This is a genomic window from Peptoclostridium sp. AF21-18 (assembly GCF_003478825.1).
Taxonomy (GTDB): Bacteria; Bacillota; Clostridia; order Peptostreptococcales; family Peptostreptococcaceae; genus Peptacetobacter.
Genome location: NZ_QUGE01000002.1, coordinates 1 through 57,671 on the forward strand (window position 1 = coordinate 1; position 57,671 = coordinate 57,671).

General features: G+C 29.3%; 44 protein-coding genes and 1 other annotated feature (1 of these 45 running past the window's edge). Of the genes, 5 read left to right on the forward strand and 39 right to left on the reverse strand.

The annotated features are described in order from the left end of the window. Window positions 1-68: 68 nt before the first annotated feature. The 3 genes from DWX74_RS01435 to DWX74_RS01445 all read right to left on the reverse strand — a co-directional run bounded on the left by DWX74_RS01435 (window position 69) and on the right by DWX74_RS01445 (window position 4,257). On the reverse strand, window positions 69-1,220 hold the full coding sequence (locus DWX74_RS01435) for a double-cubane-cluster-containing anaerobic reductase (RefSeq protein WP_118548376.1): 1,152 nt from the start codon (window positions 1,218-1,220) through the stop codon (window positions 69-71). Between the two features lie 232 nt (window positions 1,221-1,452). Further along, entirely contained in the window at window positions 1,453-2,874 is a 1,422-nt protein-coding gene (locus DWX74_RS01440; RefSeq protein ID WP_118548377.1) for a cell wall-binding repeat-containing protein, read from the reverse strand. 219 nt (window positions 2,875-3,093) lie between these two features. Further along, window positions 3,094-4,257, reverse strand: a complete 1,164-nt coding sequence (locus tag DWX74_RS01445; RefSeq protein WP_118548378.1) for an aminotransferase class V-fold PLP-dependent enzyme — start codon at window positions 4,255-4,257, stop codon at window positions 3,094-3,096. A gap of 288 nt (window positions 4,258-4,545) precedes the next feature. Between DWX74_RS01445 and yedE the strand changes: the two genes are divergently transcribed. The 3 genes from yedE to DWX74_RS01460 all read left to right on the forward strand — a co-directional run bounded on the left by yedE (window position 4,546) and on the right by DWX74_RS01460 (window position 6,162). Beyond that, window positions 4,546-5,637 (forward strand): YedE family putative selenium transporter, encoded by a 1,092-nt coding sequence (gene yedE, locus DWX74_RS01450; protein WP_118548379.1) that lies wholly within the window; start codon window positions 4,546-4,548, stop codon window positions 5,635-5,637. Between the two features lie 80 nt (window positions 5,638-5,717). Continuing rightward, window positions 5,718-5,924: a sulfurtransferase TusA family protein gene (locus tag DWX74_RS01455; RefSeq protein WP_006439202.1), complete on the forward strand. Its 207-nt coding sequence runs from the start codon at window positions 5,718-5,720 to the stop codon at window positions 5,922-5,924. A gap of 1 nt (window position 5,925) precedes the next feature. Further along, the gene (locus DWX74_RS01460) at window positions 5,926-6,162 is read left to right on the forward strand and encodes a DUF3343 domain-containing protein (protein WP_118548380.1); all 237 of its coding nucleotides are present in this window, start codon (window positions 5,926-5,928) and stop codon (window positions 6,160-6,162) included. A 100-nt stretch (window positions 6,163-6,262) separates the two neighbouring features. Here DWX74_RS01460 and DWX74_RS01465 read toward each other — a convergent pair whose 3' ends face one another. From DWX74_RS01465 to DWX74_RS01490, 6 genes are all read right to left on the reverse strand, one after another. Further along, window positions 6,263-7,426 carry an AI-2E family transporter gene (locus DWX74_RS01465; protein ID WP_118548381.1) on the reverse strand — a complete coding sequence of 388 codons (1,164 nt, stop codon included), beginning with the start codon at window positions 7,424-7,426 and terminating at the stop codon, window positions 6,263-6,265. Window positions 7,427-7,642: 216 nt separating this feature from the next. Continuing rightward, complete coding sequence (locus DWX74_RS01470; RefSeq protein WP_330415589.1) at window positions 7,643-9,523, reverse strand: ABC transporter ATP-binding protein; 1,881 nt, start codon at window positions 9,521-9,523, stop codon at window positions 7,643-7,645. Further along, window positions 9,516-11,774, reverse strand: a complete 2,259-nt coding sequence (locus tag DWX74_RS01475) for an ABC transporter ATP-binding protein (RefSeq protein WP_118548382.1) — start codon at window positions 11,772-11,774, stop codon at window positions 9,516-9,518. Before DWX74_RS01475 ends, DWX74_RS01470 begins: the two co-directional genes overlap by 8 nt. A gap of 102 nt (window positions 11,775-11,876) precedes the next feature. Beyond that, window positions 11,877-12,332: a MarR family winged helix-turn-helix transcriptional regulator gene (locus DWX74_RS01480; protein WP_118548383.1), complete on the reverse strand. Its 456-nt coding sequence runs from the start codon at window positions 12,330-12,332 to the stop codon at window positions 11,877-11,879. A gap of 340 nt (window positions 12,333-12,672) precedes the next feature. After that, on the reverse strand, window positions 12,673-13,038 hold the full coding sequence (locus DWX74_RS01485) for a PTS lactose/cellobiose transporter subunit IIA (RefSeq protein ID WP_118548384.1): 366 nt from the start codon (window positions 13,036-13,038) through the stop codon (window positions 12,673-12,675). Window positions 13,039-13,065: 27 nt separating this feature from the next. Next, window positions 13,066-13,629, reverse strand: coding sequence for a beta-class carbonic anhydrase (locus DWX74_RS01490; RefSeq protein ID WP_118548385.1), 564 nt, complete (start codon window positions 13,627-13,629; stop codon window positions 13,066-13,068). A 264-nt stretch (window positions 13,630-13,893) separates the two neighbouring features. Here DWX74_RS01490 and DWX74_RS01495 point away from each other — a divergent pair, with 264 nt between their 5' ends. Together DWX74_RS01495 and DWX74_RS11215 are read left to right on the forward strand one after the other, a co-directional pair. Beyond that, complete coding sequence (locus DWX74_RS01495) at window positions 13,894-14,355, forward strand: hypothetical protein (protein WP_118548386.1); 462 nt, start codon at window positions 13,894-13,896, stop codon at window positions 14,353-14,355. A 617-nt stretch (window positions 14,356-14,972) separates the two neighbouring features. Next, complete coding sequence (locus DWX74_RS11215; RefSeq protein ID WP_118548387.1) at window positions 14,973-15,755, forward strand: peptidylprolyl isomerase; 783 nt, start codon at window positions 14,973-14,975, stop codon at window positions 15,753-15,755. A gap of 56 nt (window positions 15,756-15,811) precedes the next feature. Here DWX74_RS11215 and DWX74_RS01510 read toward each other — a convergent pair whose 3' ends face one another. From DWX74_RS01510 to DWX74_RS01655, 30 genes are all read right to left on the reverse strand, one after another. Continuing rightward, complete coding sequence (locus DWX74_RS01510; RefSeq protein WP_118548388.1) at window positions 15,812-16,561, reverse strand: DegV family protein; 750 nt, start codon at window positions 16,559-16,561, stop codon at window positions 15,812-15,814. 158 nt (window positions 16,562-16,719) lie between these two features. Continuing rightward, window positions 16,720-17,832 (reverse strand): RNA-guided endonuclease InsQ/TnpB family protein, encoded by a 1,113-nt coding sequence (locus DWX74_RS01515; protein ID WP_118548389.1) that lies wholly within the window; start codon window positions 17,830-17,832, stop codon window positions 16,720-16,722. Window positions 17,833-18,398: 566 nt separating this feature from the next. Next, a complete protein-coding gene (locus DWX74_RS01525; RefSeq protein ID WP_118548390.1) occupies window positions 18,399-18,527 on the reverse strand; it encodes a DegV family protein in 129 nt (42 codons plus the stop codon). A 163-nt stretch (window positions 18,528-18,690) separates the two neighbouring features. After that, window positions 18,691-19,356, reverse strand: coding sequence for an amino acid ABC transporter ATP-binding protein (locus DWX74_RS01530; RefSeq protein WP_118548391.1), 666 nt, complete (start codon window positions 19,354-19,356; stop codon window positions 18,691-18,693). Window positions 19,357-19,413: 57 nt separating this feature from the next. Further along, window positions 19,414-20,025 carry an amino acid ABC transporter permease gene (locus DWX74_RS01535; RefSeq protein WP_118548392.1) on the reverse strand — a complete coding sequence of 204 codons (612 nt, stop codon included), beginning with the start codon at window positions 20,023-20,025 and terminating at the stop codon, window positions 19,414-19,416. 65 nt (window positions 20,026-20,090) lie between these two features. Next, window positions 20,091-20,870, reverse strand: a complete 780-nt coding sequence (locus DWX74_RS01540; protein ID WP_118548393.1) for an amino acid ABC transporter substrate-binding protein — start codon at window positions 20,868-20,870, stop codon at window positions 20,091-20,093. Window positions 20,871-21,020: 150 nt separating this feature from the next. Further along, window positions 21,021-21,278: a binding site (T-box leader), on the reverse strand. A gap of 133 nt (window positions 21,279-21,411) precedes the next feature. Next, entirely contained in the window at window positions 21,412-22,716 is a 1,305-nt protein-coding gene (locus DWX74_RS01545; RefSeq protein WP_242649203.1) for a hypothetical protein, read from the reverse strand. Window positions 22,717-22,952: 236 nt separating this feature from the next. Beyond that, window positions 22,953-23,663: an ABC transporter ATP-binding protein gene (locus DWX74_RS01550; protein WP_006439186.1), complete on the reverse strand. Its 711-nt coding sequence runs from the start codon at window positions 23,661-23,663 to the stop codon at window positions 22,953-22,955. Between the two features lie 125 nt (window positions 23,664-23,788). Beyond that, on the reverse strand, window positions 23,789-26,392 hold the full coding sequence (locus DWX74_RS01555; RefSeq protein ID WP_286164135.1) for an ABC transporter permease: 2,604 nt from the start codon (window positions 26,390-26,392) through the stop codon (window positions 23,789-23,791). A 95-nt stretch (window positions 26,393-26,487) separates the two neighbouring features. After that, window positions 26,488-26,655 (reverse strand): hypothetical protein, encoded by a 168-nt coding sequence (locus DWX74_RS11165; protein WP_006439184.1) that lies wholly within the window; start codon window positions 26,653-26,655, stop codon window positions 26,488-26,490. Window positions 26,656-26,927: 272 nt separating this feature from the next. After that, window positions 26,928-29,537: an ABC transporter permease gene (locus DWX74_RS01560; RefSeq protein ID WP_286164136.1), complete on the reverse strand. Its 2,610-nt coding sequence runs from the start codon at window positions 29,535-29,537 to the stop codon at window positions 26,928-26,930. 186 nt (window positions 29,538-29,723) lie between these two features. Then, window positions 29,724-31,157 carry an ATP-binding protein gene (locus DWX74_RS01565; protein WP_118548394.1) on the reverse strand — a complete coding sequence of 478 codons (1,434 nt, stop codon included), beginning with the start codon at window positions 31,155-31,157 and terminating at the stop codon, window positions 29,724-29,726. Further along, window positions 31,157-31,873: a LytR/AlgR family response regulator transcription factor gene (locus DWX74_RS01570; protein ID WP_118548395.1), complete on the reverse strand. Its 717-nt coding sequence runs from the start codon at window positions 31,871-31,873 to the stop codon at window positions 31,157-31,159. The genes DWX74_RS01565 and DWX74_RS01570 overlap by 1 nt, the downstream gene beginning before the upstream one ends. An 88-nt stretch (window positions 31,874-31,961) precedes the next feature. Beyond that, the gene (locus DWX74_RS01575) at window positions 31,962-32,939 is read right to left on the reverse strand and encodes a S8 family serine peptidase (protein WP_118548396.1); all 978 of its coding nucleotides are present in this window, start codon (window positions 32,937-32,939) and stop codon (window positions 31,962-31,964) included. 12 nt (window positions 32,940-32,951) lie between these two features. Further along, window positions 32,952-34,709, reverse strand: coding sequence for an ABC transporter ATP-binding protein (locus DWX74_RS01580; RefSeq protein ID WP_118548397.1), 1,758 nt, complete (start codon window positions 34,707-34,709; stop codon window positions 32,952-32,954). Further along, window positions 34,710-35,756 (reverse strand): radical SAM/SPASM domain-containing protein, encoded by a 1,047-nt coding sequence (locus DWX74_RS01585; RefSeq protein WP_006439178.1) that lies wholly within the window; start codon window positions 35,754-35,756, stop codon window positions 34,710-34,712. It lies immediately after the preceding gene. A 4-nt stretch (window positions 35,757-35,760) separates the two neighbouring features. Then, window positions 35,761-37,056, reverse strand: a complete 1,296-nt coding sequence (locus tag DWX74_RS01590; protein WP_118548398.1) for a radical SAM protein — start codon at window positions 37,054-37,056, stop codon at window positions 35,761-35,763. A gap of 84 nt (window positions 37,057-37,140) precedes the next feature. After that, on the reverse strand, window positions 37,141-38,385 hold the full coding sequence (locus DWX74_RS01595) for a radical SAM/SPASM domain-containing protein (protein ID WP_118548399.1): 1,245 nt from the start codon (window positions 38,383-38,385) through the stop codon (window positions 37,141-37,143). Between the two features lie 13 nt (window positions 38,386-38,398). After that, entirely contained in the window at window positions 38,399-40,999 is a 2,601-nt protein-coding gene (locus DWX74_RS01600) for an ABC transporter permease (RefSeq protein ID WP_118548400.1), read from the reverse strand. A gap of 78 nt (window positions 41,000-41,077) precedes the next feature. After that, the gene (locus tag DWX74_RS01605) at window positions 41,078-41,257 is read right to left on the reverse strand and encodes a hypothetical protein (protein ID WP_118548401.1); all 180 of its coding nucleotides are present in this window, start codon (window positions 41,255-41,257) and stop codon (window positions 41,078-41,080) included. A gap of 364 nt (window positions 41,258-41,621) precedes the next feature. Beyond that, entirely contained in the window at window positions 41,622-43,058 is a 1,437-nt protein-coding gene (locus DWX74_RS01610) for a sensor histidine kinase (RefSeq protein ID WP_118548402.1), read from the reverse strand. Then, window positions 43,058-43,774, reverse strand: a complete 717-nt coding sequence (locus tag DWX74_RS01615; RefSeq protein ID WP_118548403.1) for a LytR/AlgR family response regulator transcription factor — start codon at window positions 43,772-43,774, stop codon at window positions 43,058-43,060. The genes DWX74_RS01610 and DWX74_RS01615 overlap by 1 nt, the downstream gene beginning before the upstream one ends. A 481-nt stretch (window positions 43,775-44,255) precedes the next feature. Further along, complete coding sequence (locus DWX74_RS01620; RefSeq protein WP_040410213.1) at window positions 44,256-44,624, reverse strand: C-GCAxxG-C-C family (seleno)protein; 369 nt, start codon at window positions 44,622-44,624, stop codon at window positions 44,256-44,258. Window positions 44,625-44,701: 77 nt separating this feature from the next. Further along, on the reverse strand, window positions 44,702-48,958 hold the full coding sequence (locus DWX74_RS01625; protein ID WP_118548404.1) for a 2-hydroxyacyl-CoA dehydratase: 4,257 nt from the start codon (window positions 48,956-48,958) through the stop codon (window positions 44,702-44,704). A 286-nt stretch (window positions 48,959-49,244) separates the two neighbouring features. Beyond that, complete coding sequence (locus DWX74_RS01630; protein ID WP_006439165.1) at window positions 49,245-50,426, reverse strand: CD0519/CD1768 family membrane protein; 1,182 nt, start codon at window positions 50,424-50,426, stop codon at window positions 49,245-49,247. A gap of 715 nt (window positions 50,427-51,141) precedes the next feature. After that, window positions 51,142-52,155: a type I glyceraldehyde-3-phosphate dehydrogenase gene (gene gap, locus DWX74_RS01635; protein WP_118548405.1), complete on the reverse strand. Its 1,014-nt coding sequence runs from the start codon at window positions 52,153-52,155 to the stop codon at window positions 51,142-51,144. A gap of 381 nt (window positions 52,156-52,536) precedes the next feature. Further along, window positions 52,537-53,178 (reverse strand): YitT family protein, encoded by a 642-nt coding sequence (locus DWX74_RS01640; RefSeq protein WP_199647501.1) that lies wholly within the window; start codon window positions 53,176-53,178, stop codon window positions 52,537-52,539. A gap of 390 nt (window positions 53,179-53,568) precedes the next feature. After that, complete coding sequence (locus DWX74_RS01645) at window positions 53,569-54,408, reverse strand: YihY/virulence factor BrkB family protein (RefSeq protein WP_286164137.1); 840 nt, start codon at window positions 54,406-54,408, stop codon at window positions 53,569-53,571. Window positions 54,409-54,429: 21 nt separating this feature from the next. Continuing rightward, window positions 54,430-54,780 carry a DUF6483 family protein gene (locus tag DWX74_RS01650; protein ID WP_118548407.1) on the reverse strand — a complete coding sequence of 117 codons (351 nt, stop codon included), beginning with the start codon at window positions 54,778-54,780 and terminating at the stop codon, window positions 54,430-54,432. Window positions 54,781-54,931: 151 nt separating this feature from the next. Further along, window positions 54,932-57,671 carry the 3' portion of an FtsX-like permease family protein gene (locus tag DWX74_RS01655; RefSeq protein WP_286164138.1) on the reverse strand. It continues 512 nt past the right edge of the window, so the window shows 2,740 of its 3,252 coding nt (coding positions 513-3,252); the start codon falls outside the window, past its right edge; it ends in the stop codon at window positions 54,932-54,934.

Here is a 57,671-nt window from a genome sequence, read left to right on the forward strand (position 1 = left end):
GAACGGCACGCTCCGTGGTGTGAGAGGGGCTACAAGTTAGCCCCTACTTGATTATCTTGCTTCAAATTTTATAACATTTCTACAAATGCTTCAAATCTAGTTTTTAACTGTTCACTATCTGACTGAGAGTAATCAGTTTCTAATGCAAGGAATGATATTCCTTTTTCTTTAGTAACAAATTCTTTTATTCTTGCACTTTCAACTGTGAAAGTATGGCAAGCAGTTAGAGATATGTCTATAACACCATCTATCTGGAATTCGTCTATTAATTCATCAAGTAATTCTATTCTTCTGTCGTTGTTCATCATGCAAGAACATCCTATTTTTAAGTATGCTTCAGCTATTGCTTCGTATACATCTGGATTTTCTTCGTCTACTAACCATCTGTTTGATCTTGGACCACCACAGTTTTCATAAACAACAACATCTCCACCAGCTTCTTCTATTGCTGGAGCTATTTTGTTTATAGCACCTGCTATAGGAGAACCAGTTATAAGTATTCTTGGTCTATTTGATTTTTTATGTTCTTTTGAAGCATAGTCTTCTTTTATATCGTCTATTAATTTTCTAAGTTCAGCTTTCATAACTGGTCTATCAAATTTGAACTGAGTCTGATATAAAACTCTGTGTATATCCATTCCGCTCATTGGAGGTGGATTAAGAGCTCCTAGTTTGAAGTATTCCATTAATAAAGCTCTTTCTTCATTTTTATCTTTTATAGCTGCTCTTATATCGTCTTCAGTTATTGTTATTCCATAGAATTCTTCTAATTTTTCTTTGAATCTTTCTATTTCATTAGCCCATAATTTTATAGCTGCTTCATCTACCATGTTAGGAAGATGCATTATATGAGTTGGTTTAACTTTTGCCATCTGTTCATACATTTTCTTTTTACCGTCACAAGTTGTTTCAGCTACTACTATATCACTGAAGTAGAAGTATGGACATGTATCTGTTATAGCATGACCATAACTTGATTTAACCATTGGACATAGGTTTCTAGGTAATATTTTTTCTGCTTCTGGTATAGGTTCTTCACTAACACCACAAAGCCCTACTGTTACTGCACCTGCTGCTAATGCTATTTCAGCTGGGCTGAATGTACAATAAAAACCAATTACTTTTTTACCCTCATCTTTTAATTTTTTTATTGCTAGGAAACCATTTCTTCTAGCTTCTCCCCAATTTTCAAACTGTTCTGGAAGTCCTGCTGTTACCATTAAAACACACCCCTTAATCTTAAATATATAATTTCGTAATAAATAGTTACGTTTTCCATATTCAATTATATATCACTAATTTGTACAATGGTAAAAATACGTCATTTTTTATAATAGTTTATGTCTATATTTATGGATGTGTTTATAGTTTTTTTCTATAACTATATTTTTTATCTATCTCCTAAATATATTCATATAACTACTTTCTATACATTTTAACTTTTCAATAGATTTATTTACTCATTATCTCTTTCATCATTTTTTCTAAATCTTCTCCGTATCCGCTTCCTGCCCAGTTATTTGAAAGTGATTTAACTGTCTTACATTTTCCGAAAAGGTCTGCAAAGTGTCTTGGATCTTTAGGATTTGATAATGGATAACCATCTTTTCCCGCATATAAAGCTAAATGTTGTACCTGTGCTAATACACCATCCTCCCAACTATCAAATCTAGTGTGTGCGTTCTTATCCTTATCTCCTCCCCCACCAGGAGTTTTTAATCCACAAGGATTTTTAAATGAAGCATCTAGTACCCCACCAAATTTACAGTATCCAGTTTCTTTTGCACACTGTGCAACAACTAATGTAGGGTCTACACCATTTTCTACCGCTGTATTATATAGTATAGGAAGTATTTCCATAAATAAATCAGATGCATTTTTGCTTTCTGCCCATTTTTTACACTGTTCATATGTTGCTGTTTGTTTTGAAAGTATACTTAATCCACTAGATACACTATCACTAGAACTACTTGAACTAGCCCGTCTTAAACAGTCTTCAAATATACTAGAACTAAGAGTTCCTATTTTTGATATTTTATTCGCTCCCTTGAATACTGATTTATCAGATCCTTTAGATACAAGCATTAATGGAGCATCTTTTGCAATAGTTGATCCAACTAATGCATTTTTTAAATCATATCCATCTGCAACATAGTATTCTTTTGCATTTGGATAGAATTTATCTAGTATTATTTTATTAGTTTTATATCTATCTGAGCCTCCTAATCTAACTGCATTTGTAGATTTAACTAGTTTTTCAGATATAACACTAGTACCACCTATTGCGTATGTTGTTACATTTTTAGTATTGTATTCTAAATTTTTACCATTTGTAAGTATAACTGGCATACCATCCCTTGCCGCTGTAGATGCAATACTTATACTATCTGCCTCACCCTTTACACCATTTGTAAGAGCTATAGACGTTATATTTTTTAATTGAGCTATTTTATTTGCTACACTGTAACTAGTCTTATTTCTATCTGAGCCACCTAATCTCTCTACACTTATACCTTTATTTTTTAAAGTTTCTTCTACTTTTTTAGATACCGCTGCTTCAAGTCCTATTATATAAATCTTATTTACATTTTTTAATCTTTGCATTGTTTCAGTAGGTATACTATCTTTTTGTGTAAGAAGTATAGGTGCATTTGATGCACCAGACAAACCACTCGCAGATAAACCATCTGCTATAGAATTATCTAAATTTACTAATATAGCCGAACTGTAGCTTTGTTTATCAGCTATTAGCCCTGCTGTTTCGTACATATTTTTCCCCTCTATTACTTCTTTTTCAGCTGCAAAAGCTGGAATTATGCTACTCACTAGCATTGTAGAAGCCATACACACTGTCATTGTTTTTTTTAAATTCATTTTCCAAAAATTCCTCCCTTTTAGCATAATCTAACTTTTATGCTTTCTTTATTTTTTTACAATCAATCATTAAATCTCTTTACTCTATATCGACAAATTAACTTTTTAAATTAAAAAAGACTAAGATTTTAAATCTTAGCCTTTTTCTATTATTACACAATTTATATTCAGTTTCAAGGTTTACATAACACATTATTATGTAGCCATAATTTTACTATTTTATTCATTATACGCTTTTATTACTTCTTTTATAGCATTTAATGCATAATCAACATCTTCTTCTGTGTTGAAGTATCCAAAGCTAAATCTTACTGTTCCCTGAGGGAATGTTCCTAGTGTTTTATGAGCAGATGGTGCACAATGCATACCTGGTCTTGTAGATATTCCATAATTAACATCTAATTCGTGGCATATTATACCATTATCCATTCCAACAAAGTCTAAAGAAACAACAGCAGTTCTATTTTCAGTATCTCTCTTACCTACTATAAATCTTTCATCTATTTCTTCCATACCTTTTATAAATCTTTCAGTAAGCATCATTTCTTTTTTATGTATATTTTCTATACCTACTTTTTTGATATATTCAAGAGATGCATGTAATCCATATGTTCCTGGTATATTAGGTGTTCCACTTTCAAATTTATCTGGCATATATTCTGGCTGTATTTCTTCATCTGATTTACTTCCTGTTCCACCTTCTATAAAGCTATCAACCTGAGGAACTAATTCATCAGTTATTAAGAATCCTCCCATACCCTGAGGTCCTAGTAATCCTTTATGTCCTGTGAAGCATAATATATCTATATTCATTTCTTTCATATTCATTTCGAATACACCTGCAGTCTGAGCAGCATCTACTATAAATATAACATTTTTTTCTTTACATATTTTTCCTATTTCTTTTATTGGTAATGCAGTACCACATACATTTGATGCTGCTGTCATTACAACAGCTCTAGTATTTTCTTTTATAGCAGCTTCAACGTCTTTTAGGTCTATTTCTCCAATTTTATTACACTGAACTCTAGTAAATGTTACACCTCTAGTTTGTTCTAGTTTAACAAGTGGTCTCATAACCGCATTATGTTCAACTGAAGATACTACTACATGATCTCCTTCTTTTAATAATCCTTTTAAAACTGTATTCATAGATTCTGTTATATTTTTAGTAAATACAACATTTTCTGGTTTATCAAATCCAAATAACTCTGCTAACATTTCTCTTGTTTCAAGTACAACAAATCCTGCACTTAAAGCAGAAGAATATGCTCCTCTATTTACATTTCCTCCAACACTTTCTACATATTCTTTTATAGCATCTCCAACACCTGGCGCTTTCGGGAATGATGTTGCCCCATTATCACAATATACTTTTTTCATATTAATTCCCCTCCGTGTTTATTTATGATTTATATATTTATTTTCCATATATAAAATATAACATTTATATTTACTTCTATTATATCAGAATATATTTTTTTTGATAATTCTTTTGATATTTTTTAATTATTTATTATTTTACAAAATAAACGTTTTTTTCTATATCAAAACATTGAGATATAGTTTTTTTCTATAGTGTATCATATTTCTTAATCGTTGCATACAAATATGTTATTATGTGATTGGGTAATGCTTTGCCCAAAAAAGTAAACAGGAGGTACTTTCATAATGAAAGAAAAGAGAAATATCATTATCGGTGGTGCTGTTATAGGTATAATGGCTGTTATATCAGTTATGCTTGGTAACCCTAAAAACATGGGTATCTGTGTAGCTTGCTTCATCAGAGATACTGCTGGTGCTCTAAGCTTACATCAGGCTCCTATAGTACAGTACGTAAGACCAGAAATTATAGGATTCATATTAGGTTCATTTATTCTTGCATTTGCTAGCAAGGAATTCAGTTCAAGAGGAGGATCTTCTCCACTTATAAGATTCTGCCTTGGATTTATAGTTATGGTTGGTGCATTAATGTTCTTAGGATGCCCAACAAGAATGGTTTTAAGATTAGCTGGTGGTGATTGGAATGCCATAGCTGGTTTAGCTGGATTTATAGTAGGTATACTTATAGGTATAGTATTCTTAAACAAAGGTTTCACTTTAAAGAGAAACTACAAACAGTCTAAATTAGAAGGATTTATAATGCCTGCAATATGCGTATTCTTATTCATATTACTTGCAGTTAACTCTACTCTTCTTGTATTCTCTACAGAAGGACCAGGTTCAATGCATGCTCCAATATTCTTCGCTCTTGCAGTTGGTCTTATAGCTGGTGCTATATGCCAGAAAACAAGACTTTGCATGGCTGGTGGTATAAGAGATATAGTTTTATTCAAAGACTTCTATCTTGTAAGTGGATTTATAGCTATGCTTGTTGGTGCTTTCATAGCAAATTTAATAACTCATCAGTTTGCTCCTGGATTTGCAGATCAGCCAGTTGCTCATACAGATGCTTTATGGAACTTCTTAGGAATGGTTGTTTGTGGTTGGGGTTCTATACTTCTTGGTGGATGCCCAATGAGACAGTTAGTTTTATCAGGTGAAGGTAATGTTGACTCATCTATAACTATATTAGGTCTTTTAGTTGGTGCTGCATTCTGCCACAACTTCAAACTTGCTTCTTCTCCAGAAGGTCCTACTCCAAATGGAATGATAGCTATAGGAATATGTGTTGTTGTTCTTCTTATAATATCTTACTTTGGATGCAAAGCTGCTAATGAAAAAAAGGCTGCTCCAAAGGCAAATGTTAAAGTAGAAGCTTAATAAAATAGTTTTAATTTTTTCGGAATAGATATAAACTATAATATATAGCTCTAAATTTTTTATAAAGGAGATGTTTTGTAATGAGAATAGATGCTAGAGGCTTATCTTGCCCACAGCCAGTTTTAATGACTAAAAAAGGTGTTGCTGAAAGTCCAAATGGTGTTGAAGTATTAGTAGACAACATGACTGCTTGCAACAACGTTAAAAAATTCTTAAAAAATGCAGGCTTCAACGTTACAGTTGAAGAAGTAGGAGATGAAGAGTTCTTAATCTCTTCTTCAAAATAGTATGACTTATTTTTCAACATTTTTCACTCACTCTGGAGCTATAAAATTCTCTAAACTTTGTATAGATAAGGGGATACCTAGTGACTCAGGTCCAGTTCCTAGAAAGTTAAGTTCTAACTGTGGAATAGGTGTTAAATTTGAATACGATGGACCACACGAAGATCTATACATAGATGATATGGAAAGAGTGTACACTCTTGAAAATAATGTCTATACTTTGATAGCAGATTATGACTAAAAATTAGCCCTTAACTTTTATGCTGAGGGCTTTTTATTATCAATATTTATTGACATTTAAAAAGCTCTCAGAATTTTTCTAAGAGCTTTTATTATTGTATTTAATTCATATAATCATCTGTATTTACAGGTAATCCTTTTTTATCCAATCTTTCTTCTGTTATATCTTTTATTATTGAGTAGACAAATGCAAATAGCGGAACTCCAAGTAACATTCCTACTAATCCTAAGAATTTACCTGCTATAAGCAGTGCAAATAGTATCCAGAATGCAGATACACCTATTGAATCTCCTAATATCTTAGGTCCTATTACATTTCCATCAAGCTGCTGGATTATAAGTATTATTATAAGCAACCAGAACGCCTTTATAGGACTTACAAACCGGACAAGTATAACTGATGGTATTGCTCCAAAGAATGGGCCAAAAAATGGTATTACGTTTGTTACACCTACTATCACAGTTACAAGTAATGTGTAAGGCATCTTAAATATCGTTAAAACAACAAATGTTATTATCGCTATTATAAATGAATCTAATATTTTTCCTCCTAGGAATTTACCGAAAATTTTATTGGCTCTGTGAGTAAGCTCTAATATTTTATAAGAGTGTTCTCTATTAAATATTGCATAAGTTATCTTTTTTGATATAGCAAAGAATTTTTCTTTATCCTTAAGTAAATATATAGAAACTATAACCCCTAAAACTATATTCCATAAACTAGAAAGAACTATCATTATAGTATTTCCTATTACAGGTATGATATCTGTCATAAAGTTCATAATGAAATCTGTAATCTCTTTCCACTTTGATTCTAGAATTTCCATGCTAGCAGGAGTTAAATTAAACTCTTCTATAAGTTTATTTATCATTACTGTAGCATTATTCACATAATTTGGAATATCATTAAATAATCCTATTATACTTTCTAAAAGTTCTGGCCATACAAAGTGCACGAATAAATAACAAAGTGTCCCTGCCACAAAATAAGTTATTATCATAGATATAGCTCTTACCTTTGCTGGACTTTTTCCTTTCATCTTTTCAGATATTATTCTATTTTCTATAAATTTCAATATAAAATTCAGCAAATATGCTATAGCAAATCCAATTATAAACGGATATAAAATAGCTATAAAATCACTGATTTTACTTGAAAATACTTTTACTTGAGAACTTATCAAGTAAAATACTATACTGCAGGCAATCACAATAAATGAATATACCGCAACCGTCGTATATTTTCTATTCCAGTCTATCTTCATATTTCCCCTCCTCTTCTCAATAACTAGATTCTATCATAAAAACGACTTTTTTTTAACCTAATCGTTACATTGTTAAAAAAATTTTACATTTATAAAAACGCCATAAGCAAATATTAATATATTTACCTATGACGTTTTATGTATTTATATCTTATTCATTTTTTATTTATTTTATAAAATCTATATATCCCTAGTTTATTATTATGTAAATTAAACTTACATCGCTTCGTCATCTTCAAACTGAGAATTGTATAGCTTAGCATAGAAACCATCTTTTGCTAATAACTCTTCGTGGCTTCCCTGTTCAACTATATCCCCTTCGTTCATTACAAGAATCATATCTGCATCTTTAATTGTAGATAGTCTATGTGCAATTATAAAGCTTGTTCTTCCTTCCATTAAATTATCCATGGCTTTCTGTATAAGAAGTTCTGTTCTTGTATCTACTGAACTAGTTGCCTCATCTAGTATTAAAATCTTAGGATCTGCAAGTATAGCTCTTGCTATTGTAAGAAGCTGCTTCTGTCCCTGTGAAACATTACTTGCTTCTTCATCTAAAACCATATTATATCCATCATTTAAAGTTTTTATAAAATGATGAACATTGGCAGATTTTGCAGCTTCAACTACCTCTTCATCAGTTGCATCCAATTTTCCATATCTTATATTTTCTTTTATTGTTCCATTGAATAACCAAGTATCCTGTAAAACCATACCAAATGCTTCTCTAAGCTCTGAACGGTTAAAGTTTCTAATATCGTGTCCATCTATTTTTATAGCTCCACTATTTACATCGTAGAATCTCATAAGAAGTTTAACTATTGTAGTTTTTCCTGCTCCTGTTGGTCCAACTATAGCTATTTTCTGACCTTTTTTCACATTTACAGAGAAATCGTGTATTATAGTTTTGTTTTCTTTATATCCGAAGTTTACATGTTCAAATTCTATATTACCTTTTATATCATTTACATCTGCAGGATTTATAACTATCTGGTCTTCCTCTTCTTCATCTAAGAATTCAAATACCCTTTCAGCTGCTGCAGCTGTAGACTGTAACTGGTTTGCTACCTGAGCAAGCTGGTTTATAGGCTGAGTAAAGTTTCTAACATACTGTATGAATGACTGTATATCCCCAACTTCTATAGTTTTTCTTATAGCTAACCATCCACCAAGTATAGAAACCATAACATATCCTAAGTTTCCTATAAATGCCATAAGTGGCTGCATCATACCTGATAAGAACTGAGATCTCCAAGCAGAATCGTAAAGCTCATCATTTAATTTATTAAATTCTTCTGTTACCTCTTCTTCTTTGTTGAATACCCTAACTATCTGATGTCCACCGTAGTTTTCTTCAACAAGACCATTAACATGCCCTAAAAATCTCTGCTGTTTTTTGAAATATTTTTGTGATCTTCCAACAACTTTTCTAACTGCAAACATTGACAGTGGAATTATAACAAGTGCTGCTAAAGTCATTATCCAACTTATAGAAAGCATCATTATAAGTATACCAACCATAGTTGTTACAGATGTTATAAGCTGTGTTAAACTCTGATTTAAACTCATTCCAAGTGTATCTATATCATTTGTTATTCTAGAAAGTATTTCCCCGTGTGTCTTAGTATCGAAATATTTCATTGGCATTCTATTTATTTTTTCTAATATCTGATTTCTCATTTCATAAGATATTTTCTGAGAAATTCCACTCATTATATATCCCTGAACAAATGAGAACAGAGCACTTACTAAGTAAAGACATACTAATATTAAAAGTATCTTTTCTATAGCACCAAAGTCTATTCCACCTGTACCAGATACCTTTGCCATTAAGCCTTCAAATATCTTTGTAGTCGCTTTACCTAATATCTTAGGTCCAACTATTGAAAATACTGTACTTCCTATTGCAAATAATAATACTGCAATAATGGCTATTTTATATTTTGACATGTATTTCATAAGCTGCTTCATAGTACCACTAAAATCATTAGCTTTTTCCCCCATCGCAGCACCATGTCCATGACCCATCGGTCCACGTCCCATTGGTCCACCTTTCATCGGACCGCCTGGCATTCTTTTCATATCACTATTACTCATTTCCTAGCTCCTCCTTTGAAAGTTGTGATAGAGCTATCTGTTTGTATACTTCACAAGTTTTTAGAAGCTCTTCGTGTGTTCCTTTTCCTATTACTTTTCCTTCATCTAAAACAATAATCTGTTCTGCATGTAATATTGTACTTATTCTCTGTGCAACTATTAAAACTGTACTATCTCCAGTTTTCTTTTTAAGAGCTTTTCTTAAAGCTGCATCAGTTTTTAAATCTAGTGCAGAGAAACTATCGTCAAATATATAAATTTCAGGATTTTTAGCTATTGCTCTAGCTATAGATAATCTCTGTTTCTGTCCACCAGATACATTTGTACCACCCTGTGCAATCTTAGTATCAAATCCTTCTGGTTTTGAATCTATAAATTCTGTAGCCTGTGCTATTTCGGCTGCTTCTCTAATCTCTTCATCTGTAGCATCAGGATTTCCGTATCTCAAGTTAGATGCTATTGTTCCTGTAAATAATATTCCCTTCTGAGGAACATAACCAATCTTATCTCTTAAATCCTTCTGAGTTACTTCTCTTATATCTACACCATCTACTAAAATCTGTCCTTCTGTTACATCAAAGAATCTAGGTATTAAGTTTATTAATGTAGACTTACCACTACCTGTACTTCCTATAAATGCTGTAGTTTCTCCAGGTTTAGCAGTAAATGATATATCTGATAATATTTCTTCTTCTGCATCTGGATATTTGAATGAAACATTTTTAAATTCAACAACACCCTTTTTATTTCCAGAGAATTCTTTTGCATTCTTAGGATCTTCTATAGTTGGTTCTGTTTCTATTACTTCACATATACGTCCTGCAGAAACTGAAGCTCTTGGTATCATAACTGACATCATAGCTATTACAAGGAATGACATTATTATCTGCATAGTATACTGAATAAATGCCATCATATCCCCAACCTGCATAGTACCTGCATCTATACTATAAGTACCTTTGTAAACTATAAGAACTGCTATTAAGTTCATTACAAGCATCATAGCTGGCATCATACAAGACATTATTCTATTTACAAATATATTTACCTTAGTAAGGTCACCATTTGCCTTATCAAATCTTTCTTCTTCGTGTTTCTGATTGCTGAATGCTCTTATTGGCATTATACCTGTTATTATTTCCCTAGAAACTAGGTTTAATCTATCCACAAGATCCTGAACTAGTTTAAACTTAGGCATTACAAATGTAAATAATATTCCAAGTAAGAATACTATACAAAGTACTGCTACACCTATTATCCAACTCATAGATACATTTGTATTTATAACCTTAAATATACCCATCATGGCCATCATTGGAGCGTAGAATATAAATCTAAGAATCATAACCATCATCATCTGTATCTGCTGTATATCATTTGTACTTCTAGTTATTAAAGAAGCTGTCGAGAATTTTTTCATCTCTTCATTTGAGAATGACATAACTTTTTCATAAACATTGTTTCTAAGTATTTTACCAAGTGTAGCTGCTACTTTAGCTGCTAAGTAAGTAACTATTATTGTTACAAACATACTTAAAATAGCTATTCCTAGCATCTGCCCTCCAGATTTTAGTATATATTTATTCTGTAAGTTGTCTAAATCAATTCCTATGCTTTTGTACTCGTTGTTCACATATGCAATGGCACTCTGAGTTATTATACTATCCGGCATAGAGTCAAATTTTTTAAACATCTCTTTTCTAATAGAATCCAACTGTTCTTCAGGCATAGTTTTCATTATCTCTATAAGAGATTTATCCTTCATAACCATTGCTGCCTGTGGAGGCATCATTTTTAAAATACCTTCTTTTATCTTTTTACTCTCCTCACCATCTTTTTCTATAGCAAGAAGTGCCATTTCTGGCTTACCAAGTATTTCGTTTAATTTTTCATTTTTTTCTTTATCTATTTCTTTTAATACATATACATTTTCTGTTTCTAGTTTTGGATATTTTTCAACGTATTCGTCGTAATTTTCATCGCTTGTATCCCCGGATTTTACTAGTGTATATGCGTCTTCAACAGTATCTTTATCGTCATTATCGACAAACATAAGTAGTCTTTTTAATTCATTTTCTTTTATAACTTCTGGTACCGCATTTTCTATACCACCCTGCTGTATTCCGACATTAACTATCTTTGATGTGTAGTCCGGTAGTGATATATCACATAACGCCTGAATTAAAAGTAAAATTATTATAGCTACTACTGATACTGCTGATTTTTTTAAGTATTTCATTATTTTCAGCATAATCAATTTTCCTTTCGATTTTCTTTATTTTAGAGTTGTTATATTTTTTAGTTTAGTTTGTTTAAATATTATAGTTTATTATTAGTTTAGTTTTCGTATTTTTTAGCTATGTTTGTTTATATTTTCAATTATTTTTTTTAAAAGCATTTTTGTTAATAACTTTTGCTCATCAGAAAAACCTTCAAAGCACATATCATCTAATTCGTTATTTACATTTATTATCGCGTTGTATTTTTCTCTTCCTTTCTCCGTTAAAAAAACTCTCGTCTTTCTCCGATCTTTTTCATCTGCAACTTTTTTTACAAGACCTAGTTTTTCCATCCTCGATACCATTGTCGTAGTTGTAGATGCTTTTACATTTCTACAAGCTGTAAGCTCTTTTAGACTCTGTCCATCGTTGTGATACAGAGAAATTATTATATATGGCTGCCCATGATAAAGCCCTTCTTTCTTTAGATACTCATCTGTAATATTAAAATGCGCTCTAAAAAGCCTCATCAACGTCGTCGTAAGCTTATCCTCAAAATCGCCAGAATTAATCTGACATTCTTCTTTCATAACTACACCTCCTTAAAATAATTTAATTAGTTGGCTAACTATTATATTACTCTAAATCATTTTAATATACAATAATTTTTTATAACTTTTCATATTAATTTCACCCTTTTTATTATGTTTTATTTATGAAAACCTTTCTTTATAAAAATTAAAATAAATTTCTAATAAATATTTATAATTCTACAAATATCAAATATCATTAGTTGACTAATTATATTTTTTCAATCAAAAGTAAATACTCAATTAAATTTTATCTTTATATGCAAAAAAGCAGCTATGCTATTTGCATAACTGCCATTTTATATCTTTCTATATTATTTTATCTCTTTACTATATAAAATTACTGATTTTTTTCAAGTTTTTCAATTCTTTCAATTAAACTTTTTTCAATATCGCTATATTTTCTACACATATCAACCATTTCTTTAGCTAATTCTCTATATGTCATTGTGCCCATGAAATGGTCTTGAGAATGAATCAATACAAGCTCTCCACATTCCTTAGATTTCTTATCTCCTATTTTAGCCAAAGCCCCTTCTGCATCCTGTGCCTTTGAAAACTCATCATCCGATTTTTTTAAAAATTCATCTGCTTCTTTAAAATCTCCATTTTTAGCACTTTTTATAGCTTCAGATGCGTAATATTTTGCCATCCCAGAATATCCTATTACACTAAAAATACATTCCTCTAAATTTTCTTTATTCACCAAGCTCACTTCCAAACTTTTTAATATTTACTGCTCATATCCGTTTACAATTACATCTATTTTTCCAGTTGATGGATCCATAGCTAAACCGTGAACCTTTATATCTTTTGGCATTAATGGATGTTCTTTAATAGTTTTTACTGTATCTACTATAGACTGTTCAACTGAGTCAAATCCATGCAGCCATTTCTTTAAATCTATTCCGGCTTTTTCTAGAGTATCTATTACCTCTTCAGATATTCCTTTTTCTTTTATCTTTTCAATAATTTCATCTGTATTTTCATTACACATACCGCATTCGTAATGTCCTACAACCATTACCTCATCTACATCAAACTCGCATATAGATACAATTATACTTCTCATTGTACTTCCAAATGGATGTGTTACAACCGCACCTGCATTTTTTATAAGCTTAACATCACCATTTTTTATATTCATCGCACTTGGTAAAAGCGAAGTAAGTCTTGTATCCATACAAGAAAGTATTACAATCTTTCTATTTGGTTTCTTTGAAGTCGAAAAATTTTCATATCCTTTCGACTCTACAAATTCTCTGTTGTCCCTTAATATTTCATCTAATTTTGTCATTTATCTTTCTCCCACTCTATTATTTTTTAACTATTTTATTTTAATTTTAATACCCTTAAAAAAATTTTTCAATCTTAATAAATTTATAGTTTTTTTCTTTTCTATGTTATTTATTTTTTTGAAACTTTATGTTAGAATTATAAGTGTATTTTGCTTTATTATATCTAATGACAGAAATATAACAATTTATATTATAAATAAAAATTCTTGAACAAGCAGAATATTGTTATTATCACTTAATTATAATTTTATAGGAGGAAAAGTATGAGTTTAAAACAGAGATTTGCAGAATCATTCGCAAGATCTAAAACTATGTCTGGCCCAGAGAAAAAAGCCAACGAAATATTAGGTAAAATAATATTAAAGAAAACTATAGTACCTGTAGTAATAATGCTAATAGTATTATTTGGAGGTATATATCTTCACATAAATGGTTGGATAACATTCGGAATAAACATAGCAATAGCTGTAATTTCATTCTTTGTTATAAGAAAACAGGCTGAAAAATATCAGACTTTCACACCATATGTCGGTACTTTAGTATCTCTTGAAAAAAGAGACAAAAACAACTATGTTGCAATAATCAAACAGGGTAAAAAACCTATCAAATTAGAAATACGTTACGGTGGGGAAGATCTTGAACATATAAGAAGAAACCAGCTAATACAGGTAAGCTACAATGCAGAAGCTAAAATGGCAATAGTAGTTACAAACAACAACAGATAATTTTTAGAAATTCAGGCTTCTGCTTTTTAGCAGGAGCCTTTCTGTTATACAAAAGCTCTTTTTATTTTTAGGAGAGGAATTATTTGATATGAACAAACTTTTAAAATCTGACAATTTTTTTGAGCACTATTTTAGATTACTAACACTGTGCTTTTGGCCAATTATGTGGTACAAGTGGAATGTTATTTCCAGTAGAAAATTAGAATACATATTATTTTTAAGCTATTCTCTATTTGCTGGAATATATTTTATACTTTTTGTAATTAGATTTTTCAAGGCTGATGAAGAGAAAAAATCATCTATGATGTTTTACTACAGATCTAGTACCGTTGTAGCCTTTGTTGTTTCACTTTTCAGTTTTGTGCTATTTCCTAAAAACATACCTCTTTTCTACTTTAAAATATTCTCTATATGCGTTTATTTGTATTTTTCTTATAGAGAAGTTTTCAAGAAAAAGAATGATGAAGGTGTCGTAGGAATTATGTCATTTTTACTATTGTTAGCACTCACTATCTTCTACTAACAATTTTTGCTTGAGGCATTAGACAAAATCGTTTTTTTCTGTTATTATAAATGATAGAAATAAATTTTATTTAAAGAAAGAAGGAAAATTTATCATGGAAAGAAAAGTATTAGCCACTATAAATGGTAGAGAAATATCTAACATAGACTTAGATAACGCTGTAAAATCAATGCATCCACAGCAGCAGATGCGGTTCCAGAGTGAAGAAGGTAAAAAAAGATTATTAGAAGACCTTGTTAACCAGGAATTATTCTACTTAGAAGCAAAAGACAACAAAGTTGATGAAACTGAAGAATTCAAAGCTTTAATGGAACAGGTTACTATAAACATGTTAAAACAGCATGCTTTAAATCAGTTATTCATGGCTGCTATGCCAACAGAAGAAGAAGCTAAAGCTTACTACGATGAACATCAGGATGAATTCAAAGTTGACGAAATGGCTAAAGCTAAACATATACTTATAAAAGCTGACGATGAAGCTGCTTTCGAAGCTGCTGAAAAAAGAGCTAAAGAAATAGCTGAAGAAATAAAAGCTGGAGAAAAAACATTTGAACAGGCTGCTATGGACTACTCTGATTGCCCATCTAACATGCAGGGTGGAGATCTTGGTTTATTCGGAAAAGGACAGATGGTTCCTGAATTCGAAGAAGCAGTATTCAGCATGAACGAAGGTGAATTATCTGAACCAGTTAAAACTTCATTCGGATATCACTTAATAAAAGTTGAAGAACGTCACGAAGCTGGTGTATCTAAATTCGAAGAAGTAAAAGACGAAATACTAGGTAAATTAGCTCAGTTAAAACAGCTAAAAGCTTACGAAGACAAAGTTGCTGAATTAAGAGAAAAATATGCTAATGCATACACTTTAAATGACTAATTAAAAACACAAAGACTGTTGCAAAAATTGCAACAGTCTTTTTTATATACTCATATTTAATTTTCTTTTAAGAAATATCCAAATCCTACTGTCCCATCTCCACAGTGACTAGCTATTGTGCATCCAACACTGTATTCATAGAATTTAGTTATTCCTGTTCTTTTTGTAAGCTGTTCTTTTATACCTTCTAATTCTTTTTCACTACCTGTTATAGCAGCTACATGAATCTCATCATTGTATATTCTATCTTTATCTCTTTCAGCTTCTTCAAGCATCATTTCTATTGCTTTTTTCTTACCTCTAGTCTTTTTCCAAACATCAAGACCTTCTGTAGTCATTTCTATTATAGGCTTAACTCCAAAAGTACTACCTAATATAAACTGCATTCCACTACATCTTCCACCTTTATAAAGATAATCTAACTTATCCATTGTGAAGAATAATTTGTAGTGATGAAGAACTTTTTCTATCTCAGCTATTGTATCTTCAACAGAATTTCCTTCTTCTAATAAATTATAAGTGTTTCTAACTAGTCCACCTATTGCTCCACATAAATTTAAAGAGTCTATTATATGTATGTTTTCATTATTGTCGAACATATTCTTTGCTATCATAGCATTTGCAACTGTAGAAGATAATTTTGAAGAAAGTCCTATGTATATTATAGTATCTCCATTTTCTACATATGGCTCAAATGCTGCGTAGAATTCTGCTGGAGAAGGAGATGATGTTTTAGGAAGCTCTCCTGTTTTCTTCACTTTATCTAATATTTCTTTTGTAGTTATATCTATACCGTTACATAAAATCTATAAATTTCTATAAATTACTTATAAAAAACTACAAACTCTATTTCCTAATTCACCAAAGCCTATTTCACCATTCAAAGAATAGCTACTATAGTTTGTATACTTCTCCAAAGGCTTAAATTCCCGACTAACGTATCGGTACACATTTAGTTTACAGTTTAGTTGTAAGCTAAATTCTTCAAATTCAAACTTGCGTTAAAATCTCTATCAATAACATTTCCACAACATTCACATCTGTAAGTTCTCTCTGATAGACTTAATTTTTCTTTCTTATGTCCACAGTTACTACAAATTTTTGATGAAGGATAAAATCTATCAGCTACTATAAATTCCATTCCTTTATTTTCACATTTATACTCTAATTGCCTGTATATTTCATAGAATGAACAATCAGCAATTTTTTCTGATAAATACTTGTTTTTTATCATTCCTTTTACATTTAAATCCTCAACTACTATTGCTTTTGGATTTAGTTTTACAAGTTTTGTAGTTGCTTGATGAATGTTATTAAGTCTTACATTTGATATTCTTTGATATTGTTTACGGATTAAAGTTTCAAGTTTTAGTAGATTTTTGGACTTATCAGATGATTTGGTTTTCATCATCTTATCGTAATGTCTACTAGCTTTTTTCTGAAGTCTTTTTAATTTCTTCTTTTCCTTTTTGGTACTAACTCTATTGAAGTTCATACCATTTGAACAAGTCATTAATGTTTTTATTCCCATATCAATTCCAATAGGTTCAGTTTTTGGAAGATTATTTTCCTCATCTTCTACGATACAAGTAATACTCAACCAAAACTTTACTCCATCAAATGATATTTTAGGATTTTGATATTTACAATTTCTAGGAATCCTATTTTCTGCCATATCCATCCAACCTATTGATTCAATTCTAACTTTGTAATCATCGAATTTGATTTTATAAACATCGTTATAAAAACTTTTCTTTGATTTCTTTTTACTCTTAAATCGTGGATGTTCAGCCTTTTTCTTGAAAAAATTTTTATATGCTTTGCATAAATCTTTTATGGCTTGTTTTGTAACGTTGTTGTTTATTTCATTAAGCCATTTAAATTCTTCTTTTTTCTTCAACTGTGTAAATTCTTTCCTTAAATCCATATCAGAGATGAATTTTCCACCTTTTTCATAGTTTTCCTTTTCCTTAGCTAATGCCCAGTTATATGCAAATCTAGCACATCCAAAGCTTTTAAACATCAATTCCTTTTGTTCTTTGTTAGGAAATATCTGAACTTTAAATCCTTTTTCCATATAATCACCGCCTTTCTAATAATATTTTTATCTTTCTATTATTATCATGGACAGTAATTATTCTTTTTATGCAAGTTTTTTGAAAAAATTTTATAATTTTTTATAAGTAATTTATTCAGTTTTATAGAGTTTATTATTTACCATACAACGCTACTTGTATGATGCCATTTTGCTTACGCTAATGACCTCGATCTTTCGAATACGAGCGTAGACTATTTCTTCACCTACAGCATTATCTGTTTAGGGCAACCCATTTCCACTACCAATAGCTTGTAGTGTACTCCCTTGCAGGATAGTCGTTTGACCTTCCTATTTCTAGGCTTGGCGACCAAAGATCCATTGTCACGATACTTAGGCTCTCGCCATATATCATCTCAACTGTTGTTTCTGAATTTCTTCACATTCATAGAAGTTTCTTTCTATCTTCTATTGTAGTCGTTGAGCTTTAGGAATTACTGGTTTTAAAGTTGTGTCCTATGTAGATTTCTCTACATACGAGGCTTAGTTAAAATAATCTATAAAATATTTATATATTCTTGTAGCTATTTATAGATTTATTTTAACTGTTAGTTACCTTCTTTGTATACTTCCTCACCAAAGTTTATTGTTAGAGGAATTATACCTATATTCATTCTATTTACCTCTTCTATAGGTAAGTCGCAAGTACTATCTGAAAATATTTTTATTCCTTCCATTACGTCCTCCCATTATATAGTCTATTTTTATAGTCCATATCTAATTTTATAGGAAATGAATATTTTATTCAATTCTTTTTAGCTTCAAATGTTAAATTTAAGCCGTTCAACCGACAAAAAAGAGAGAAATAACAACCGCTATCTCTCCCTTATTTTTATTATTTTATTTATTATTATTTTTCACTTCTTTTATAATTCCCGCTTCTAACCTAATTATTTTATCAGCTATTACATCACAGAATCCAATATCATGAGTAACTATTATTATAGCCATTCCGTTTTCTTTTAATTTTTTTATAACATCTATTACATTTTGTATAGACTCAGGATCTAGTGCTGAAGTTGGCTCATCAAAGCATATTACATCTGGTTTTAATGCACAAGCTCTAGCTATTGCAACCCTCTGCTGTTGACCACCTGACAACTGGAAAGGATAATTATCGCCCTTGTCTGCTAGGTCTACCATTTTTAAAAGTTCATTTGCTTTTTTCAAAGCTTCTTCTTTATTTTCTCCAAATACATTTACAGGAGCTTCTATTATATTTTCTATAACTGTCATGTGAGGAAATAGGTTGAAGTTTTGAAATACCATTCCAATCTTTCCTCTTACCTTCTTCATATCGTTATTATTTTTAATAGACTCTCCATTTAATACAAGTTCTCCAGAATCAAAATCTTCTAATCCATTTATACATCTCATAAGAGTTGTTTTACCTGCTCCAGATTTTCCAACTACAACAGCTATCTCTCCGTCCTTTACATCAAATGAAATATCTTTTAAAACTTCTGTATCTTTAAATTTTTTCTTTAAATTTATAACCTCTATCATTTCGCATTCCTCCTAGTTGAAATTAAGCTCTAAACCGTAAGTTCAATATCAAAACTCTTAATTATAGTAAGAATATCTCTTTTCAAGTTTTTCAAATACTTTTGTAAGAATTGCTATGAATACTAAGTATATTAAACCTGCCCATGCAAGTGGCATTAAGCTTCCTTCTCTGTTCATCGCTATCTGAGATATTCTTAGTATATCGTTTAGACCTAATATGTATACAAGAGAAGTATCCTTTACAAGTGTTATTACTTCATTTGATACAGGCGCTAATACTCTTTTTACAACCTGAGGAAGTATTATTCTTTTATACATTGAAACTTTATCAAATCCTAAAACATAAGCTGCTTCGTACTGACCTTTGTCTATTGATTGTATTCCCCCTCTAAATATCTCTGCAAAATACGCTGTATAATTGAAGAAGAATGCAACCGCTCCTGCTGTAAATCTATCAAATGTTATTCCTATAAGTGGAAGCCCATAGAATATAACTATCATCTGAAGAAGAAGTGGAGTACCTCTCATTATAAGTATGTAAAAAGAAGTCATCTTTCTTATTATTACGTTTTTTGAAATTCTTAAAAGAGCTACTCCAATCCCAGCTGGAATTGAAAGTACTAATGTTATTGTAAATAGTGCTATAACTATTTTTATACCTTCTATCATAATTCTCATTCTCCTTCACTGCTAAATTACTAATTAATCAATAAATCTATTCCCTTTAATCTATCTTATTTGAACCATTCTGCGTATATCTTGTCAAATGTTCCATCGTCTTTTATTTCTTTTAATGTATCATTTACCTTATCTCTTAATTCTGTATTGTCTTTTGCAAATGCTACTACATAATCTTCTAATCCGAAGTTTTCTTCTAATACTTTATACTTTTCTTCACCTTTCTGTGACATATAGTATCTTATTAAAACTTCATCTCCTGCTACTGCTGAAGTTCTTCCTATCTCTAAATCTCTAAGAGCTTTATCATAAGTATCGTAAAGAACTGGTGCTCCACCTTTTAATGAGCTTACAAACTCTGTATCTGCTTCTACTGCAGCCTGAGCTGTTGATTCCTGCTGAGTTCCTACTTCTTTTCCTGCTAAATCAGCTTTAGTATTTATATTTGAATCTGCCATTGTAACTATTATCTGTTTGTTCTGAAGATATGGATCTGAATAAGAAACTATTTTCTTTCTTTCTGGGCTTAATGAATATCCATTCCATAAAACATCTACATTACCGCTGTTTAACTCTGTTTCTTTCATTGACCAGTCTATTGGTTGGAACTCTACTTCCATTCCTAATCTCTTAAATGTTTCCTTTGCTAAATCAACATCAAATCCTACTGTATTTCCATCTTCATCTAAAAATCCCATAGGAACAAATGTGTTATCAAATCCTACGATTACCTTGTTATCTGCACTTCCACTATCTTTTGATGAACAAGCTGTCATCCCTAATACCATTACCATTGCTGCAAATACTACCATCACTTTTCTTAATAATTTTTTCATTTTCGTTTCCTCCTGTAATTATATTTTTTATTCTTGCAGTTATGCAAATATTCAGAAAACCTTTCTTATGATAATTCTCAGATTTAACTCCACTTTCATTCAAGCAGTTTCTATTTTTAGGTAAATAAAAACTCCCGCACTCTAGCTAAGCTAGAGGACGGGAGTATTAATTCCGTGGTTCCACCTCTCTTCACTAGTACCTCACGATACTAGCCTCATAGAGTACAGTCCTATTAAAAAGACGATACCCTTGTACGATAACGGGTACTACCGTAGCAGCCTACATGAACTTTCTTTCTCGGTGCTATGCTCTGAGATGTGTTCGATAATTAGTTCTTGATTTCTCACACCAACCGAAATCTCTCTGAAAAGACTTTACTATCTACTATTTCTCTTCTTCGCTTTATCTGATTATTTACTCTGCTTTGTTATGTTTATTATTCTATACCAGAATAAAAATAAAGTCAACATATTTTTTGAACTTTTAAAATAATTGACTTTATTTTTGCATCATCTTTCATTTTTAAATCTTTTTGTAAATTTAATTCCACGGAACAACTTCTACTTCTCCAAAAGACCTTTCTTTTAGTCTGTTTGAATATTCTCCCTTGTACCCAATTATATATAATATCGCCAATTCTATATAATGAATACCTATTACAAGTATGTTCCAAATATCTTCAGCTGATAAAAATACTTTGTTTCTTCTCTTACTTGGATGGACAATCTTATTTCTGTAATAACTTATAAGATCTATACCATCTGCAAACTCTTCTCTTATTTCATCTGAGAAAATCTCCATCTCATCTCCTCCAAATGGAATATTGCAGATTTGAAGTAACATTCTTATATTTTTAGAGGCTGAGTTCTTATCAAACTCTGTGTCTGTAATCGTCTTAGTTTTTTCTACTAGTACTACATAAGATAGCGACTCTAGCGCTATTTGAACAGATATTATATCATTATCCATAGTTAAATTATTTAAAGACTCTATATACCAATCCACAGCGTTTTTAATAGCTGGACCATAGTAGAAGTCCTCCAATCTCCTGCACATAAGAGATAAATACTTTTCATAATTTCTATAATTTGTAAGTGTATCTGTCCAAGTAGGTAAAAATGTAAAAGGCGTTACCATTCCACTATTCCAAGCTCTGTAAACCTCGTTTTCATCCTGATATCCCCTTATACCTGAAAAAGATACATATCTTCCACAAGCAAAACTAAATGCTGTACAAATCCTATCTAAAAGCCCCATTATATTATTTGTCTTAAACAATGTACCGTCTTTCTTTCTTATCCTACCTACATGAGTTGTAACTGTACCTGATTTTTCGATAAGCTCTTCGTAAAACTCTCTTCTGTAGTCGTACCTTTTATCAATCGTTATTAAATATCCATTTAACTCAAACTCTAGTCTACCTGCAAATACTTTTTCTTTTGTCTTTATAAGTTTTCCAGGTATCTTATCTATATTTAATAAATCAAAATCTACATAGCTTACATAAGAATTTTTAGACTTTATACAATCGTTATTGATATATCCCTCTACTGATGTTTCGTTTATCCTTCTTATTGTCGCCGATGAAAGTTTGTATCCATGTATCTCTAAAACAGCATCGTCCAAACTGCACTCTTCTAAACTATCATCTGCTGTCGATACTATTCTAGCTTTAAATGTTATCGCTGATGGAGAAGATGGTTTTAAAAATATCTTTCCATTGCATTTATATTTTTTATCTAAATATACACAAAATCTTCCATCATAGACTACGATATCTTCATTGATTCCATATTCCATATTAGGGGACAATATCGCATCATTTACTGATTTCAAATTTATCACTCCTCGTATAATATGTTTAAATTAAGGATTACACCCTTACTTTTTCTTTATTTCATATATATTTAATTATATATTATCACTTATTTTTTTTAAAGTCGTTAAACTAATTTAAGCTACTTAATAATTACTGACTTATATTCTCTAATAGAGATTTTAAACTAAAAAATGGGCGAAGGAAGTTATTTTCCTCGCCCATTTTTCAGTTTTTACAAACTTTTTATTCTATATTTTGAATACTATTTATTTTCCTTTAAATCATTTGTATCCTTTATTATCTTTCCATCGCTTATAGTTATTATTCTATCTGCAGTTTCAGCTATTTCTTGGTTGTGTGTTATCATAACCAATGTCCGTTTAAATTCCTTTACTGTATCACTTAAAAGATCCATAACCTCTTGAGTAGTCTTTGAATCTAGATTACCAGTTGGCTCATCGGCAAATATTATAGCAGGTTTGTTTGAAAGTGCTCTAGCTATTGCAACCCTCTGCTGCTGTCCTCCTGATAGCTCATTTGGGAATTTTTTTATCTGATCTGTAAGTCCTACAGCTTTTATTATTCTATCTATATATACTTTATCTTCTTTTCCACCATCTAAAAGTATTGGCAGTACAATATTATCGTATACATTTATTACTGGTATAAGGTTGAAACTCTGGAATATAAATCCAAATTTTTTACGTCTTATTTTTGATAGTTCATTATCATTGTAATCATATAGACTTTTTGTTCCAAGTTTTACCTCTCCACTTGTTGGTTTGTCTAACCCTGCCATACAATGAAGTAATGTACTCTTTCCAGAACCAGAAGCTCCGATTATAGAAGTAAATTTCCCTTTTTCTATTTTTAAATCAATTCCATCTACAGCTCTAACAAGACTTTCATCTTTACCATAGTATTTTTTTAAATTACAAACTTCTAAGCTTTCTACTAAATTTAAATCTTTCATAACGGATTTTCCTTTCTCTATAAGTATTATTGATATATATATCTATATGTTTAAATTATCACTTTAAATATTTAAAAACAATAGATTTGGTCTGAACGGTAGGAAAAACGTCCTGAATGGTAAGTTTATGAATCTATATCTCTCATACCATCTGATATTTCTTTATTTTTAAAATCTCTATTTGCTAGTTTTACTGCTATTATACAAGTAGCTAATGTAACAACAGCGAATATTATCGCCTGTGGATATGGGAATGTAAAGTCCATAAAATGTTCTATACCAAAGTTTGTATATGCGTTATTGTTCCACTCAACAAATTTGAAAAGTGCATATGTAGCTAATCCTATTCCAGATAATACACTCAATAAAGCATATGTCATTGATTCCCACATATTCATTCTACTCATATCCTTAGCAGACATTCCCAATGCTCTCATTGTAAATATCTCTTTTCTTCTTTCTAGAAGGTTTGATTTAACTGTACAGAATATACTTATCGCTGCTATCATAAGTATTAGTGTTATATTTATCATACTTTCTCTAAATATATTTTTATTTGCTTGTTTTTGATCATTATAAAAACTTTCTTTTAAAATAACAGCACCTGGTATATTTTTTCTTGCATATTTTTCTATTTTTCTATTTTCTGCTAAATTATCAATATCTTTATAATCTACAGTAAGATTATTATATGCTTTAAATCCTAATAACTCTTTCATACTATCTTCAGATGTTATAACTTCAAATTTATCTGGAGAAAGAGAATCTCCATAAGATTGCCAGTCATCTTTAAGAATAGCTCCTACTCTAACTTTTACATTTCTTTTTTCTATTTTATCTCCATTATGATAATTTACACCTATATCAATGATATCCCCTACCTTTAAATTTTTATATATACTGTGGTAAGTATTTGTTTTTGTAACATCGTAAAAACTATTAAATACAGCTACATTTATATATCCATCTGTTTTTCCTAATATATCTTTAGATTTTTTTCCTTCCAACATATATGGTTCTACTTTTTCTTGTATATCTTCATTATCCAAAAATCTAAGATAACTTTCAAATTCAACTTTTTCACTTTCTTTTATTCCATAATAATCCATAAAAATTTTGTTTATATTATTTTTTTCTTCAATAAATGTAGTATCTGCATTAAAAGAAGCGCTTGTTTTTTTAATGCCATCTATACTTTTTATTTTTTCTATTTTGTCATCAGAGATTTTAAACGCCTCTACATCATTAGAAATTCCTGGTTTAAATTCCATATCATATTTATAGTATATTCTTCTTATTTTATCATCTACTTCACCTTGCATATTTGAAAAAGTATATATTATTAGATATCCACAAAGTGAAATGGTTAGAATTGATACAAGGGTTCTTGTTTTTTTAAGCCAAAGATTTCTAACTCCCATATATCTGTATATTCCTAATCTATTTTGAATAAAGTTTCCTACTTTTGATTGTTTTCCTTTATTTTTAGTTTTTAAAGAGTTTGTTACTGCTTCTATACATCCAACTCTTCCTATTTTTATAACCGGAATTATTGTAGCTAACACTATTGCTAATACTGATATAGTGATTGTTTTTGATATTACATCTAAGTCTATATGCATTTTAGGTTTTAATTGGGCTAATTCTAGTGTTGTATCTTTAAATACATTTATTCCTATTTCTGTAATACCTAACCCAACAATTATTCCTACTGTAGTTCCTATTATAGCAAGCAAAATTGATTGATATACTACCATTAATCTTATATCTCTTTTTCTTGCTCCAATAAGCCTTAACATACTTATTTCTCTTAGATATTCACCCCAAATTATATTTAACATATTAAATACTAAAAGTATGACTGTTAATATTAAAATTAAATTATTCTTATTAATATTTTCTAAATCTCTTAAATCATTTATTGAATACATTGCTGATAAGTAATTACCGTTTGGATTTACAGACATTCTGCCTAATTTCAAATCCATCATTAAATATTCTATTTTTTTACCAGCTAATAATTCATTTCCTGTAAATCTAAGTATTACATCATATGTTATTGCTTCTTTTGGTATTATATTTTTTCCTCTAAAATCACCATATGTATAACTTATTCCTCTTTCTTGTTCAACTTTTCCAGCAAGACTACTATTTAATCCCTTATACTCTCTTTCTACAATTCCAACAACCTTGAATTTTTTATTTTCAGAGTATAATCTTTCCTCTCCATTAGGAAGATTATACTTTTTTCTAAGTTCAAAAGAAATTGTCTTTCCTATAGGATTTTCTGATACACCTAAATTCTTAGCACTTTCTTCATCTAGGACTATTTCATTATTATCTTTAGGTTTATTTCCTTTAAGAATCTGACCTTTTCTATCAAAATAATTCTTTGAATTATCATTTTCTCCATTAAATGATTTTAATTCTACTCTTGTTCCATTTTCTTTATTTATTAAAAATCCTAAGTTTTGTACATTGTCCCTGTATCCTACTCTATCATCATTTTCTACCTTTTCTAACTTTTCTTTACTAATATCTACATGTTCAACATGATAATCTCCGTATGCTTTTTTATATGCTTCAACCTTATTATATGCTTGAGAAATTTTAATCATATCTATAGATAACATAAATGCTACTGTTGCTATTACTATTGCAAACATCATAACTGTTCTTGATTTATTCTTCTTCATATATAAAAGAGATAATTTTCTGTATATTCTCATAATACAATTCCCCCTTTCTTTTATATTTTGATAAAATAGGGAGATTAAAACTTAATCTCCATATTGGTTATTTATTTTTTATTCAATTTATTTTATTACATTTTTGGTGATAGATATGCACTGCCATCATAACAATCTCTACAGCAATCATATCTGCAATTTTGACCATTATTATTTTTACAAGGATCTGCCTGCATTTCTATTTCTTTTAATTCTATCTTTTCCTCTATTTTTATTTTTTTGCTTTCTTTTAATTCAGACATTTTTCCTTCCTCCTATTTTTTAATTATTTTATATATAAATCTGAACTAAATTAGAATATCAAATAGTATCCTCTGCCAAATATTTTTTATTTTTTCTTTTGTTTTGTGTGCAGGCTGCTATTTTCAATCTTTTCAATTCAGTTAATATATCCAATTTAAGAATTTGTTATCTTTAATCTTCTTCCCTTTTCTTGTCTTTAAAATAACATTATCTTTAACTAAGAACAATAGATTTGTCCTGAACGGTAGGAAAAACGTCCTGAATGGTAAGTTTATGAATCTATATCTCTCATACCATCTGATATTTCTTTATTTTTAAAATCTCTATTTGCTAGTTTTACTGCTATTATACAAGTAGCTAATGTAACAACAGCGAATATTATCGCCTGTGGATATGGGAATGTAAAGTCCATAAAATGCTCTATACCAAAGTTTGTATATGCATTATTGTTCCACTCAACATATTTTACAAGTTTGTATGTTGCTAAGGCTATTCCAGATACTATACTTAATACTGCATATGTTATTGCTTCGAACATATTCATACTATTCATATCTTTAGCAGACATTCCTAAAGCTCTCATTGTAAATATCTCTTTTCTTCTTTCCATTAAGTTAGATTTAACTGTACAGAATATACTTATTGCTGCAATCATAAGTACTAAAGTTATGTTTATCATGCTTTTTCTGAACACTTCTTTTTTAGAATTATTCTGAATATTGGCAAAACCTACTTTTAAAGCTATACTTCCTGGTATATTTTGTGTTATATATTCTTCTACTTTACGATTTGCTTTTTCATTTTCAAAACTTTCATAATCTACAGTCAAGTTATTATATGCTTTAAATCCTAAAAGTTCTTTCATATTATCTTCAGATGTTATAACCTCAAATTTATATGGCATTAGTGCATCACCATAAGACATCCAATCAGGTTCTAAAATAGCTGCTACTCTTACTTTTACATTTTTCTTTTCTATTTTATCTCCATTATGGTATTTTACACCAATATCGATTATATCCCCTTGTTTTAAATCTTTAAATATCTTTTTCTGAGTAATAGTTTTTATCATATCATAAAAACTATTGTAAACAGCCACATTTATATATCCATCAGTTTTTGTTTCTAATTCTTCAGCAGTCTTTCCATCTAGCATATATGGTTCAACATATTTCTTTAATCCTTGATTACTATAAAATCTAAGATGATTTTCACATTCTACTTTTTTGTCACCTTCTAAACCGTAATAATCTATAAATGCTTTTTCAACATTTTTCTTATCTGCTACAAATGTAGATGTCGCATTATATGATGGATTTACTACTTTTACTCCATCCATCTTTCTTATTTTTTCTATTTTTTCATCCGGTATTTTGTATGTTTCTGGGTCATTTGCTATACCTATAGAAGTTTCTACATCATATTTATAATATATTGTTCTTATCTTATCATTTACCTCTTCTTCTATACTAGAAAAAGTATACATTATTAAATATCCACAAAGTGTTATTGTAAGTATTGATACAAGAGTTCTAGTCTTTTTAATCCAAAGATTTCTAATTCCCATATATCTAAATATTCCGAATTTATCTTGAATAAACTTTCCTATTTTAGATTGCTTTTCTCTTTTTTTGTGTTTTGTAGAGTTAGATATAGCTTCCATACATCCTACTCTACCAATTCTAATAACTGGAATTATTGTAGCTAATACTATTGCAAATATAGATATATTTGCTGTTTTCATAATTACATCTTTATCAATGTGTAGATTAGGACTAATTCCTATCTCGTTCAATAAAGGATCTTTAAAAATAATTAATCCTAATTTTGTTATACCAATCCCTAATACAATTCCTATAATTGTTCCAAATACTGCAAGAAGTATAGATTGATATACTACCATAAATCTTATATCTCTTTTCCTTGCTCCAATAAGTCTTAGCATACTTATTTCTCTAAGATATTCACTCCATATTATATTCATCATATTAAATACTAAAAGTATAACTGTTATTATCAAAACTATATTATTTTGATTTATCTCTTTTACACTTTTTAAATCATTAATAGAAAATAATTCTGATAAATAATTTGAATTTGCATTTATTGTTAGTCTTCCAAGATTGTAATCATTTACTAATTTATCTACTTTATTACTAGCAACCAATTCATTTCCTTTAAATCTAAGTATAATATCATATGTTAATGCTTCCTGTGGTATTATACTTTTCCCTTCAAAATCTCCGTATGTATAAGAAATTCCTCTTTTTTGCTCAGCACCTGTACTTGAACTACTTATAGTCCTTGCTTCTTTATACGTCCTTTTTACTGTTCCAACTACTTTAAAACTCTTATTTTCTGAATATAACTTTTTCTCACCACTTGGTAGAGTGTATTCTTTTCTAAGCTCAAAAGATATTGTCTTTCCTATTGGGTTACCTGATACTCCCAAATTTTTAGCACTTTCTTCATCTAATACTATTTCGTCGTTATTTTTGGGTTTTCTTCCTTCTAACACCTGTGCCTTTCTATCAAAGAAATTCATAGGATTATCATTTTCTCCATTAAATGATTTTAATTCTACTCTTGTTCCATTTTCTTTATTTATTAAAAATCCTAAGTTTTGTACATTGTCCCTGTATCCTACTCTATTATCATTTTCTACCTTTTCTAACTTTTCTTTGCTAATATCTACATACTCACAATGATAATCTCCATAAGACTTTTTAAATGCTTCCATTCTATTATATGTTTGAGATACTTCAAGCATATCCATAGAAATCATAAATGCAACTGTAGCTATTACCATGATAAACATCATCAAAGTCCTTGATTTATTCTTCTTCATATATAAAGAAGATAACTTTCTATATATTTTCATAACAATCACTCTCCTTTTTTATAAAATAACATTTTTAAAATTCATAAACAATAGATTTTGACGAGTGGTATTAAATATGGAGTGAATGGCAATCTTTTTATCTTTACAAGATTAAAACAAAAAAATAAGAGCATCCGTATCAATACTTTGATACAAATACTCTTTTTATTTACAGAGCTTATAAACCTAATTTTTGGGGATAACCACCTTTATTCTAAATGTATTTTCATCACAAGAGATATTCATTTTTCCATTATATTTCTTTACAGAAGCTTCAACACTTTTTATCCCTATACCATGTTTTGATTTATCATTTTTACTTGTAATATATCGTCCTTCTACTTTTTTAACATCATTTTCTTTACTATTTTCACAAATAAAAACAAACATATTTTTAGCCCACATAGATTTTAAATTTATATACTTTCTACTATTTTCAATTTTATCACAGGCTTCTATTGCATTATCCAGTATATTTCCTAAAATACTAGACATATCTATATTTTCTATAAATCCTGTATTTTTAGAATCTAGATCTAAAATAAACTCTATCCCTTTATTCTCACAAATCTTCATTTTTTCGTCTACAATTATATCAAAAATAGCATTTCCACTTGCTTTAATTTGGTTAACTTTATTTAATTCATTTTGTATACTTTCTATATACTCTAAATAATCCGATTTATTTTTATTCATATTTTTTATAGCATAAAGATGATTGTTCATATCATGATATAAGCGTCTAATATCTTCTTGAGATTTTTCTAATTTTTCATAGTAATCATTTTTAGATTCAAGTCTAGTATACATTTCTTTTTCTTTTACTTTTTCTTCACTTTGTTTTTTTATCTCAAGAATTATATAAAGAATTATTACTGTAGATATTATAGTAAACATAGGTATTATTTTTGTAATAATAATATACAATTCTGAACGATTTATTCCATATTTTTCTATCTTTATTACATATTGCATTAATACTATGTAAACAAAATTTAGCATAATTATATTTATTGAATACCTATAAATTTTATTCTTTAAAAATCTATCTATTAATTTGTCTAATATTATTACACTTATCCAAATTGTTATTGCTATAATTATTATTTTTATATTAAATATATTCCAGTCATGCAATTCAAATTTCAAAGAAAGTGGACTCGACATACTTATTTTATTTTCAAATGTAAATAAAAATCTTGATAAAAAATAATTCTCAATCATACTTATATATTGTCCTGTTAGTATATATAAAAAAGTAAACTTTTTCCATTCTAATTTATATACTTTTGAATATATATAAATAATTCCTATCATTATAACTATATTACTTATAATCCAAATTGCTTTTTCCTTAGATATTCTCATATTCTTAATAATCTCTATTAAATTGAACGATAATGAAGAATGTTGGTTTATATTATTATCTAAAATAGCTATATTCCATAAGCTGATATATCTTGATACAATATACAATACTATTATTATTGTCGCCTGAATAACTATATTTTTTAAAAAATCTATATCGCTATATTTCCTATATCCCACTACCCAATTTAATATAGATATCGATAATATTATACAAGTCAAATCAATACACTCACCAATTAATACATCCATTATATATCCTCTCCTATTGACCAGAAGTATTTATCCACTACTTCTTTATATTTATTTCTGCTAATAGGTATTCTAGCTCCATTTTCCATAATTATATCCCTATTGTAAATCTCTTCAATATATATCATATTTACAATATAACTCCTATGACATTGTATAAATAATTGTTTTTCAAAGTTAGACACAATATCATTTAAGTTACCTCTACATTCTAAATCTCCCTCTTTTGTGCATAGTTTTATTTTTTTATTAATTGCTTCTATATATATTAGATCTCTACTATATACTTTCTTAAATCCATTATCGGTCTTTATTTTTAAAAAGCAGCCTCTTTTCTTAGCTACTTCTACCACACACTCTTTTAGATTTTTTTCTATAACTTCATGTTGTATTGGCTTTTTTATAAATCTAAATGCTCTTACCTCAAAAGCTTCACTTATTTTTTCTCCTATTGATGTTACAAATATTATCTCAGTTGTTCTATCATATTCTCTTAGTTTACGAGCAGTTTCCATACCATCCAACCCATCCATTTGTATATCTAAAAAAAGTATATCTATTTCATTATCTAATTCTATATATTTTATAACATCTTCACCATTGCTAAATTCTTTGACTTGATACTCTATGTCTTTATCTATCATTGTATTTAGTATAGCGTTTTTTATATCCATTCTAACGTCTAACTCATCATCACATATTCCTATTGTTATCATTTTTTACCTCTCTTTATATCAACTAATTAAAAAGAGAGTATCTATGCTTTATAATTTTTGACATAAATACTCTCTCCCTTCTTTACTATTATTTATCTAGTTCTTTATGAACAATATGGCTCAAAATGTACAAATTTTCTATTTCGTATAAGTACAAATTCTCATAATTTATATCTATACCAAATTCTTTATTTAGCATACAAACAAAATCATACGCATTATCTCCATACAACCCTGTCATATTATTAATCAAACTATTTTTTTCAAGAAACTCTATATTTATTCGTCCATCTGCAAAATTTTCATTCAAAATATCAACAATCTTTCTAACAATAGTATCATACACATATTCTTTTTTATATTTGTATCTTCTTTCTTTATATGTTTCAGATATGTTTGATTTACTTTTTAAAATTTGCTCTATTTTATAAATATCTTTTGTATTCTCTTTATACATTATCTCTGCTATTATCCCCGCAGCTAATGCAGATGCTCTACTATGCTTTCCAAATGCAGTTACACTATCTTTAAATTTATACAATCTATCTCTTCCATTTGCATACATTTGGTTTTCTCTTTTACTATCATATGTATAATCATCATCCTTACAAATTCTCTTATATCCTTTCACACCAATTACAGAATCAAATGAAGCTGGATAACTTTTTATATTTTTTGCTTTTTTATGTTTAGAAGCTACTAGTATCTTTCCTTCACTTCTAAGAATATTACATACTGTTCTCAAATCTTCAAGTCTATTTTCTTTTATCATAGATGCTGATATATTTATTATATCTATATTTTTACCAATTAGATTTGCTAATGCTACTATAAGCTTTGATACTTCAGTCACTCCTTCATCATTAAATATCTTAATAGGATATATTATCGCTTCTGGGCATCTTTCTAGTATAGTCTTTGCACATAATGTTCCATGTCCTATTACATCATCTATATTATCTATACCTTCAACTTGCAATTCTTTATCATATACATATCTATCTTTGATATCTTTATCTTCCGTATCTATTCCTGTATCTAATACAGCAATTTTTATATTTTTCATAGAACTACCTCTTTATTCATTTCTATACAATTTATAGTATATTCCCTTTTTAGATATAAGTTCTTCGTGATTTCCTGATTCTGCTATTTTTCCATTTGACATTACAAATATTTTGTCTACATCTTTTATAGTAGATAATCTGTGTGCTATCACTATTACTATTCTATCTTCTAAGTTCTTCTTTATACTATCCATTATTATATCTTGAGATACATTATCCAATGCTGATGTAGCTTCATCAAATATAATAATTGGACTATCACATAACATAGCTCTGGCTATAGAAATTCTTTGCTTTTGTCCTCCAGATATTTTTATTCCTTTTTCCCCTATCTCTGTATCTAAACCAGCTTCAAGAGAAGAAATAAAATCATCTAAACCAGCTAAACTACAAACTCTCAATATATCATCATCTGGTATTTTTTTACCTAATGATATATTATTTCTTATTGTACTATCAAATATAACTATCTCTTGACTAACTACAGAAATACATTTTCTCAAAGACATAAGTTTTATATTTCTTATATCTCTTTCATCAATTTTAATACTTCCATCATCAACATCCCATAGTCTATACATAAGCTTTGAAAGAGTTGATTTTCCACATCCACTCTCTCCAACAATAGCTGAAATATCTCCTCTTTCAAATTTCATAGATACATTATTTAAGATATATTTCTTTTCAGATTCATCATTTTCATATCCAAATTTTACATTTTCAACAGATATTTCTTTAATATTATCTGCTCTTAGTCCTTCTAGCATATTTTGATCTTCATCTATAACAGGCTCTTCATCTAATATAGAATATACTCTTTCTATAGAAACTTTAGCTTGTTGTATTCTATTATTTGCATTTACAATACTTATACATGGACCTATTAACATTCCTGCATAGTTTTGAAATGCTATTAATGAACCTAATGTAAAATCTCCATTTATTATCATATATCCACCATATCCATATATAGCCATACTCATCATAAGATTAAATATATTTGCAACACACATATTTCCACTCATAAGAACATCTATTTTTATATCTTTATTTATAAGTCCTCTCTGACCTTTTATAAATTGTGATATAAAAAACCTCTTTGATTTAGATATTATAACATTCATTATATTATAAACATATTCTTGAACTACATTGCTTGTATCACCATATTCATCTCTAAACATACTCACATTAGAATGTATATTTTTTGTAAAGTATCTCTGCGTTGTAACAAGTAATATTTGTATAAACACAACAACTACAAAAAGAACAGACTGTAGTCTGAACATTAAGTAGAGAGAAATAATCGCTGTTATTGAATTTTTAATAATAGAAAATACAAGTTCCGCATCTATATTTTCTATTATATCTATATCAGATTGTACTATAGACATAAGATTTCCAGTTTTATTCTCTGTATAGAATTTTCCAGATAACTTCGATAAATGATCTAATACCTTCAATCTAAACTTTACAGCCACCCTATTTCTCATAGTTGCATATATATAGCCTAGTGCCAAATTTAAAACTCTAGCTAAAACTGACATTACAGAATAAGCTACAATTATTTTTAATAGTAATTCAAGATTTTTTCCTGTTATACCTTTATCTACCATATTTTTTGTCATCATAGGCAGAACAAGGTCTATTGATGTTATAAATATCACCATTATCATTGCAGTAAAAATACTCATCTTATTATGATTTACTACAAATTTTATAAACCTTTTTACAGGACTTTTTCTTTTGGATATATCTGACTTTTCCATTTATAAATCCCTACCTCTTTCACCAAGTTCCAAAAGTTTTTTAGTTGTTTTAAAGTTCATATGTTCATCAACACAAGCCATATATGGCACTTCTGAATAACTACCTGTACTAAGTTTGTTAACTATTCTACATCTTACAGCAGTACAGTATTCTTTTCTTGTACAACCTGAACATTCTTCAAAATCTCTAAAATTCTCATTAACAACTTCTTTTAATTTATCTTTATCTAAAGGGTTTTCATTATATATATTTCCTATTTCATAGTCTTTTTTACCTATTGCAAATGTACACGGATAAATTGTTCCATCTGTATCTATGCAAAATGTGCATATACCACCAAAACAATCCCCTCGCTTAACATTTAAAAGTCTTAAATCTGTCATACCTAAATTTACTTCTGGATTTTTTAAATGAAAGTCTATAAGCTTCATTCTCTGTTCTTTATATACTTCAACTTTTTCCTCGCTCCACTCAGACATAATATCTACAGCAGTTGCAAGATATCTAAAGCCAAGTTTTGACACACTTTCAATACTTTCATACATTTTATCTACATTATATTGGTTAAATGTCATCCTACATCTAATAGGTATATTTTCATCTTGTAGTTTTTTTATATTTTTCATAACTATATCATATGATCCACTTCCGTCTGGAAATACTCTATTTGCATTATGTGATTCTTTAGTACCATCTAAACTTATAGATACCTCTGTTAAATCATTTTTTATGAACTCTAGTATTTCATCGTTCATTATTGTTCCATTTGTAGTCATATCATATATTATTTTTCTATCTACTATTTCATCATCCAATTTATTTTTAATATATTTTACTATATCAAAATTTAGAAGAGGTTCTCCACCATGAAGTGTTATCCATAGTGGTCTTTTATCATCCTTTTCTTCTTTTAGTTTTTCTTTTATAAACTCTATACATTTATCTGCTGTTTCTTTGTTCATATATTTTTTAGGTTTACAACCACCTTCATAACAGTAGCTACATCTAAGGTTACAATCATCAGTCATTACTATTGTAAATTTCATATTTTTATTCCCCCCATACTATTCTATTTAATTGTGGTTTCATTATAGAACACCATTTTTCATAGTCAGGACAATCTTCATTATCTAACAACTTATCTACTAGTGCAGGACAGAAAAAGCAAAACACATTTACATCACAATCCTTACATTTTTCAAAATTATACGGCATTATATTTTGTAGTCTAGCTGCTAGTTTACTATCAGATAAATCATAATCAAAATCAAGCACACTCATTCTCGTATCTTTATCTAATGTACTTCCATAAGAATACTCTGGTTTTATCAAAGATTGACATGGATACATATTTCCATCATAATCGATAAACATTTTTGACTTATACATATCACAAGAACATGATTTTAGATTATCTTTATCTTTTTCAAAACTTAATTTATCTAATTCTGTAAGTCCAAATGGAAGTATAGTTTCCTCTGATATAAAGTATGACGCATTTTCTACTCCTCTACCTTCTGGCTCAAAGCATCTAACCATTCCTTTTGTTCCTATTCTTTCATTTAAAGCATAAAATTTTTCTTCAAGGTGTTTATTCTTATCTCCAACAACCATAGACGTTCTTATATTTCTAAATCCTCTAGTATGAAGTAATACTATAGATCTCATTATTTTATTGAATACTCCTCTTCCCCTAACTAATCCACAAGTTTCTTCATCTACTCCATCTATACTTATTTCTACTCTATTAAAATGATTTACTATAAAGTCTACATTAGATTCATCTATAAGAGTTGCATTTGTAGAAAGAACTAGTTCTGTTTTACAGTCTTTTTCTTTAAAGTAATGAACACACTCTTCAAAATCGCTTCTTATCATAGGCTCTCCACCTGTTATTATAAACTCATACGGTTCTAGTTCAGCTACAAAATCCATAATGGATTTTACATCTTCTGTAGTTAGTATATCTTTTTCTGTAGAGTTGCAATTTGTACAACAATGTCTACAAGCTAAATTACACTTATGAGTTGCTGCCAAATATATAGCTTTAAATCTATTATTCATATTTTTATAAAAATCTTCACTCATTGATGATTCAAGTATACCTGCTTTTCCCATGTTTATCATAAGGTCTTTTATATATTCCTTGTCTGAACCTTCAAACATATTGACAAATTCTTCTACTGTAAGTCCCATTTCTTCTGCCTTTTTTATATATGAGTATACTTCTTTACTTTGAATTATATGTCTTTTAAATCTTGTGTTGTACATAAGTACTCTGTTGTTTCTTTCTCTTATTATCAGTTCTTTGTCTTTAAATTTAATTATTTCTTCTCTAAACTTCAAAGTAATCACCTTCTTTATGATTTTATTTAATATATGAGGATAGAAAAAACTATCCTCATATACATCAGTTATTTTTATAAAATTCTACTTCCACAATATATTTTCCAAATGCTTTTTATTAAATTCACAGTATTTTTCAAATGCTTTTTCATTTTCATATAGTAACCGATTTTTCGCTGGACAAGTATTACAAAAGGCATTTACTGAACAATCTCTGCAGCGAGTTTGATTTTTTAAATCTAAGTTTTCAAAGTTTTTAAATCCTTCAAAATCCTTTTTATATAATTTTTCCTCTGTTTCTAAGTCCATATCTAATATATTAAATGTCTTAAATTTATCATCTGTTATATTTGGACAAGAATACACATATCCATCATCTGCTATAAATATGCTATTTCTTCCAGCATTACAATGTCCTGTATTTATATTGTCATAGCTATTTTCATCTAAAGTATATAAATCTTGAGGAGTGTAGAATACCTCATCATTTTCAACATACTTTTCACATCCACTAAATCCTCTTCCAAATTTACAGAAGTATCTTATTCTCGCTTTTGTACCTATTTTTTCATTTAATTCTTCAAACTTTTGTTTATATCCTTCGTTGTATTTTCCCATTACCATAGATATACTTATCTTATCGCAACCATTATCTTTAAGATATCCAATAGCCTTCATAACCTTGTTGAATACACCTTTTCCCCTTATTTCTGAACAAGTTTCTTCATCGTATCCATCAAGGCTAATCTCTACTGCGTAAAAATTATCACTTATAAATTTAGCCATTTTTTCATCTATTAGCGTAGCATTTGTGCTTAGTATGAGCTTTTCGTCGTATTTTGATTTTATATATTCTATAAACTCAACAAAGTCTTTTCTTACAAGTGGCTCTCCTCCTGATATTGTAAGATTGATTGGGTTTAATTTTAATACATTGTCTACAACTTTTTTTAGCTCGTCCAAGTTCATTCTTTCTTCCCGATTTATGTTTGATTCTTTGCAGCAATAGCAACAATTTAGGTTACATTTATTAGTTATAGCTATTGAAACTTTTGGAATCATTCCATAATATATTTCTTCATTTGGATTTTCTGTTACTAGATCTAAATCTTCTAATGATTTTATTATTTTTCTAAAGTAGTCTTTGTCATCTTCACTAAATAAATCAATCATTTTTTCAAGAGCCAGTTGTTTTTCAACTGACTCTTCTATCACTTCATAACATACAAGAGGAATTTTTATCCATTTTCCACTATATTGGTCGGATATTATAACAGTGTTGTCTTTTTTCATTATGTTTGCTTTTTTATTATAAAAATAACCACTCATCACACTTCCTCCTCTAGTCTATATCTCTCATACCATCTGATATTTCTTTATTCTTGAAATCTCTGTTTGCTAGTTTTACTGCTATTATACAAGTAGCTAGTGTAACAACTGCAAATATTATCGCCTGTGGATATGGGAATGTAAAGTCCATAAAATGCTCTATACCCTCTGCTTTATATGCATCATTGTACCATTTAACCTCATTTAAAAGTTTATATGTACCTAATGCTATACCACCTATTATACTTAATACCGCATATATAACAGCCTCGTACATATTCATACTATTCATATCTTTAGCAGACATTCCCAAAGCTCTCATTGTAAATATTTCTTTTCTTCTTTCCATTAAATTAGATTTAACTGTGCAGAATATACTTATAGCCGCAATCATAAGTACTAATGTTGTATTCATAAAACCTTCTCTATAGTTTATTTCTTTATATTCATTTTGCATATTGTAAAATTCTTGTTTTATACTTAATGATGCAGGTATATTTTCTTTAATATATTTTTCTACTTTTCTATTTTCCTCCACATTATTTATATCCTTGTAATCTACGATAAGATTGTTATATGCTTTAAATCCTAATAATTCTTTCATATTATCATCGGATGTTATTATCTCTAATCCAGAAGGTTGAAGAAAATCTCCATAAGACTGCCAATCATCTTTAAGAATAGCTCCTACTCTAACCTTTACATTTCTTTTTTCTATCTTATCTCCATTATGGTATTTTACACCAAGAGTAATAATATCTCCTACCTTTAAATTTTTATAAATCTTATGGTAATAATGCGTTTTTATAGGATCATAAAAACTATTAAATACAGCTACATTTACATAACCATCTGTTTTTTGTTCTATCTCTTTTGCAGTCTTATTATCTAACATATATGGCTCTACAACTTTCTTTATATCATCATTTCCAAAAAATCTAATATGATTTTGATATTCAACTTTTTCACTTCCATCTATTCCAAAATACTCTATATAGTAGTCATTTATTTTTTCCTTATCTTCAATAAAGGTTGCATCACCATTAAATCTAGCATTTGCAAATTTAACAGCATCCATATTTTTTATTTTTTCTATTTTATTTTCTGGTATTTTATATGTTTCTGGATCATTTCCTATCCCTATTGATGATTCTATATCATATTTATGATATATTTTCCTTATATTATCATCTGCTTTGTCGTGTATACTTGAAAAAGTGTATATAATCAAATATCCACAAAGTGTAATTACTAGTATTGATATTAGTGTTCTAGTCTTTTTAAGCCAAAGGTTTCTTACTCCCATATATCTGTAAATACCAAATTTATCCTGTATAAATTTACCTATCTTTGATTGTTTAGCTTTACTTTTATGTTTTGAAGAATTTGATATACTTTCCATACATCCTACTCTTCCTATTTTTATAACTGGAACTATTGTAGCTAATGCTATAGATATAACAGATATTATTATTGTTTTTGTTATTACACCTGAATCTATATGGATTTTTGGTTTTACCTTTGCTATTTCCAAAGTACTATCTTTAAGTATATTAACTCCTATTCCTGTTATACCAATTCCAACTATAACTCCTATAGCTGTTCCTATTACAGCAAGTAGCAGCGATTGATATATTACCATAAATCTTATATCTCTCTTTCTTGCTCCAATAAGTCTTAGCATACTTATTTCTTTTAAGTATTCTCCCCAAATTATATTTAGCATATTAAACACTAAAAGAACTATAGTTAATATCAATACTAAATTATTTGAACTTGTTTCAGCTAATTCTCTTTTTTCTTTAATCTTATTTAAAGCTGATAAATAATTTCCATTTGGATTAAGTGAGCTTCTTCCAAGTTCATATTCCATAGCTACTTTTTCAACAAAGTTTCCCGCTCTTTCTTCATTACCGTTGAATCTCACTATTATATCGTATGTCAATGCTTCATTAGGTATTATGTTTTGTCCATTAAAATCTCCATATGTATAACTAAGTCCTCTTTCTTGTTCTGCGCCTGTTATATTTGAATTAAGTCCTTCATATACTCTTTTTACTAGACCAACTACTTTGAAAGTTTTATTTTTAGAATATAATTTTTCCTCTCCATTTGAAAGAGTATAGCTTTTTCTAAGTTCAAAAGATATAGTTTTTCCTATAGGATTTCTTTCTATACCTAAGTTTTTAGCACTTATTTCGTCTATTATTATTTCGTTGTTATTTTTAGGTATTTTGCCTTTAAGAATTTGACCTTTTCTATCAAAATATTTCATTGAATTATCATTTTCCCCATTAAATGATTTTAATTCAACTCTAGTTCCATTATCCTTATTTATTAAATATCCTAAGTTTTGTACATTATCGTTATATCCTACTCTCTTATCTTTAGAAACTTGTTGCATTTTTTCTTTACTTATATCTACATACTCACAATGATAATCTCCATATGTTTTTTTATATACTTCTGCTTTATCATATGCTCTAGATATATTTATCATGTCAATAGAAATCATAAATGCTACTGTAGCTATTATCATAATAAGCATCATCAGACTTCTTGATTTATTCTTTTTTATGTATTGTAAAGAAAGTTTTCTATATATTTTTTTCATAATATCACCTCTTTTATTTTGTAAAATAATAGGGGAGTTTAACTCCCCCCATTATTTTATACATAAATATATAATTTTTTAATACATATCTGTTCCATATGATGTAGTATGGTTATGGCAATCTTGGCAACAATCATATTTACATGGTTTATGATTATTTCCTTTACAAGGATCTGCCTGCATTTCAACATCTTTTATTTCTATTTTTTCCTTTATTTCTATTTTTCCACCTTTTACTAATTTTTCTTCTTTTCTCATTTTTAGTTCCTCCTACTATTTTTTATTATTTTATATATAAATCTGAACTAAATTAGAATCTCAAATAGTATCCTCTGCCAAATCTTATTTTTATATCTTTTCTTTTATTCTGTGTGCAGGCTGCTATTTTTAATCTTTTCAATTCAGTTAATATATCAAATTTAAGAATTTGTTATCTTTAATCTTCTTCCCTTTTCTTGTCTTTAAAATAACATTTTTAATTATTAAAAACAATAGATTTGTCCCGAGTGGTAGGAAAAACGTCCTTAACGGTAAAAATTTATCTTTACAAACAAAAAAATAAGAGCGTACACATCATTTTTTGACGCATACACTCTTAAATTTATAAATTCTATATTAAATTTTATCTCTTAGGAATCATTATTTTTACTTTAAACAAATTATCGTCGCAGAATATCATCATATTTCCATCATAATTTTTAACAGCTTTTTCAACACTTTTTATTCCTATTCCATGCTCAGATTTATTAAGCTTATCAGTTATAAATCTATCTCCTATTTTTTTAACCTCATTTTCTTTGCTATTTTCACAGATTATTACAAACATATCATCTGCCCACATAGAAGTTAGTTTTATATATTTTTTATTGCTTGTCATTTTATCACAAGCTTCTATAGCATTATCCAATATATTTGCCAATATGCTAGACATATCCATATTTTTAATAAATCCTGTATTTTTAGAGTCTACATCAATCTTAAAATCTATACCTTTACTTTGGCAAATATTCATTTTTTCGTCTACAATTATATCAAAGAGAGAGTTTCCACTTAATCTCGCTTTACGTGATTCATTTAGCTCATTTTGTAAGCTTAATATATATTCAGACGCATCTTCTGAGCTTTTATTCATCATCTGTATATTGTATAGATGATTATTCATATCGTGGTATAATCTTCTTATTTGGTTTTGAGATTCTTCTACTTTTTCATAATAATCATTTTTAGTTTCTAATCTATTGTATACCCGTTTTTCTTTCAACCTTTCTTCATTTTCTTTTTTCATCTCAATAACTATATATATAGTTATTGCAATAGCCAATATAGATAATTTGGGTATTACTTCTATAATAATCAAATACTTTTCATTTGGAAATCCTCCATATTTCTCTGAAAATCGCACTAATATTTTTAGTATTATAAATACAACATTTACAAGAATTATATATGATGCGTATACATATATATTATTTTTTAAAATTTTATTTATAATTTTAATAAAAATAATAATTAATATACATACTAAAAATAAAATTACTAATACCTTTATATTAAATATATTCCAATCGTGTATATTTAAATTATGAACTATATCATCTGATAAACTTTTACCAGTTTGAGTTGCAAATAATATTCTTGGTACAATAATATTTTCAAATACATCTGTATATTGCCCCGCTAAAATGTATAAAAATATAAATTTCTTCCAATCAACATTATATATTTTTTTGTATATCAAAGTCATACTTGTCATTATCATCATATTTATTATAATCCACATAGAATTTTCTATTGAAAATTTTAAATTTTTGATAATATAAAATAAACTAAAATAATACTTTGGAATATCTACTTCTTCATTGTATATGTTATTTATATTCCATATTTCAATATATCTTGATGCTATAAATATAATTATCACTATAGCTGATTGAATAGCTATGTTCTTCCATTTATCTATATCACAGTTTTTTCTATAACCAACTACAAAATTAACTATACTGATAGATAAAATAATACTCGCCAATCTTATAATTTCCGCTAATAATATATCACTCATTATACATCCTCACCTACTGACCAGAAGTATCTATTCATCACTTCTTTATACTTGCTTCTACTTATTGGAACAATAGATCCATCCTTCATAATAATATCCTTGTTGCCTATTTCTTTTATGTATATTATATTTACAACATAACTTCTATGACATTGTACAAATAGCTGCTTTTCAAGATTATCCATTATTTCTTTTAGAGTTCCTCTATATTCAAAATTGCCCTCTTTTGAGTATATTTTTATCATTCTATTAAGAACCTCTATATACACAATATCTCTACTATATATTTTTCTAAATCCTGTTTCTGTTTTTATCTTTAAGAAACAACCTCTCTTTCTCGCTATTTCTATTACACATTCTTTTAGATTCTTTTCTATAACCTCATGCTGCACAGGCTTTTTAATAAATCTAAATGCCCTCACTTCAAAAGCTTCACTTATCTTATTCTCTATAGACGTTACAAAAAGTATCTCTGTCGTTCTATCATACTCTCTAAGCTTACGAGCTGTTTCCATACCATCTAATCCATCCATCTGTATATCTAAAAACAGTATATCTATCTCATTATCAGATGATATATATTTTATAACATCCTCACCCTTACAAAACTCTCTTATCTCATACTCTGTATTATCTTCCTTCATACTTTCTATCACAGACTCTCTTATCGCATCTCTAACATCTAACTCATCATCACAAATTCCAATTGTTACCATTTAATTACCTCACACATAACCTTTAATACTTACTTAATTACATTACTATTGTAACACAAAACTATTTTTGTAAACTAATAAGTTTCTTTATATCTATTGTAATCAAAGCATATCGGTTTACAACTATTCCTATGAAATGTACTTCTTTTTAAATAATCTTTTATGAATTTAGTGTATTGTCAGAGAGTGGTATAAATCGAAATTTGCCAGAACTATTGATAGTATGTAGCATATGAGTTATATAGACAAATCTCTCTCGACAATCTGCAAGCGTGTATTTTATTTGCAACAATACATCTTACTTACACGCACGCTGAAGCCTGGAGAGGAGTTTGTCTATATCTCATATGCTTCTCATAGTAACAAAGTTTTTGGTAAATTTTGATTTATCCAATATTAAAAAATAGTAAATTTATAAAAGACTATTTAAAAAGGGACTACCGCAAATCATTGCAATAGTCCCTAAATTCTTTATTCGATTTTATAAATCCTGTTTTAAAACTTCTTTAACAACTTCGTAGCTTACATCCATTATTTCAGCACAAGTAACTTTGTTTGCTTTTAATTCTTTACACATATGTGTTCCGTATCTACCATTTATTTCTTTCATAAATGCCTGAACATATCTCTTTGCTATCATTTTGTCCCCAGTAGAGTCATCTCTACCTTTTACTTCACCGATTATTATAGCAGCTGCATTTACAGCACCGCATATGCTTCCAACACCACATCCACCGCCAAGAGCAGTACATAATCTTACTGGTATAGATGCGTTAAACTCTTCGTTATATGCTATTATAAGTGATTCAGCACAGTTGTATCCCTGTTTATATATTTCTGATGGTTTCATATTATCTTTTCCTCTCCCCTAATTTAATTTTTCCAAAGTTTATTATATTATAAGGAAAGGCAAGTATCAAGTATGTTTTATTTACTCTGCTTGATTTCATTAAATGCTTTTGAAAGCATAAGTTTTATTCTGTTTAACTGGTTTACAGCACTTGCAGATGGATCGTAGTCTATTGGAATTATATTTGCCTTAGGGAATTGTCTTTTCATTTCTTTTATAACTCCCTTTCCTATTATGTGGTTAGGCAAGCATCCAAAAGGCTGCATACATATTATATTGTCTACTCCATTTTCTATAAGCTCTAGCATTTCTGCAGGCAGTAGCCAACCTTCTCCAGTCTGGTTTCCAGATGATACTACTCTTTCTACATCTTTAGCCATTTCGCCAATCGGTTTTATTCCACTAAATCTTTTGCTTTTTGTAAGTGCATTGTTGTAAACCTTTTGGTATCTTTCTACAATTTTTATGAATAATTTACCCATAAATTCTGTAGATTTTTTGCCTTCTAAGTTTTTGTGTTTATATATAGTGTTCTGAGCACAAGCCATGAAGAAGTTCATAAGTTCTGGTACTACTGCTTCTGCTCCTTCTCTTTCAAGAATTCCTATTAAGTCGTTATTAGCTATTGGGTGGAATTTAACCAGTATTTCCCCAACTAATCCAACTCTAGGCTTTTTAACATCTACTATTTCTAAATTATCAAATTCGTCTACTATATCGTATACATTCTGTTTAAATTCTTTAAACTTAGGTTTTTTAAGTGCTTCTATACATTTATTTCTCCATTTTTCATGAAGTGCGTTTGTACTTCCTTTTACCTTTTCATAAGGTCTAACTCTTGTCACAACTTTCATAAGTAAGTCACCATAGACAACTCCCATTAGAAGTCTTAGTCCCATAGCTATACTCATGCTTTCTTTGATACCGCTCCGTTCTATACCGTTTACACTAAGTGCAATAACAGGTATATTTCCAAATCCTGCATCGTGAAGTCCTTTTCTTAAAAATCCTATGTAGTTTGTCGCTCTACATCCACCACCTGTCTGAGTAATTGCGACAGATGTGTTTTCCAAATCGTATTTCCCAGATTTTAATGCGTGTATAAGTTGACCTACAACTATTATCGCAGGGAAACAAGCATCGTTGTTTACATATTTAAGACCTTCTTCTATGATATCCTGACTGTAATCTTTTAGTATTTCTACTTTTATACCACTCTGATTCATAGCAGCTTCAATAAAATCAAACTGCATTGGAGCCATTTGAGGAGCTAGTATTGTTCTTTCTTTAGTTATTTTATTATTTTTAGCGTATTGTATTTTCTTTGGTTCTATTTCACTAGATTTTATTCCATTTGCTTCTCTTTCTTCCATCGCAGCTTTTAGAGATCTTATTCTTATTTTTGCTGCACCTAGGTTATTACCTTCGTCAATTTTTAGAAGTGTGTATATTTTATCTTTTTCATCTAGTATTTCTTTTACCTGGTCTGTTGTTACAGCGTCAAGTCCACATCCAAATGAGTTTAACTGCACAAGTTCAAGGTTATCATGCTCTCTTACAAATGTAGCTGCTTTGTAAAGTCTTGAATGGTAAACCCACTGGTCTACTACTCTCAAAGGTCTTTCAACTTTAGCTAGGTGAGATATTGAATCCTCTGTTAAAACAGCCATGTTTAGAGAGTTTATTAGTTCTGGCATACCATGATTTATTTCAGGGTCTATGTGGTATGGTCTACCTGATAGTACTATTCCCTTTTTGCCAGTTCTATCAAGGTATTCTAACGCCTTTTCACCCTGTTCTCTCATTTCATCTTTGAATGATTTTTCTTCTGCTGTAGCTTTATCTACAGCTTCATTTATTTCTTTAGCTGTTATATCGCTGTAGTATTTAGATAATACTTCATACATTCTCTTTTTAAGTTTTTCTTTGTCGTTAATACTTATAAATGGTTTTATGTATGTTATGTTGTTTTCTCTTATACTATCGACGTTGTTTTTTATTACTTCTGAGTAAGATACTACAACTGGGCAGTTGTAGTAGTTATCTGCTGTGTTATCTTCTTTGTTTTCGTTTGTTACACATGGGTAGAATATTGTTTTTATCCCTTTGTCTATTAAAGACTCTATGTGTCCATGTACTAGTTTTGCCGGATAGCAAACTGTGTCAGATGCTATACTAGTTATCCCTCTTTCATATATCCTTTTAGATGATCTAGGTGATAGTACAACTTTAAATCCTAGCTCATTGAAGAATGTAAACCAGAACGGGTAATCTTCGTACATATTAAGTACTCTAGGTATACCTATTTCTCCACGTTTTGCTTCTTCTTCTGATAAAGGCTTGTAGTTGAATACTCTATCGTATTTATATTTATATAGGTTTATAGATTCTTTTTCTGCGTCATTTTGTACTCCGCTGTAAAGAGCTTCTCCTCTTTCACATCTATTTCCAGATACAAATGCTTCATCTTCTGAGAATCTGTTTATTGTAAGTAGGCAATGGTTTGAGCATCCTTTACATCTAGTTACTTCAGCCTGAACGTGAAGTAAGTCTAATTCATCTGCTTTAAGCATTTTTGTAGGTTTTTCTGGGTTGTACTTTTCTTTAGCAACTAATGCTGCACCAAAAGCTCCCATTAGCCCTGCAATATTTGGTCTTATTACTTCTTTGCCAATCATCTTTTCAAATGCTCTAAGCACTAAATCATTGTAGAATGTTCCACCCTGTACTACTATATGTTCTCCTATTTCATTTAGGTCTTTCATTTTTATAACTTTAAATAATGCATTTTTTATTACTGAATAAGAAAGTCCTGCAGATATATCGGCTACCTCAGCACCTTCTTTTTGAGCCTGTTTTACTCTAGAGTTCATAAATACTGTACATCTTGAACCTAAATCTACTGGCTTTTTAGAATATATTCCCTCTTTCGCAAATTCTTTTATATCCATTGATAGTGATTTGGCGAATGTTTCCAGAAATGATCCACATCCAGAAGAACAAGCTTCATTTAATATTATACTTTCTATTACTCCATTTTTTATTTTTAGACATTTCATATCCTGACCGCCGATATCAAGTATGAAGTCTACATCTTTGTTAAAGAATTTAGCTGCCTTGTAATGTGCTATAGTTTCTATTTCACCAAAATCTAGTTTTAATGCTCTTTTTATAAGTGCTTCTCCGTATCCCGTCGAAGTAGATGCTACTATTTTGCAGTTCTCTGGTAATAAGCTGTATATTTCTTTAACTATTTTTACAGTTGCTTTTAAAGGGTTTCCTTCATTACTAGAGTAGTATGAATATAATAATTCACCGTTCTCTCCTATAAGGGTAGCCTTTGTAGTTGTAGAACCTGCATCTATACCAAGGAAGCAGTTTCCACTGTATTTATTTATATCGTATTTTTCTACGTTGTTTACATTGTGTTTTTCTAAAAATTCCCTATAATCGTCCTCATCTTTAAATAAAGGCTCTAATAAATTTACATTCCCATCGTCTATTGTTTTTATTGAATTTAATTTGTCTAATATTGATTTTAAAGATACTTCTTTCTCTTCCTCTGCTAATAGTGCAGCTCCTATAGCTATATATAGCTGAGCATTTTCCGGGAATATTATATGCTCGTCGTCTAAGTTTAATACATTTTTAAATGCCTGTCTTAGTTCTGATAGGAAGTATAATGGTCCCCCTAAAAAAGCTACATTCCCTTCTATTTTTCTACCACATGATAGTACACTTACTGTCTGAACAACTACAGCATTAAATATACTCATCGCTATGTTTGTTTTTTTAGCACCATCATTTATAAGTGGCTGTATATCTGTCTTTGCAAATACACCACATCTCGATGCTATAGGGTATATAGTATCGTAATCCTTAGCAAGCTCATTTAATCCTGCTGCATCTGTTTTTAAAAGAGTTGCCATCTGATCTATAAACGCTCCTGTACCTCCTGCACAGATACCATTCATCCTCTGATCTATTCCCCCTGTTATATAGGTAACTTTGGCATCTTCTCCACCAAGTTCCACTACAACATCTGTTTCTGGATGGTAGTACTCTATGGATTTTGTACTAGATATTACCTCCTGTACAAATTTTATCCCTAATTTTTTAGATACTCCGATTCCACCCGAACCAGTTATTATAATTTTTATGGCTGCATCTCCTATTATTTTATAAACGTCGTTTAAAACTTCTACTATGGATTTTTTGACATCGGAATAATGTCTCTGATATTTTTTGAATAGTATATTGTTTTCCCCGTCAAGGAGAACAATTTTAACTGTTGTCGAGCCGACATCAACACCAACCTTATATTCCTTATCCATTGCTCTTCCTCCTTGTTTAAAATTACTCATCAACATACTCTAAAATATTGAAAACTAAACTTTTACTATGCTTTACATTGTAACACATTAGCAAATTTTTATCACGTTAAATTAATTACAAATACCAACAATTTTTCTTGTTTTTTAATCTATCAATTTTATACTATTTTATAAAAATAGCCTCCGTAGATGGAGGCATTTTTGTTAAAAAAATAAGATAGAACCTTAGTAATCTAAGGCTCTATCTATTTAAAGTATAAACTTTTATTTACTTATTAATCTTGTACTATCCTACTAGCATGAAGATTAGATGTGCAGATATACCTGCGCAAAGACCACCGACTGTATGTGATAATATCGCTTTACTTGCTAATGGTCTAGCATCTAATGCATCCATCATACCTATATGAGTACTTAAGTATCCTGACCAGCACATACCCATTGCTGTGAATACTGCTATATCGTTAGGTGTTACAACACCAGTTTTTATAAATTCTGGAACTAGTGACATTGCTGCACCAACTGCTCCTAATGAAGTTATAGGGAATGCTATAGCTTCTGCTGATTTAAATCCAAATAGAGGTTCTATTATGAATTTAATTTTTTCACCTATTAATGGTAGTAACCGTATACCTTCGTATGCTGCACCTGTGTAAGTACCATCTGCTGATGGTCCGAATGTTAACATCATAACACCTGTACAAACTATTAAAACACCTGGTATTATTGCCATACCCATATCAACACCAAGTTTACCACCTTCAAGCATTGCGTCTAATACTCTCTGGAATAAGTTACCTTCTCTTATTTCTCTGAATTCACCTTCACCGTCAGATAAAACATCTCCTACCTGATCGTTAGCGTGTTCACCATAATATTTTTTAGTCTGTATTAACATAAGTCTAACAGATATTATAGAACCTATTATAGCACCTAAGTTACCTATTAATGCTGGTAACATGAATTCATCACCCTGTGCCATCATGAATGTAGTAACTATAAGACCCATACCAAATGCTGTACCTAAGTTACAAAGAGCTGGTGTCTGATATTTTTTGAAGTACTGAGTGAATGATTTATCTTTTGCGAAAGATATTATAGCTGGGTTATCTGATAGATAAGTAGCTACTGCTCCAGTTATACTTGCTCCAGGTAAACCATAAACTGGTTTCATTATTGGTGCGAATATCTTGTTTATTAATGATATAACACCGAATTCTGATAATAGTGCACTTAGAGCTCCTGCTAAAACTGCTAGTGCCATTATTAAGAATACTGTCTGTAGTAATAAGTCATGAGCTGTTGCCATCATTGTTTTGAACATTAGCCCAACTCCCATTACTCTACCTATTCCACCAAATACTATTAGTAGAACTGCTAAGAATACAAATGTTTCAGTGCTGACTGCTTTTACTCTTTTTTTGCCTTCTGCTGCTTCCATTTTGTCTCTTCCTTTCTGATAATCCATATAAATTTTTATTTATTTCTTAAATATATTATACTTTCATTTTTTATATTTTGCAACTTAATTTGTTTAACTTTTATCATTGTAAAATTCTGTCTTTTTTGATAAATGCAAGTTTTTATTCTACAACTTACAACTTTATGCAGTTTTCATACATGCATAAAAACCTTGAATTTCCTACAACAAGCGACTTGTATGATTGTTTCAAGTTGTTTCTTTTTGCAACTTTTTTTAAGATTTTGATGTCTTCTCATTCATTTTTTGTATTTTATCAATAACAAAATTGTATTAATCTTTTTTAATTTTTTTACTCAAGAAAAGGTTTTTATGGCTTATTTTTTTGTATTTTTCTTATCTTTTTCTTTTTTTATAGTTAATTTATCTTTTTTTAATAATTTCAAAGGATATTTATCGCTGCATTTTACTAATTTTAATCATATCTTTTCTTTATAAATTTCAATATTTAGTAACAACATCAGTAACAACTTACACTTCTTATAACTTTTTATCAATGTATAGTTAGTATGTATATTTTCAATTCTAAAAAATATTTTTACCACATTTTTTTCATTTATTTATGTAAACAAAAAAAATAACGGAACTTTCAAAGTCCCGTTATCTCTTTTTTAACCCTTATTAAACACAATATATAAATACTGTGATATTTTTTATACAATTACACCTTATATACACTTTATAATATAAAACTTGATCTATCTTATAATGATTTAGCTACATATTTTACTAAATCTACAGTTCTTGCTGAATATCCCCATTCATTGTCATACCAAGAAAGTATTTTAAACATTTTATCTCCCATTGATAATGTAGATAATCCATCTACTATAGAAGATCTTTCATCACCTTTGTAGTCTACAGATACTAATGGTTCTTCACTGTAGCCTAATATACCTTTCATAGAGCCTTCAGAAGCTTCTTTGAATGCTGCGTTTATTTCTTCTACTGTTGCTGGTTTTTTAAGCTCACAAACTAAATCTACAAGTGATACTGTAGGAGTAGGTACTCTAAGTGCAAATCCATTTAATTTGCCTTCTAACTGTGGTAAAACTTTAGACACAGCTTTAGCTGCTCCTGTTGTAGTAGGTATTATAGATTCTCCAGCTGCTCTTGCTCTTCTTAAGTCTTTATGAGTTTTGTCTAATATTCTCTGGTCATTTGTGTAAGCATGTACAGTTGTCATTAAACCTTTTTCTATACCGAATTTATCATCAAGAACTTTAGCAAATGGTGCTAAGCAGTTTGTAGTACATGATGCATTAGATATTATATGATGATTTGCTGGATCATAGTCTTCTTCATTAACACCCATAACTATTGTAACGTCTTCATTTTTACCTGGTGCAGTTATTATAACTTTTTTAGCTCCAGCTTTTATATGTTTAGATGCTTTTTCTCTATCTTTGAATATACCAGTTGATTCTACTACTATATCAACTCCTAATTCTCCCCAAGGTATTTCTTCTGGATCATTGCATCTGAATATTTTTATTTCTTTACCATTTATACTCATAACGTTTTCCCCAACTACAGAAGCTTCCCCATTAAACTTACCGTAGCATGAATCGTATTTAAATAAATGAACTAATGTTTCAGTGTTTGCTCTAGCATTTAATGCTACTATTTCTATATCGTCCCCAAATTCAGTCTGAGCTAATCTTAAAACTGCTCTTCCTATTCTTCCGAATCCATTTAAACCTACTTTAATTGACATTTATACGTCCTCCCTATATACAATAAAAGTTTTAAATTTAATATGTTGAATTATTATGTCTTATTACATTAATCAGTATACACTATTTATCTTATTTATTCAACATTTTTTAATGTTAATTTATTATTTATGTTCTATACTTTTATTTATTGTATATTAATATGCTTTTTTTCTTTATAAAAGGCATTAATAAATACTATTTAGTAAAAAAACACCATACTTTTTATAGAAATCTAGCATAAATTTTTAATATATTTAATTTGACAATAAAAAAAGAGGTTTTATTTTACAATAAAACCTCTTTTAGATTATAATTCATATATATTTAACCTATTAAACTATATCCGTTTAATTTGTTTTAGTAACTTAATCAATAGTACTTTAAACAGCATGTACTCCCGCTGGTATATTTGTTTTTTCAACTTCAACTCTATTAGTTCTACCTAATCCGTATATAAAATCGATTGTTTTACCACTTATTAGAACAGCTACTATTGAATATACTAACTGAACTGCTGGTATGTAACTCACTGAAAGTAAAAGTACTACACCGTCTGTTATTAAGTATACTGTACTTAATTTTAATGATGTTACTTTTGAAATTATCATTGCTAAGGCGTCGTCGCCCCCTGAAGCACAACCTACTCTCATCATTATTCCACAGCCTACTCCAACTGATAAACCACCTAAAACAGCTGATGCAAACATTCCCATCTGAGGAAGTAGTGGTCCTACAGTTTCAAATATATCATATAAAACTGAAAATCCTACAGATGCTCCTACTGAGTATACAAAGAATTTTTTACCAAACATTTTGAATCCCATTATTAATAAAGCTATATCTAGTATTGCTCCTGCTATGGAAACATCAAATCCAAATATGTTTTTTAATAGTAAAGTTATCCCTAATACTCCTCCTTCTGTAATACTGTTTAAATAGTAGAAGTTGTAAACTCCAAATGCTAATATTGTCGATCCTATTAGTATTAAAGATATGTCCTTTAAAGATCGCCTGTCATACATACTATCCCTTCCTTTTCTTTTTGTTACCACAATTATAAACAATAAAAAAAGTAAAGTAAAGCTTAATTTTTCGAATTAAAATTTAAGAGCTGCTTGTTAAATTTCAAGCAGCTCTTTTTCGATTTTTTTATTTATTTTTTCATAACACTAACCAAGATACAGTAATTTCAACGTATATATCGTTTTCTTATTTGCGTTTTGTTTTTATTAATTATGTATTTTCTTAGTATTAATAAACAGTGAGTTTTTATTAATTTTTTTCTAGTTTAGAAATAATAAACAATCGCTATTTTTTGTACTTTGTTTAGTTATACTGACTTTTATCTTTATATTAACTTAAATCGAATTTATAAAATGTCTACTAAAATAAGTTCAAAGCATTGAAATTACTTATTCAGAAGTTATTTCAAGTCTTCTCTTCCGTCTTCTGTATAGTCTTGCATTTATTTCGTACCCAATAACGATAACCCAACTACTGAAATAAAGCCATGTTAGTAGCACTATAATCTCCCGGAAGCTTCCATATATGGCGCTGTAGTTAGAAAAGTTATTAGTATAGTATGAATATAAATAAGACATTAAGAACCAACCAAATGTTGCAAATATTGCCCCTGGTGCTACTTTTTTAGCTGATAGATTTATATTAGGTGTGTATTTGTATAATAAAGTAAACACTATTATAGTAGCAATTGTACCTATTGCGTATCTGGTTATGTTCCAGAGGTTGAAGAACACCTTGTCAAATCCCAAGTAGCTGAATATAACAACGCCTATTTTCTCTCCATATACAAGTAATATCATAGAAGTAAATATTAGTACCAAAAGCATAAACGTAAATATCATAGATATCATCATTACTTTTAAAAATGATCTGGTTTCTGGTGAGTAGAATGCTGAATTCATTCCTTTTATGAGTGCTTTAACTGCTCTAGAAAATGTCCACATAGTCAAACAGAAGCTGACTACCATATAGTGTGTATTTCTTTTTTCTACGGCAGACTTTACAACTAAATCTACAAATCCTATAGCTTTAACTGGTATTACCTGCTCTATCATATCCACATACTTTGTTATCTGTAGTACAGGTACATATGCAACTGTTGAAACTGTAAACATTAAAAATGGAAATATTGACATTGTAAGGAAAAATGCTACCTCCGCTGCCTTAGAACTAAGTCTACTGTAATTCAACTTTGCAAATATATGATTTATTTTTTTTCTATCTAACATAGATAACCTCTCCATTCAAATTTAGGCTAGACCCATAATTTCTCTAAAGTCCATTACTCCTGTAGTTACCTCACTTCTATCAAAATTAGCTTCTGCTAACTCCTCATCAGATTTTTCCATAACCATAGTGTAGAATTCTATAGCTATGTACTGTAAATTTTCTGTAGGGTTATTTTCTGCTCTATCAAAAAGGAATTCCTCGGCTTCATTTATTTTATTTTCAAAAACTAATCTCTTTAGAGTTATAAGGAATATTTCCTCATCCGGATCATATACAACATCCATATCTACATAGTCGCTGTATTTTTTGCCAAGCAACATCTTTGCGATCTGTTTTTTTATAGTATTTATAACCTCGTCTATTATTGGCATTTTTACCACCTCGTTTTATTTTTATTTTAAATTTAAAAAGATAAAGTTGATTGCTAAACACAATCAACTTTATTATTCTTTTTATTATATTGTATCTTTTATCCGTTATATAGTCTATATCTTTTTAAGAGTTATTCTATTGTGGATATAATTAATCTACTGATTTTAGAGATTCAACCATTTCAACCTTCTTTAGTTTTTTATTCATTACAAGGTTTACTATTGTTCCCATAACTATAGTAAGTATAAACGCTGCTGCATAGCTAAGTGGATTTATAAGTCGTCCAAACATCATATTTTCTACTTCAACGGTTATCATTATAAACTGGTGAAGTATTACCCCTAATCCAAGCCCTACAACAGCACCGATTAATGTAAGTATTACATTTTCTCTATAGATATATGCAGATACCTCTTTATCATAGAATCCAAGTACTTTTATAGTGGCAATTTCTCTTATTCTTTCTGAAATATTTACATTACTTAAATTATAAAGAACTACAAATGCTAAAGCTCCTGCAGATACTATCATAAGTAATACTACATAGTTTAGAGATTTTATAGTATCTGAGAACCCGTCTTTTATTCCCGTAGTAAATACTGTTCCATTCGCACAAGTAGAGTCTATTATCTTACTTGCCATTTTATCTTCTTGATCTATTGTTATACTATCATCTAAAACTCCATAAATTCTATTACTATCTGCATTTCTATTAAATAATTCTTTATAGTAATCATTAGTCATATAGATATAGTGGTTTACATAGTTTTCCGTAATTCCAGAGATTACAGCTTCTGCACTGACATCATTTTCATTTAATATTTTAACCTTATCTCCTACTTTTGCATCTAGGTTTCTAGCCGCTTTTTCTGAGATAACAATTCCCTTGTTGTCTAGTTTTATCGGTGTATGAGATTTTCTCTCTCTTAATTCTATAAAGTCTTTAAATGTGTTTTTGTTTTCTGGTATTACAACCGTTACTTCTTTTTCTTTATTGTTTATCATTACCTTTGCGTTCTGATTGTGGAACATTCCTATTTCTTTTACACCTTTTTCATTTGAAATAAGTGATTTTAGATATTCTACATCTTCTGTTTTTTCATCTGAGTCATAACTAGCAGTCATACTATACTTGTTTAACTCTCCAAACTGTACATCTACTATCATCTGAATTGAGTCCCTTACTCCAAATCCTGTAAGTATAAGCGCTGTACATCCAGATATACCTAGCACAGTCATAAGAAATCTCTTCTTATATCTAAATATATTTCTAAGAGTTACTTTCCAAATAAATCCTATCCTATTCCAGACAAATCCTATTCTTTCTAAAAGTATTCTCTTACCGTTCTTTGGAGCTTTAGGTCTCATAAGTATTGCCGGATCTTCTATTAGCTCCCTTCTACAAGCTGCAAATGCTGCAAATGTAGTTACAAATATTGATGTAGCTATTGATAGTACTGTTATAAATAAGTCTGTTCTAAGCTCGACCTTTGGCACTGTGTACATAATAGCATATGCATTGTATATTATTGTAGGGAATACAGTATATCCAACTATCAACCCTATTATAGAACCTATTGCGCTGGCAGACATAGCATATACTATGTATTTTTTAGCTATCATTCCTGGAGTATATCCAAGTCCTTTTAGTGTTCCTATGTTTATTCTCTGCTCATCTACCATTCTAGTCATTGTAGTAAGTGCTACAAGTGCTGCAACTAGTACAAAGAATACTGGGAATATTCCAGCTAATGCATCTATACTATCTGCACATCCACCGTATTCAGCCGCAGAATACTGTTTATCTCTGTTTAGTACATACCATTCCGGCTTTTCAATTTTCTTTATCTCGTCTTCTGCCTCTTTTAAATCTTTTTCTGCCTTTTTAAACTCGTCTTTAGCTTCATTTTTTGCCTTTTCAAGTTCCTTTTCACTATCAACTAGTTTTTTCTCATTTTTCACTAGTTCTTCTTCAGCTTTTTTGAATTCTTTTTCAGCTTTTTCTTCCATAGTGTAAAGTTTAGATCTTTCAGTTTTTACTTTCTTCTGATTTCTATCTAATTCAGCTTTTGTCCGAGCTAATTTTCTTTCTCCTGATTTTATCTGATTTTTTATGCTTTGAATCTTAGCATATCCTGCATTGTACTGCCCTTCAAGAGCCGAAAGATTTTCTCTGTATTTTGAGATTGTCCGTGTAAGTGTAGCTTTTTCTTCCTCTGATATATTTGGATTTGAAAGTTGTGATTCTAATCCTGATATATTAGATTTTAAAGAATCTATATTGCTTTTTAGAGGTGCAAGCTGACTTTCGGCACTGCTTATTTGAGAATTAGCCTGTTGTTTTTTAGATTCAAATTCTTTTTTTGCGGCTTCATACTGCTTTCTTCCACTCTTTAATTGTTCTTCTGCAGAGTCTAATTGTTTAAATCCGTCTTTTATCTGTTTTTTTGTTTCTGCTTTTTTAGTTTTTAATTCTTGTTTTCCGTCTTTTATTTTCTGCTTACCATCTTTTAATTCTTTTTCGGCTTTGTTTATTTTATCTTCTGTTTCTTTTTTCTTATCGTTATATTCTTTTTTTGCTTTATTTAGCTCATCTGTAGCTTCTCCAACAACTTCATTGTATCTATGTTCAATTCTTTCATCTGTTATTTTATCAATTTGGTCTTCTGTTTTTTTAACGGTATCTTTGTAATCCTGATAGAATGATGTTTGCTCCTTTGCTCCTTTTGCTGTTATATACATCTCTGTATAAGCCTCAGTTTTAAAGTCATTTTGAGGAACAAGCATTATACCATCTACACTTCCAGATCCTATTGAAGAATTTCCAAATTCGTATGATAGATAGTATGGTGTTTCTACTAGACCTACTATTTTATAGTTATCTTTTTTT

What these genes read in the sequence shown, in the direction of transcription:
- gap (WP_118548405.1), bottom strand. Translation starts at nt 52,155, where the DNA reads ATGTCAATTAAAGTAGGTTTAAATGGATTCGGAAGAATAGGAAGAGCA.
- DWX74_RS01610 (WP_118548402.1), bottom strand. Translation starts at nt 43,058, where the DNA reads ATGAGTGATATATTATTAGCGGAAATTATAAGATTGGCGAGTATTATT.
- DWX74_RS01625 (WP_118548404.1), bottom strand. Translation starts at nt 48,958, where the DNA reads ATGGATAAGGAATATAAGGTTGGTGTTGATGTCGGCTCGACAACAGTT.
- DWX74_RS01550 (WP_006439186.1), bottom strand. Translation starts at nt 23,663, where the DNA reads ATGAAAGATTTAAATTTAGTAGAAAGCTTAGAAGTTTGTAATTTAAAA.
- DWX74_RS01470 (WP_330415589.1), bottom strand. Translation starts at nt 9,523, where the DNA reads ATGAGTAATAGTGATATGAAAAGAATGCCAGGCGGTCCGATGAAAGGT.
- DWX74_RS01495 (WP_118548386.1), top strand. Translation starts at nt 13,894, where the DNA reads ATGAGTTTAAAACAGAGATTTGCAGAATCATTCGCAAGATCTAAAACT.
- DWX74_RS01490 (WP_118548385.1), bottom strand. Translation starts at nt 13,629, where the DNA reads ATGACAAAATTAGATGAAATATTAAGGGACAACAGAGAATTTGTAGAG.
- yedE (WP_118548379.1), top strand. Translation starts at nt 4,546, where the DNA reads ATGAAAGAAAAGAGAAATATCATTATCGGTGGTGCTGTTATAGGTATA.
- DWX74_RS01605 (WP_118548401.1), bottom strand. Translation starts at nt 41,257, where the DNA reads ATGAGAAAAGAAGAAAAATTAGTAAAAGGTGGAAAAATAGAAATAAAG.
- DWX74_RS01460 (WP_118548380.1), top strand. Translation starts at nt 5,926, where the DNA reads ATGACTTATTTTTCAACATTTTTCACTCACTCTGGAGCTATAAAATTC.
- DWX74_RS01465 (WP_118548381.1), bottom strand. Translation starts at nt 7,426, where the DNA reads ATGAAGATAGACTGGAATAGAAAATATACGACGGTTGCGGTATATTCA.
- DWX74_RS01540 (WP_118548393.1), bottom strand. Translation starts at nt 20,870, where the DNA reads ATGAAAAAATTATTAAGAAAAGTGATGGTAGTATTTGCAGCAATGGTA.
- DWX74_RS01585 (WP_006439178.1), bottom strand. Translation starts at nt 35,756, where the DNA reads ATGAAATTTACAATAGTAATGACTGATGATTGTAACCTTAGATGTAGC.
- DWX74_RS01475 (WP_118548382.1), bottom strand. Translation starts at nt 11,774, where the DNA reads ATGCTGAAAATAATGAAATACTTAAAAAAATCAGCAGTATCAGTAGTA.
- DWX74_RS01530 (WP_118548391.1), bottom strand. Translation starts at nt 19,356, where the DNA reads ATGATAGAGGTTATAAATTTAAAGAAAAAATTTAAAGATACAGAAGTT.
- DWX74_RS01615 (WP_118548403.1), bottom strand. Translation starts at nt 43,774, where the DNA reads ATGGTAACAATTGGAATTTGTGATGATGAGTTAGATGTTAGAGATGCG.
- DWX74_RS01560 (WP_286164136.1), bottom strand. Translation starts at nt 29,537, where the DNA reads ATGAAAATATATAGAAAGTTATCTTCTTTATATATGAAGAAGAATAAA.
- DWX74_RS01600 (WP_118548400.1), bottom strand. Translation starts at nt 40,999, where the DNA reads ATGAAAAAAATATATAGAAAACTTTCTTTACAATACATAAAAAAGAAT.
- DWX74_RS01650 (WP_118548407.1), bottom strand. Translation starts at nt 54,780, where the DNA reads ATGCCAATAATAGACGAGGTTATAAATACTATAAAAAAACAGATCGCA.
- DWX74_RS01435 (WP_118548376.1), bottom strand. Translation starts at nt 1,220, where the DNA reads ATGGTAACAGCAGGACTTCCAGAACAGTTTGAAAATTGGGGAGAAGCT.
- DWX74_RS01445 (WP_118548378.1), bottom strand. Translation starts at nt 4,257, where the DNA reads ATGAAAAAAGTATATTGTGATAATGGGGCAACATCATTCCCGAAAGCG.
- DWX74_RS01570 (WP_118548395.1), bottom strand. Translation starts at nt 31,873, where the DNA reads ATGATAACAATAGGAATATGTGATGATGAGTTAGACGTTAGAATGGAT.
- DWX74_RS01480 (WP_118548383.1), bottom strand. Translation starts at nt 12,332, where the DNA reads ATGAAAGAAGAATGTCAGATTAATTCTGGCGATTTTGAGGATAAGCTT.
- DWX74_RS01580 (WP_118548397.1), bottom strand. Translation starts at nt 34,709, where the DNA reads ATGGAAAAGTCAGATATATCCAAAAGAAAAAGTCCTGTAAAAAGGTTT.
- DWX74_RS01455 (WP_006439202.1), top strand. Translation starts at nt 5,718, where the DNA reads ATGAGAATAGATGCTAGAGGCTTATCTTGCCCACAGCCAGTTTTAATG.
- DWX74_RS01555 (WP_286164135.1), bottom strand. Translation starts at nt 26,392, where the DNA reads ATGAGAATATACAGAAAATTATCTCTTTTATATATGAAGAAGAATAAA.
- DWX74_RS01620 (WP_040410213.1), bottom strand. Translation starts at nt 44,624, where the DNA reads ATGAAACCATCAGAAATATATAAACAGGGATACAACTGTGCTGAATCA.
- DWX74_RS01535 (WP_118548392.1), bottom strand. Translation starts at nt 20,025, where the DNA reads ATGATAGAAGGTATAAAAATAGTTATAGCACTATTTACAATAACATTA.
- DWX74_RS01595 (WP_118548399.1), bottom strand. Translation starts at nt 38,385, where the DNA reads ATGAGTGGTTATTTTTATAATAAAAAAGCAAACATAATGAAAAAAGAC.
- DWX74_RS01525 (WP_118548390.1), bottom strand. Translation starts at nt 18,527, where the DNA reads ATGGAAGGAATAAAAATATTTTCAGATAGTACTTGCGACTTACCTATA.
- DWX74_RS01645 (WP_286164137.1), bottom strand. Translation starts at nt 54,408, where the DNA reads ATGTTAGATAGAAAAAAAATAAATCATATATTTGCAAAGTTGAATTAC.
- DWX74_RS11215 (WP_118548387.1), top strand. Translation starts at nt 14,973, where the DNA reads ATGGAAAGAAAAGTATTAGCCACTATAAATGGTAGAGAAATATCTAAC.
- DWX74_RS01630 (WP_006439165.1), bottom strand. Translation starts at nt 50,426, where the DNA reads ATGGATTATCAGAAAGGAAGAGACAAAATGGAAGCAGCAGAAGGCAAA.
- DWX74_RS01440 (WP_118548377.1), bottom strand. Translation starts at nt 2,874, where the DNA reads ATGAATTTAAAAAAAACAATGACAGTGTGTATGGCTTCTACAATGCTA.
- DWX74_RS01640 (WP_199647501.1), bottom strand. Translation starts at nt 53,178, where the DNA reads ATGTATGACAGGCGATCTTTAAAGGACATATCTTTAATACTAATAGGA.
- DWX74_RS01565 (WP_118548394.1), bottom strand. Translation starts at nt 31,157, where the DNA reads ATGGATGTATTAATTGGTGAGTGTATTGATTTGACTTGTATAATATTA.
- DWX74_RS01515 (WP_118548389.1), bottom strand. Translation starts at nt 17,832, where the DNA reads ATGGAAAAAGGATTTAAAGTTCAGATATTTCCTAACAAAGAACAAAAG.
- DWX74_RS01575 (WP_118548396.1), bottom strand. Translation starts at nt 32,939, where the DNA reads ATGAAAAATATAAAAATTGCTGTATTAGATACAGGAATAGATACGGAA.
- DWX74_RS11165 (WP_006439184.1), bottom strand. Translation starts at nt 26,655, where the DNA reads ATGTCTGAATTAAAAGAAAGCAAAAAAATAAAAATAGAGGAAAAGATA.